Origin of the sequence: Euzebya tangerina (assembly GCF_003074135.1) — a bacterium.
In the GTDB taxonomy this organism is placed as follows: domain Bacteria; phylum Actinomycetota; class Nitriliruptoria; order Euzebyales; family Euzebyaceae; genus Euzebya; species Euzebya tangerina.
On sequence record NZ_PPDK01000001.1, the window covers coordinates 1206074 to 1263222 of the forward strand.

The 57149-nt window shown below is 68.4% G+C and carries 51 protein-coding genes, 2 tRNA genes and 1 other RNA gene (2 of these 54 running past the window's edge); 29 read left to right on the forward strand and 25 right to left on the reverse strand.

Features of this window, described 5'->3' with window-relative positions:
* Positions 1-918: the 5' portion of a pseudouridine-5'-phosphate glycosidase gene (locus C1746_RS05540; protein ID WP_116713664.1), read on the reverse strand. 12 nt of this gene lie to the left of the window's left edge; the window shows 918 of its 930 coding nt (coding positions 1-918); it begins with the start codon at positions 916-918; the stop codon falls past the left edge of the window.
* A complete protein-coding gene (locus C1746_RS05545; protein ID WP_116713665.1) occupies positions 915-1688 on the reverse strand; it encodes an SDR family NAD(P)-dependent oxidoreductase in 774 nt (257 codons plus the stop codon). The genes C1746_RS05540 and C1746_RS05545 overlap by 4 nt, the downstream gene beginning before the upstream one ends.
* Before the next feature lie 139 nt (positions 1689-1827).
* Here C1746_RS05545 and C1746_RS05550 point away from each other — a divergent pair, with 139 nt between their 5' ends.
* Entirely contained in the window at positions 1828-3243 is a 1416-nt protein-coding gene (locus C1746_RS05550; protein WP_116713666.1) for an SLC5/6 family protein, read from the forward strand.
* Between the two features lie 25 nt (positions 3244-3268).
* Here the strand turns inward: C1746_RS05550 and C1746_RS05555 are convergent, their stop codons facing one another.
* Positions 3269-3658 (reverse strand): DUF2256 and DUF3253 domain-containing protein, encoded by a 390-nt coding sequence (locus C1746_RS05555; RefSeq protein ID WP_116713667.1) that lies wholly within the window; start codon positions 3656-3658, stop codon positions 3269-3271.
* Positions 3659-3742: 84 nt separating this feature from the next.
* Complete coding sequence (locus tag C1746_RS05560) at positions 3743-4960, reverse strand: FAD-binding domain-containing protein (protein ID WP_116713668.1); 1218 nt, start codon at positions 4958-4960, stop codon at positions 3743-3745.
* A gap of 275 nt (positions 4961-5235) precedes the next feature.
* Between C1746_RS05560 and tadA the strand changes: the two genes are divergently transcribed.
* The 4 genes from tadA (at position 5236) to C1746_RS05580 (ending at position 8162) form a co-directional block, all read left to right on the forward strand.
* Entirely contained in the window at positions 5236-5703 is a 468-nt protein-coding gene (tadA, locus tag C1746_RS05565) for a tRNA adenosine(34) deaminase TadA (protein ID WP_116715583.1), read from the forward strand.
* 35 nt (positions 5704-5738) lie between these two features.
* A tRNA-Ser gene (locus tag C1746_RS05570) sits at positions 5739-5827 on the forward strand.
* 314 nt (positions 5828-6141) lie between these two features.
* Entirely contained in the window at positions 6142-7206 is a 1065-nt protein-coding gene (locus C1746_RS05575) for an IS110 family RNA-guided transposase (RefSeq protein WP_116713669.1), read from the forward strand.
* 182 nt (positions 7207-7388) lie between these two features.
* On the forward strand, positions 7389-8162 hold the full coding sequence (locus C1746_RS05580; RefSeq protein WP_116713670.1) for an LLM class F420-dependent oxidoreductase: 774 nt from the start codon (positions 7389-7391) through the stop codon (positions 8160-8162).
* Between the two features lie 24 nt (positions 8163-8186).
* Here the strand turns inward: C1746_RS05580 and C1746_RS05585 are convergent, their stop codons facing one another.
* Positions 8187-8678 (reverse strand): LysM peptidoglycan-binding domain-containing protein, encoded by a 492-nt coding sequence (locus tag C1746_RS05585; RefSeq protein ID WP_116715584.1) that lies wholly within the window; start codon positions 8676-8678, stop codon positions 8187-8189.
* Positions 8679-8847: 169 nt separating this feature from the next.
* Here C1746_RS05585 and C1746_RS05590 point away from each other — a divergent pair, with 169 nt between their 5' ends.
* Positions 8848-9513, forward strand: coding sequence for a CDGSH iron-sulfur domain-containing protein (locus tag C1746_RS05590; RefSeq protein ID WP_116713671.1), 666 nt, complete (start codon positions 8848-8850; stop codon positions 9511-9513).
* Between the two features lie 663 nt (positions 9514-10176).
* Positions 10177-11721: a HEPN domain-containing protein gene (locus tag C1746_RS21925; RefSeq protein WP_162867428.1), complete on the forward strand. Its 1545-nt coding sequence runs from the start codon at positions 10177-10179 to the stop codon at positions 11719-11721.
* A 135-nt stretch (positions 11722-11856) separates the two neighbouring features.
* Here C1746_RS21925 and C1746_RS05600 read toward each other — a convergent pair.
* The 3 genes from C1746_RS05600 to yaaA form a co-directional block, all read right to left on the reverse strand.
* A tRNA-Ser gene (locus tag C1746_RS05600) sits at positions 11857-11948 on the reverse strand.
* Positions 11949-12077: 129 nt separating this feature from the next.
* Positions 12078-12263 carry a hypothetical protein gene (locus tag C1746_RS05605; RefSeq protein ID WP_116713673.1) on the reverse strand — a complete coding sequence of 62 codons (186 nt, stop codon included), beginning with the start codon at positions 12261-12263 and terminating at the stop codon, positions 12078-12080.
* Between the two features lie 121 nt (positions 12264-12384).
* The gene (gene yaaA / locus C1746_RS05610) at positions 12385-13161 is read right to left on the reverse strand and encodes a peroxide stress protein YaaA (protein WP_116713674.1); all 777 of its coding nucleotides are present in this window, start codon (positions 13159-13161) and stop codon (positions 12385-12387) included.
* An 88-nt stretch (positions 13162-13249) separates the two neighbouring features.
* Between yaaA and C1746_RS05615 the strand changes: the two genes are divergently transcribed.
* Positions 13250-13915: a hypothetical protein gene (locus tag C1746_RS05615; protein ID WP_116713675.1), complete on the forward strand. Its 666-nt coding sequence runs from the start codon at positions 13250-13252 to the stop codon at positions 13913-13915.
* Between the two features lie 85 nt (positions 13916-14000).
* Here C1746_RS05615 and C1746_RS05620 read toward each other — a convergent pair whose 3' ends face one another.
* Positions 14001-14570 (reverse strand): GNAT family N-acetyltransferase, encoded by a 570-nt coding sequence (locus C1746_RS05620; RefSeq protein ID WP_116713676.1) that lies wholly within the window; start codon positions 14568-14570, stop codon positions 14001-14003.
* A 141-nt stretch (positions 14571-14711) separates the two neighbouring features.
* Between C1746_RS05620 and C1746_RS05625 the strand changes: the two genes are divergently transcribed.
* The 6 genes from C1746_RS05625 (at position 14712) to C1746_RS05650 (ending at position 21011) form a co-directional block, all read left to right on the forward strand.
* Positions 14712-15263 (forward strand): DoxX family protein, encoded by a 552-nt coding sequence (locus C1746_RS05625; protein WP_116713677.1) that lies wholly within the window; start codon positions 14712-14714, stop codon positions 15261-15263.
* A 15-nt stretch (positions 15264-15278) separates the two neighbouring features.
* Complete coding sequence (locus tag C1746_RS05630) at positions 15279-15857, forward strand: pyridoxamine 5'-phosphate oxidase family protein (RefSeq protein ID WP_116713678.1); 579 nt, start codon at positions 15279-15281, stop codon at positions 15855-15857.
* Positions 15857-17476 (forward strand): multicopper oxidase domain-containing protein, encoded by a 1620-nt coding sequence (locus tag C1746_RS05635; protein ID WP_116713679.1) that lies wholly within the window; start codon positions 15857-15859, stop codon positions 17474-17476. The genes C1746_RS05630 and C1746_RS05635 overlap by 1 nt, the downstream gene beginning before the upstream one ends.
* Position 17477: 1 nt before the next feature.
* Positions 17478-18689, forward strand: coding sequence for an LVIVD repeat-containing protein (locus tag C1746_RS05640; protein WP_116713680.1), 1212 nt, complete (start codon positions 17478-17480; stop codon positions 18687-18689).
* Positions 18690-18716: 27 nt separating this feature from the next.
* Positions 18717-19712 (forward strand): 2-hydroxyacid dehydrogenase, encoded by a 996-nt coding sequence (locus tag C1746_RS05645; RefSeq protein WP_116713681.1) that lies wholly within the window; start codon positions 18717-18719, stop codon positions 19710-19712.
* Positions 19713-19835: 123 nt separating this feature from the next.
* On the forward strand, positions 19836-21011 hold the full coding sequence (locus C1746_RS05650; RefSeq protein WP_116713682.1) for a CBS domain-containing protein: 1176 nt from the start codon (positions 19836-19838) through the stop codon (positions 21009-21011).
* A 5-nt stretch (positions 21012-21016) separates the two neighbouring features.
* Here the strand turns inward: C1746_RS05650 and C1746_RS05655 are convergent, their stop codons facing one another.
* The 3 genes from C1746_RS05655 to C1746_RS05665 form a co-directional block, all read right to left on the reverse strand.
* On the reverse strand, positions 21017-21418 hold the full coding sequence (locus tag C1746_RS05655) for a pyridoxamine 5'-phosphate oxidase family protein (RefSeq protein WP_116713683.1): 402 nt from the start codon (positions 21416-21418) through the stop codon (positions 21017-21019).
* 109 nt (positions 21419-21527) lie between these two features.
* Positions 21528-22178 (reverse strand): response regulator, encoded by a 651-nt coding sequence (locus C1746_RS05660; RefSeq protein ID WP_116713684.1) that lies wholly within the window; start codon positions 22176-22178, stop codon positions 21528-21530.
* Positions 22178-23320 carry a GAF domain-containing sensor histidine kinase gene (locus C1746_RS05665; RefSeq protein WP_116713685.1) on the reverse strand — a complete coding sequence of 381 codons (1143 nt, stop codon included), beginning with the start codon at positions 23318-23320 and terminating at the stop codon, positions 22178-22180. Before C1746_RS05665 ends, C1746_RS05660 begins: the two co-directional genes overlap by 1 nt.
* A gap of 107 nt (positions 23321-23427) precedes the next feature.
* Here C1746_RS05665 and C1746_RS05670 point away from each other — a divergent pair, with 107 nt between their 5' ends.
* On the forward strand, positions 23428-23949 hold the full coding sequence (locus C1746_RS05670) for a hypothetical protein (RefSeq protein ID WP_116713686.1): 522 nt from the start codon (positions 23428-23430) through the stop codon (positions 23947-23949).
* Between the two features lie 51 nt (positions 23950-24000).
* Here C1746_RS05670 and C1746_RS05675 read toward each other — a convergent pair whose 3' ends face one another.
* Complete coding sequence (locus C1746_RS05675) at positions 24001-24300, reverse strand: hypothetical protein (protein ID WP_116713687.1); 300 nt, start codon at positions 24298-24300, stop codon at positions 24001-24003.
* A gap of 152 nt (positions 24301-24452) precedes the next feature.
* Between C1746_RS05675 and ffs the strand changes: the two genes are divergently transcribed.
* Positions 24453-24552, forward strand: an RNA gene (ffs, locus tag C1746_RS05680) — signal recognition particle sRNA small type.
* Between the two features lie 22 nt (positions 24553-24574).
* Here the strand turns inward: ffs and C1746_RS05685 are convergent.
* On the reverse strand, positions 24575-25408 hold the full coding sequence (locus C1746_RS05685; RefSeq protein ID WP_116713688.1) for a PhzF family phenazine biosynthesis protein: 834 nt from the start codon (positions 25406-25408) through the stop codon (positions 24575-24577).
* A 145-nt stretch (positions 25409-25553) separates the two neighbouring features.
* On the opposite strand from C1746_RS05685, the gene dnaX reads away from it, so the two are divergent.
* The 4 genes from dnaX (at position 25554) to C1746_RS05705 (ending at position 30774) form a co-directional block, all read left to right on the forward strand.
* Positions 25554-27512 (forward strand): DNA polymerase III subunit gamma/tau, encoded by a 1959-nt coding sequence (gene dnaX / locus C1746_RS05690; RefSeq protein ID WP_162867429.1) that lies wholly within the window; start codon positions 25554-25556, stop codon positions 27510-27512.
* Between the two features lie 91 nt (positions 27513-27603).
* Positions 27604-27918, forward strand: a complete 315-nt coding sequence (locus C1746_RS05695; RefSeq protein WP_116715585.1) for a YbaB/EbfC family nucleoid-associated protein — start codon at positions 27604-27606, stop codon at positions 27916-27918.
* Between the two features lie 18 nt (positions 27919-27936).
* Positions 27937-28533, forward strand: coding sequence for a recombination mediator RecR (gene recR / locus C1746_RS05700; protein WP_116713690.1), 597 nt, complete (start codon positions 27937-27939; stop codon positions 28531-28533).
* 216 nt (positions 28534-28749) lie between these two features.
* The gene (locus tag C1746_RS05705; protein ID WP_116713691.1) at positions 28750-30774 is read left to right on the forward strand and encodes a S9 family peptidase; all 2025 of its coding nucleotides are present in this window, start codon (positions 28750-28752) and stop codon (positions 30772-30774) included.
* Between the two features lie 4 nt (positions 30775-30778).
* Here the strand turns inward: C1746_RS05705 and C1746_RS05710 are convergent, their stop codons facing one another.
* From C1746_RS05710 to C1746_RS05730, 5 genes are read right to left on the reverse strand one after another with little or no spacing between them, the layout of a single operon-like run.
* The gene (locus C1746_RS05710; RefSeq protein ID WP_116713692.1) at positions 30779-31825 is read right to left on the reverse strand and encodes an ATP-grasp domain-containing protein; all 1047 of its coding nucleotides are present in this window, start codon (positions 31823-31825) and stop codon (positions 30779-30781) included.
* Entirely contained in the window at positions 31822-33024 is a 1203-nt protein-coding gene (locus C1746_RS05715) for a tyrosine/phenylalanine carboxypeptidase domain-containing protein (protein WP_116713693.1), read from the reverse strand. The genes C1746_RS05710 and C1746_RS05715 overlap by 4 nt, the downstream gene beginning before the upstream one ends.
* Positions 33021-33836 (reverse strand): N-formylglutamate amidohydrolase, encoded by an 816-nt coding sequence (locus C1746_RS05720; RefSeq protein WP_116713694.1) that lies wholly within the window; start codon positions 33834-33836, stop codon positions 33021-33023. The genes C1746_RS05715 and C1746_RS05720 overlap by 4 nt, the downstream gene beginning before the upstream one ends.
* 56 nt (positions 33837-33892) lie before the next feature.
* Entirely contained in the window at positions 33893-35287 is a 1395-nt protein-coding gene (locus C1746_RS05725) for an S-adenosylmethionine:tRNA ribosyltransferase-isomerase (RefSeq protein ID WP_116713695.1), read from the reverse strand.
* Positions 35284-36054, reverse strand: a complete 771-nt coding sequence (locus C1746_RS05730; RefSeq protein ID WP_116713696.1) for an SDR family NAD(P)-dependent oxidoreductase — start codon at positions 36052-36054, stop codon at positions 35284-35286. The genes C1746_RS05725 and C1746_RS05730 overlap by 4 nt, the downstream gene beginning before the upstream one ends.
* Before the next feature lie 58 nt (positions 36055-36112).
* Here C1746_RS05730 and soxR point away from each other — a divergent pair, with 58 nt between their 5' ends.
* From soxR to C1746_RS21930, 5 genes are all read left to right on the forward strand, one after another.
* Positions 36113-36571, forward strand: a complete 459-nt coding sequence (soxR, locus tag C1746_RS05735) for a redox-sensitive transcriptional activator SoxR (RefSeq protein ID WP_116713697.1) — start codon at positions 36113-36115, stop codon at positions 36569-36571.
* Positions 36572-36601: 30 nt separating this feature from the next.
* Positions 36602-37858 (forward strand): aspartate kinase, encoded by a 1257-nt coding sequence (locus C1746_RS05740; protein ID WP_240598849.1) that lies wholly within the window; start codon positions 36602-36604, stop codon positions 37856-37858.
* An 11-nt stretch (positions 37859-37869) separates the two neighbouring features.
* Complete coding sequence (locus C1746_RS05745) at positions 37870-38901, forward strand: aspartate-semialdehyde dehydrogenase (RefSeq protein ID WP_116713698.1); 1032 nt, start codon at positions 37870-37872, stop codon at positions 38899-38901.
* Positions 38902-39002: 101 nt separating this feature from the next.
* On the forward strand, positions 39003-41024 hold the full coding sequence (locus tag C1746_RS05750; RefSeq protein ID WP_116713699.1) for a cell wall-binding repeat-containing protein: 2022 nt from the start codon (positions 39003-39005) through the stop codon (positions 41022-41024).
* A 55-nt stretch (positions 41025-41079) separates the two neighbouring features.
* Positions 41080-41994 carry a mechanosensitive ion channel family protein gene (locus tag C1746_RS21930; protein WP_162867430.1) on the forward strand — a complete coding sequence of 305 codons (915 nt, stop codon included), beginning with the start codon at positions 41080-41082 and terminating at the stop codon, positions 41992-41994.
* Between the two features lie 15 nt (positions 41995-42009).
* On the opposite strand, the gene C1746_RS05760 is transcribed toward C1746_RS21930, so the two are convergent.
* Positions 42010-42768: a TIGR03943 family putative permease subunit gene (locus tag C1746_RS05760; RefSeq protein ID WP_162867431.1), complete on the reverse strand. Its 759-nt coding sequence runs from the start codon at positions 42766-42768 to the stop codon at positions 42010-42012.
* Between the two features lie 21 nt (positions 42769-42789).
* Positions 42790-43836, reverse strand: a complete 1047-nt coding sequence (locus C1746_RS05765) for a permease (protein WP_116713702.1) — start codon at positions 43834-43836, stop codon at positions 42790-42792.
* 134 nt (positions 43837-43970) lie between these two features.
* Between C1746_RS05765 and C1746_RS05770 the strand changes: the two genes are divergently transcribed.
* From C1746_RS05770 to C1746_RS05785, 4 genes are all read left to right on the forward strand, one after another.
* A complete protein-coding gene (locus C1746_RS05770; RefSeq protein WP_116713703.1) occupies positions 43971-46250 on the forward strand; it encodes a cell wall-binding repeat-containing protein in 2280 nt (759 codons plus the stop codon).
* A gap of 28 nt (positions 46251-46278) precedes the next feature.
* Positions 46279-47217 carry a glycosyltransferase family 2 protein gene (locus C1746_RS05775; RefSeq protein WP_116713704.1) on the forward strand — a complete coding sequence of 313 codons (939 nt, stop codon included), beginning with the start codon at positions 46279-46281 and terminating at the stop codon, positions 47215-47217.
* Between the two features lie 86 nt (positions 47218-47303).
* Entirely contained in the window at positions 47304-48545 is a 1242-nt protein-coding gene (locus C1746_RS05780; protein WP_162867432.1) for an O-antigen ligase family protein, read from the forward strand.
* On the forward strand, positions 48542-49540 hold the full coding sequence (locus C1746_RS05785) for a hypothetical protein (RefSeq protein WP_116713706.1): 999 nt from the start codon (positions 48542-48544) through the stop codon (positions 49538-49540). The genes C1746_RS05780 and C1746_RS05785 overlap by 4 nt, the downstream gene beginning before the upstream one ends.
* Before the next feature lie 61 nt (positions 49541-49601).
* On the opposite strand, the gene C1746_RS05790 is transcribed toward C1746_RS05785, so the two are convergent.
* The 4 genes in view from C1746_RS05790 to C1746_RS05805 are tightly spaced (each overlapping or abutting the next) and all read right to left on the reverse strand, a layout consistent with a single transcriptional unit that may run on beyond the window.
* Positions 49602-51167, reverse strand: coding sequence for a Wzz/FepE/Etk N-terminal domain-containing protein (locus C1746_RS05790; RefSeq protein WP_116713707.1), 1566 nt, complete (start codon positions 51165-51167; stop codon positions 49602-49604).
* Positions 51164-52150 (reverse strand): sulfotransferase domain-containing protein, encoded by a 987-nt coding sequence (locus C1746_RS05795; protein WP_116713708.1) that lies wholly within the window; start codon positions 52148-52150, stop codon positions 51164-51166. Before C1746_RS05795 ends, C1746_RS05790 begins: the two co-directional genes overlap by 4 nt.
* Positions 52143-53342 carry a phosphotransferase family protein gene (locus tag C1746_RS05800; protein WP_116713709.1) on the reverse strand — a complete coding sequence of 400 codons (1200 nt, stop codon included), beginning with the start codon at positions 53340-53342 and terminating at the stop codon, positions 52143-52145. Before C1746_RS05800 ends, C1746_RS05795 begins: the two co-directional genes overlap by 8 nt.
* Positions 53339-57149, reverse strand: partial view of a PKD domain-containing protein gene (locus tag C1746_RS05805; RefSeq protein WP_116713710.1) — the 3' portion only. Its footprint extends 176 nt past the window's final position; only the last 3811 of its 3987 coding nucleotides appear in the window; its start codon lies beyond the right edge, outside the window; the stop codon is at positions 53339-53341. Before C1746_RS05805 ends, C1746_RS05800 begins: the two co-directional genes overlap by 4 nt.

Genomic DNA, 57149 nt, shown 5'->3' on the forward strand with positions numbered 1-57149 from the left:
GACCTGGACGGCGACCTCCGCTGCCAGGGCCGCGTTGCCCTCGACCACACGGATGTTGACCCGAAGGCTCTCGCCGCCGGTCGAGGTGTGGAAGTGGTCCAACAGGAAGGGCGTGACGTCCTTGCCCGTGATGCGACGACTGGTGAGCAGTGCCAGGCCGGAGTGCAGCACGCGGTCGTGCAGGGTCGGGTCCAGCTGGTCCTTCGCCGCGATCGGGTTGGCCAGCACGATGGCGCGGTCTCCCAGGCCGAGGTGTCCCATGGCGGTGTGGACCTCGGCCACCTGCTCGGTGGACGAGACGGTCCAGTCGATGGGCTGGCCCGAGCTGCGCAGGTAGAAGCCCGGGAACTGGCTGGTCTGGTACCCGAGGACGGGAACGCCGTGGCTCTCCAGCCGCTCCAGCGTGGCGCTCACATCCAGGATCGACTTGACGCCCGCGCAGACCACGATCATCGGGGTCCGGGCCAGCGCGGCGAGGTCGGCGGACTCGTCCCACGAGTCACGGGCCTCGCGATGGACGCCGCCGAGTCCGCCGGTCGCGAAGACCTTGATCCCGGCGACGGCGGCAAGGTGTGAGGTCGAGGCCACCGTGGTCGCGCCAGTCCTCCGAGTGGCCATGGCCGGGCCCAGGTCCCGTATTGACAGCTTCGCGACGTCGTCCTCCTGGGCGATGCGGGCCAGGCTGCTGCCGTCCAGGCCGATGTGCGGCTTGCCGTCGATGACGGCGATCGTGGCGGGTACCGCCCCGGTGTTGCGGACGATCTTCTCCAACTGTTCGGCCACGTCCAGGTTCTGTCCGCGTGGCAGGCCGTGGGCGATCAGGGTGGACTCAAGGGCAACCACACCGACGCCGTCGTGGAGGGCCTGCTGGACCTCGTCGTGAACGATGACGGCACCGCTTGACAGTGGATCGCTCATGCGAGCTTTCCGAACCCACGGACGAGGGCCCGGGTGGCGCTGCGAGGGAGGCTCTGGGTGACGGCGGTTGCGGCCTTCCAGGTGCGTCCCGGGACCACGACGGCCTTGTTCTCGGCGACCCCGCGAAGGCTCTCGGCCACGACGGTCTCGGGGCTCAGCAGCAGTCGATCCGGAACCGCCGAGGTGCCCTCGGCGTCGCGCACCATCGGCGTGTCCACGAAGCCCGGGCAGACGGCCGTGACGTGGACGCCGGCGTTGATGTTCTCCAGCCGGACGGCCTCGGACCAGGTCGTCTCGTAGGCCTTGCAGGCGGCGTAGGTGGCCATGCCGGGCAGTGGCTGGAACCCGGCGATGGAGGAGACGTTGAGGATCCCACCACCCGCTCCGCTCGCGCGCATGGCCCGAAGGGCTGCGTGGGTGAGGGTCATCATCGCGGTGATGTGAATGCCGACCTGGCTCAGCTCGGCGTCCAGATCTGCTTTGTGATAGGGCCGGTCGCCGCCGAAGCCGGCGTTGTTGATCAGCAGGTCCACCGGTGGTGCCGCCCTCAATCGGTCGGCGACCTTCTGCAGGGCCGTCGGGTCCAGCAGGTCGGCGGTGATCACCTCGACGTCCACATCGAGCTCGTCCCGCAGTGCCGTCAACTTGTCGGTCGACCGCGCGACGACCACCAGGTCGACCCCGTCAGCAGCCAGGGTCCGGGCATAGGTGTCGCCCAGTCCAGACGAGGCTCCGGTCACCAGGGCACGGGTGAAGGCGCGTGTGCTCATGCGCCCGATGATAGGTCGTGAATTGCAGTCTAGGATTCGTCGCACGCCGGGGGAGCCATCGGCTGAGAGTGCACCGCCACGAAGGCGGCAGCAGACCCCACGAACCTGAACCGGTTAATGCCGGCGGAGGGAGTGCGACATGCTGGAACCACTGCTCGGAACGGTCCTGCTCGGGGCGGCCTTGCTGGTCTTCGTCGGATTGGGGCTCTCGGCTGGCCGGGACGACGACGTCGAGAGCTACATCTCCGCTCGTGGGACACAAGGCCCGCTGTCGATCGGCCTCTCCTTCCTGGCGGCGGGTCTGGGCGCGTGGATCCTCTTCGCGCCGCCGGAGGTGGGTGCCGGTGTCGGCCTCCTGGGTGTCCTCGGCTACGCGGTCGGAGCGGGGCTGCCGGTCCTGCTGTTCGGCCTGCTCGGACGTCGGATCCGCCGGGCGGTGCCTGAAGGACACTCCATCGGCGAGTTCGCACGACTGCGGTACGGCCGCGGGTTCGCCGCACTGGTCTTCCTCATCAGCGTCGGCTACATGTTCTTCTTCGTCACTGCGGAGCTGACATCGGTCGCCGGTGTGACTGGCATCGTGGCCGGCGTCGACGCCCGCCTCACGGTGCTGGCCGTGGCAGGGGCGACGCTGGTGTACACGACGTGGGGCGGGCTGCGGGCGTCGCTGGTGACCGACCGCTGGCAGGCCGGGCTGATCGTGGCCCTGGTCGCAGTCGGGTTCGTGGCCGCGTTCGGAGCGGTGGACGGTGGCGGGCAGGCGATCGGCGAGAGTGGTCTGCTCGGGGTGAGCCGCGTGGGGTGGGAGGTGGCGCTGACTCTGGTGATCGCCGTCGCCTCCGCCAACATGTTCCACCAGGGGTACTGGCAGCGGGTGTGGGCGGCGTCGGATGAGGGGGTGCTCCGGCGAGGTGCCGGGATCGGCGTGGCGCTGACCGTGCCGGTGGTGGTGGTGCTCGGCCTGTTCGGGATCCTGGCCGCGGGGAGCGGTCAGGGCCTCGATGTGTCTCCGGTGCCGTTCTTCGCGCTGACGACCGAGCTGTCGACCGGGATCGGAGCCGTGGTGCTGGTGCTCGGTGTGTCGTTGGTGGCCTCGTCGGTGGACACCTTGGAGACGGGGCTCTTCTCGCTCATCGCCGCCGAGGTGCCGGGGATGACGATGGGGACGGCGCGGCTCGTGACCGTGGCGGTCATGGTCCCCGCGGTGGTCGTGGCCTTCCAGGGCCTGAGCGTCCTGCGGCTGTTCCTGATCGCCGACCTGCTCTGTGCTGGAGTGGTGGTCCCGTTGCTGGCCGGGTTGTGGTCCCGGGTCAGCTCGGCGGCGGCGATGTCGGGGGCGCTGGCCGGCCTTGCGGGTGCGGTGGTCCCCGGGTTGATCTCGACGGGATCGCTGGTCGAGGCGCTCCGGCTGGCCTCGTTCCCGGGGGCCACGCCGACGTTGCCGCCGTTCCTCGGGGCATTGGGGCTGTCAGCGCTTGTCACGTTCGCGGTGTCGCTGGCCGGGGGCGACAGGCGGGACGGGGCCACCGTCGAACTGAAGACGACGGACGCCTAGCTCACGTGTGCTGCCCGTCGGCTCCTCACCGCGGGCGGCGGATCCGGATCGGCCCCTTTGCCGTCGAGGGGTCCACCACCTCGCCGCCCTGGGTTATCTCCGCCTGGCCCTTGGCGACCAGCCGCCGGGCGGCCTCCCGAACCGGCTCCATCAACGGCCGCCAGTCCTCCGGCCGCCTCTCGCGGGCCACGTCGGAGGGGCAGATCGAGCTGCTGGCCGGCCGCTGACCGAGCAGGTCGAGGACGGCGCGCTCCAGGGACTCGGTGTCCTCCCGCCGCCGACGGCGGCAGGCGTCGGAGCAGTACCTCACCTGCTCCCAGTCGTCGGCCCACTTCTTCCGCCACTCGATCCGTCGACCACAGATGGCGCAGGTCTTCTCGTCGGGCTCAGCCGCGGGACCACGTTGGCGGCCCATCACCCACCCCCTCCATTCGCCACAATCGGGGGCTAACCGACGCCATGGGCTGTTCCTGCACGATCGTGCAACGGACGACTCCCGTCATGACAGCGCCTTGCGCCACGCCGTGAACGACTGGATGGACCGGTCGTGGGGTGGCCGCAACCACGGCCAAGGATGCGTGGCCACGACGGACACCTGTGCCGACCGCGACCGCCAGCCCGGGACCGGCGCGAACGTGGTGGCCACGTCGGTGCCGCGCAGGTCCTCGGCCGGGTCGCCCAGGCAGACCGTCATGTCACGACGAGTGGCCAGGTCTGCCAACGTCTGCGTCAGGAACACCAGCCGCTTCCCCGAGAGCCGGAGCCCCTCCAGCAGCGGCTCGTCGAACACGAACACGACGGGGACCTCGGGGTGGGCCTGGAGTGCGGGGTCAGCGTCGCCGAGCGACTCCGCCGTCAGCCACACCATCTCGGGAACGCCCGCCTGCTGGGTGACCAGCGGTCCGCGCGTGAACTCGAGGTCGGGGTCGCGCTTGATCAGCGGATCCACCCGGTCCAGCCGGGGTGCCTCCTTGCCGGCTGAGGGCCACGACTGGATGGGGCAGCTGTTTCGCAGGTCGCAGGACTGACACAGGTCGGGCGCCCGCTTCTCGACCTGCCAACGGCTGAAGCCGTACCGCTTCGTGGTGCCCGTGCCGATGGTCCACTGCCACCCCAGGCGGTTGGCGGCCCGCGAGCCGTCGAGGAGGTGGGTGAACATGCGATCCTCCCCCTCCCGCCAGGTGGCGCCGTGTCGGACTGACCACTGCGAGGCCGCCCACATCCGGGTCTGATTCACCATCCAGCCGTCGGTCTCGAGCTCCTCCATCACGACGTCCATGCATGCCATCCGACGGTCCCACGGGTCCTCCGGCGGGTCGGGGGAGACCACAGGCTCACCACGCAGTGGTTCGGCCAGCCGGTGGCCGAGGCGGGCGTAGGCGTGGCGGGCGAACTCCTGCCACAGCAACTCGTCTCGGAACTTCTTGACATCCCGCTGCGGACCTCCCGCGACGTGCTCCCAGACGCGCGGCAGCGGGAGCAGCGAGTACCGGATGTACGGCGACAGCTTCGATGCCCCTCGGCGTGATGGCGGCCACACCTCGTTGCGTTTGCCGGCGTACCCACGGACGTCGTAGTCGGCCAGAGCCTGGTCCGCCGCGGTCTGACCCCCGGTGAAGGCCTCGCTGGCCCTGGGCTCGTCCGAGCAGAGGTGCCCCAGGTGCTCGGCCACCCAGCTGACGGCGTCGCCCAGCGTCGGTGTGGGGAGTTGGGGCATGAGTCGGGGATGCCCGGCCCGCCCTGGACCGAAACCGGCGGGAGGGGATGGCCGGGATGCCGGTCGAACTGCCTCCAGCGCCGGCCAAACTGCCTCCGGATGACATGGCGGGGGGCCGGAACTGGCGTTCCCGTGAGGTGATTTGCCTCCACGCCTCGTCGTCGGCGGTCCATCTGGAGGCAGAACGCCCTACGCCTCGCATCGGACGGCATCCCGCGCCCGTATACGGTGGCGACGTGGTGGACCAACGCGTCAGACCTGGGGACGACCAGGCGATGGCGGAGGCGATCCGGCAGGCGCAGGAGGCGCAGGCGCACGAGGACGTTCCGGTCGGCGCGGTTGTCCTGGACAGCCACGGCGAGGTGGTCGCAACGGGGGAGAACCGGCGCGAGGTCGACCAGGACCCGACGGCGCACGCTGAGATCGTGGCCCTGCGCCGGGCGTCGGAGGTGACGGGCAACTGGCACCTCGACGGCTGCACCCTGGTGGTGACCCTCGAGCCCTGCATGATGTGCGCCGGCGCCATCGTCCTGGCCCGTGTCGACCGAGTGGTCTACGGGGCCAGCGACCCCAAGGCGGGCGTGGTCTCCTCCGTCGCCAGCCTGCTGGACGCGTCGTTCCTGAATCACGCGGTAGCCGTGACCGGCGGGGTTCGGGCCGAGGCGTGCGGGCGGCTCCTGACGGACTTCTTCGCCGCGCGGCGCTCAGGACGGGCTGCGGGTCGGCGACGCCCGCCGGACTGACACGTCCGACGTCGGGCAGTACCATCCGACCGCCCGGTGGAGTCGCATAGTCCGGCCTAGTGCGCTCGCCTCGAAAGCGAGTAGGGGTTCACGCTCCTCGAGGGTTCGAATCCCTCCTCCACCACGCGGACCGACTCGCTGCGCTCGCGGTGTCCCGGTCCTTCGCACCTGCGGTGCTCAGTCGGGGAAGTCCGCGTGGTTGCACCAGGTGCCCTCCGCTCCGCTGTGAGGATGGTGGGGTGTCATCCCTGGCTGCTGTGGCTCACCGCTCCGCTGGCGTGCTGCCTTGCCTGAGATCTGCCCAGTGGCCGTTGGGATGGCATGCCCGGCAGCCACCTTCGGAGCGTGACCTGATAGGAGCTTGGTACAGAAGCCCCGTCACAGTGTTGTCCGCTCCTCCGGTGGTGCCTGCCGACCCACCAACGAGAGAGGGCCAGCATGACCAGCATCGCAGACCAGCATTCCGGCGTCACCATCGGGGTGGACACCCACAAGGACGCACACGTCGCGGCCGTGCTCGACCACGCGGGGCGAGTCGTGGACACCCGCCAGTTCAGCGCTGACCGGCACGGCCACTGCGCCCTGCACGACTGGGCCATCAGGCACGGGGAGGTCGTGGCCGTCGGCATAGAGGGCACCGGCTCCTACGGCGCGGGACTGCACCGACACCTCGCTGGCGTCGGCCTGCCGTGCATCGAGGTCAACCACACGAACCGGCAGCACCGCCGCCGCCACGGCAAGTCAGACACCGCCGACGCGATCGGCGCGGCCCGCGCCGTGCAGTCCGGCCAGGCCGACGGGCGACCGCGGGGCAACGATGGGCTCGTCGAGGCCCTGCGGACCATCCGTGTCGCGCTGCGATCAGCGATCCGGTCCCGCTCTCAGGCGATCAACCAGCTTCGCGCACTGGTCGTGACCGCCCCCGAACCGCTCGCACAGCGGTTTCGTCACCTCACACGAGACGAGCTCGTCAGCCGCGCATCCGGCCTGCGGCCGAGCGCCGACAGCTCCGCGACCACCGCAACCAAACACGCGATGCGCAGCCTCGCCCGGCGGATCCGCGTCCTCGACGTGGAGATCGAGGACCTGCGAGCCGAACGCGACCGCTATGTCTGGCTGGTGGCACCCATCCAGCTCATGGACGAGCACGGGGTGGGCCCCGACGTGGCCTCCGACCTGCTGATCGCATTCGGTGACAACCCCGACCGCATCCGCTCGGAGTCCTCATTCGCCGCGCTCTGCGGCGTCTCACCCGTCGACGCCTCAAGCGGCAAGTCGCAGCGGCACCGCCTCAACCGCGGTGGTGACCGCCAGGCGAACAAGGCGCTGTACCGCATCGTCACCTGCCGCATGGCAAGCGACGAGAGAACCCAGCGCCACGTCGCGCAGACCATCGCCCGCGGCAAGACCAAACGAGAAGCAATACGAATTCTCAAGCGCTACGTCGCACGGCACATCTGGAGACTCCTGCAGCAGCACCCGCCCAGGCTTGACAACCCATAGGAGCATCTCGGGGCGTTCAGGCCACGCAGGCCAAGCGTGTTCGGCGCGGCGTTGATTCCAGGGGACGGCTGGGCCCGTGTTCGTGCTGGGGAAGGTTCGTGCCCGGTGGGGAAGATTCGTGCCGGTAGGCTCCCCGCCACCGTCGCCCCCACCCACTCAGCCCACACCGAAATGAGGCCCCGATGTCCCGCCAAGCCAAGGTCGGAATCCAACTCCATCCCCAGGCAACCACCATGTCCGCGATCACCGACGCCGCGAAGGCCGCCGAGGACGCCGGTGCCGACAGCGTGTGGACCTGGGACCACTTCTTCCCGCTCTACGGTGACGCCGACGCCGAGCACTTCGAGGGGTGGATGACCCTCTCCGCGATCGCCCACGCCACCGAGCGGGTGCAGGTCGGTCACCTGGTCGTCTGCAACAGCTACCGCAACCCCGAACTGCTGGCCGACATGGCACGAACCCTCGACCACGCCGCCGGAGGCCGGGTGACCCTCGGCATCGGTTCAGGCTGGTTCGAGCGCGACTACACCGAGTACGGCTACGAGTTCGGAACGGCCATCGGCCGACTGCACGACCTGCGAGACGCCCTTCCCCGCATCAAGAGCCGACTGGCTGCCCTCAACCCGGGACCCGTCGGAGACCTCCCCCTCCTGATCGGCGGAGGCGGCGAGAAGGTCACCCTCCGGTTGGTGGCCCAGCACGCCGATGCCTGGAACTTCGTCTCCGACGCCGACGACGCACTGGACGTGTTCACCCGCAAGATGGGGATCCTGGACCAGCACTGCGCCGACGTCGGCCGTGATCCGGCAGCGATCGAACGCACGATGCTGCTCGGCCCCCAGCACGTCGAGCAGGCAGATGGCTTCATCGAAGCCGGGGCGCAGCACCTGATCCTGATGAGCGGGGCGCCGTTCGGCCTGGAACCCCTCGAGGATCTGATCGCGGCCGTCAGCTGACGGCCCCCGCCACCGGAACCTCGGTCAACTCCCGATGGGGACGCGCAGGACCTGACCCGGGATGATCAGATCGGGATCGACGATGATGTCCGGGTTGGCCGTCACGATCCTGTGGTGGAGGCTGCCGTCACCGTAGTGCTGTTCGGCGATGCCCCACAGCGTCTCGCCCGCTGACACGGTGTGCTCGCGGTAGCCGATGTAGCCCGGGACGATGAGGGGTCCGTACAGGACCGGCCGGGTCACCTTGTTGATCTCACTGCCGTCTTGAGCGCTCTCCTCGTAGATCTCCACGAACAGTCGAGGAAGGGTGAACGACGCGCCGCTCACATCGATCTGCAGCTGGAACTGCCCGTGCTCACCGGTTCCCCCGCCCACGGTGAAGAACCCGACCACTTCGTCGTGGCCTTCGGTGACCCGGTAGTTGACCGTCGCCTCGAAGCCGTTGGCGGTCCCGGCCACCAGGATCGGGTTTCCGACCAGGTCGAGGCGGTCTGGTTGCTGAATCTGATTGGTCATGACGTCCTCCGATCGACGGGCTTCTCCAGAGAGGAGCACCGCCACCGTCTCCTGATACCCGCTAAACCACAAGAGGCGCCTGAGAACGTTCTCGAGTCACGACGTGGCGGCCGGTTCCGCCGCCCTGCCGCTGGGAAGGTCTAGCGCAACCGATCTCTGGAGGAGCACCATGAGCGACGACACCACGATGTCAATCGAGACGCAGGCGGCGGGGCCCTACCTGGTCAAGGGGAACGTGCCGCTGCGACGCGTGCGACGGGTGGAGACCACCGCGGGTGAGCCGGTGGCCTGGCAGACCGTCGAGACCCACGAGAGCCAGAAGAATGCGGCGCTCTGCCGGTGCGGCCAGTCGTCCAACAAGCCCTTCTGCGACGGCACCCACAGCGATGCCGAGGTCGATCTTCAGGAGTCCGCGCCGAGGGACAGCTATGCCGACCGGGCCGAGGCGCTCGGAGGTGACCCTGTCACCGTCGTCGACGACCGCACGATCTGCGAGCACGCGGGCTTCTGCGGCAATGAGCGCTCGAACATCTGGGAGATGGCGGCGGGCGACACCGATGGCCCGACCGCACAACTCATGGCCGGCATGGTCGAGCACTGCCCTTCAGGTGCGCTGACCTACCGGGTCGGCGACGAGCAGGTCGAGGCCGACCTGGAGCAGGGCATCGGGGTGATCGAGGACGGACCGCTCTGGGTGACCGGCGGCATACCCGTCACGCGTGCCGATGGCGAGCCCTTCGAGACGCGAAACCGGATGACGCTCTGCCGCTGCGGCGCATCGGGTATCAAACCGCTGTGCGACGGCTCCCACGCCGACATCGGGTGGAGCGGCTGAGGGAATCGCAGGCGTTCGCATCGATCGCCGCCCCCGTCCGGCCAGGTGCCGACGGCACGGGCGCACCCGCCTGGCGCTCGCGCGGCCCTCAGGGACTACGTTCGCACCCGTCTCGATCGCTCTGGTCTGTTGATATAGGAAAGAGCCTGGAGAATAGATAGCGCTGGGTCTACGAAGAACTGCACTAAGTGATTTCATCAGCCGTTGGGACTTGGTCTCCAGACTTCGGAGCTTGGCGCGGATGGAGTCAGGACTACGTCTTATGGTCTCGGCGATGACCTTGGGCTTCCAGTTGGCCCGGCGTAGAGCTGGAGGAAGCGGACTTCATCTTCATGCCAGGGCTTGCCGGTGTTGAAGTAGCGGACGTCTTTGTCCTCAGGCTCTACTCGGTCGGGAGGCTCGGCCATAGCCTCGTGGGCAGCCTGGAACCCGATGCTCCAGCCAGCATCTCGAGATCGGGGTTCTTCTTGCGAACCGTGACTATCCGAACAGGGAGAATGGCACGACCTGGACGCTTGGAGCTTCGTCCAACCAGTTGCCTACGACCAGTCCTTCGCCTCTTGGCACACTGGGAGGTCAAGCATGAGTACTGGGAAGTTAAGCATGGGTGTTGAAAAAGGGGGTGTACGGCAATCCCGGCCGAGTTGCTAAGGTGAGGGGCATATGGCAATCAACCGGAACAGACTAAACCGGGTCTATGGCTCTTCGGTGATGAAGTATCTTGAAGATAGCTTCTCAGATGGCCCAGCGGATCAGAGTGGATCGTATGCAGAGACGCTTCAAGCGCTAGAAGGAGTTCGTCGTCAAGCGGCTTTAGAGGGCATCGATCCGGAGCTCTTGCTAGGCATGAATTGGAGGGGCTTAGCACTGAATTCGCTATGCGGTGCACCTGCTAAACCTGAACTCACCGGGGACAGTCTCGTTGACCCTCTCCTTGAGCTCGGGTGCGAAGTCTATCCGTACTTCCTGATTGCAGCTGATACTCAAAGCTTCACACGATCACGTGTGTCGATGCCAACGAGTCTGATGTATAAGCATGAGGCTGTTGAAAAATTTCAAGAGGTATTTCTTGACGATGACAACTTGCCGAAACTGTATCCATCCTCAGCAGACAGACTAGGACCCGAGGGCTATATTTCTGAATCAACTGGTCACGGAGGCACGGTCCAGCTGACAGGTCTCCCTTCGGAGCTGCTTCAGCTTGCTTTCTTCTTGAGTCGCATGCGTGGAAACGCAAGTCTTGAGAGTTTCCTGAGCGCTATCCCCGAAGTCGTAGCCATGCTCCGAGAAGTAGCAAGTACGGGCAGCTACCAGGGAAGCTCTTTCGTTCTTATCAAGAATATCTACCTTGACGGAATTGAGGAGATGAAGGTGGGCGAACTGACGCTGAGGCCCTGGGGCGATAATGTCTCCTCCTTCATCCCCTTAAGTGAGGCGCGGCCAAGTTCGCACGACGGAAGGATGGCAGGCGTTCTTGCGGAGATACCTATACATATCGTGATAGAGGTAGCTGAGTGGACTCGCGGGGCCGCGCCACAAACTGGTCGTCCGAAGGTTTGGGACCTCGGAACAATGGAGCAACTTAATCAGACCGTTGAAGATCTCCGGCTAGCGCTCCTGTGCACATTTGGAGACGAATTGGCCGCTCCGCTGGCGTCGTGGTCTGTGCAAACATCGCTGTTCAGGTCTATCGGCAACTATGGGATGCGTTCGGAGCGGACACATCCGTCCATCTCAACGATAGATGGATTTAACGCTCAAACGCTCGAAGCTTGGTATGAGCGCGTCACCGCTATCAACCGCAAAAAGTTCCACATAGCAGTCAACCGGATTCTTGCTGCCGCATCAGAGCGGAGAAGTGCCGAGGATGGTCTCATTGATGCCATCATTGCGTGGGAGAATCTCTTCGGCTCAAAGGAGAGTGAGCTGATATTTCGAGTCACGGCCGCGATGACCGTGCTACTTGAGGGTGACGTACAGAAGCGGGAGGAAGTGCAAAGGCGACTCAAGAAACTCTACGGAAGGAGAAGTAAGCTTGTTCATGGAGCAGACATGAAGCCGATTACTCTCGACGAGCGCGACGAAGCGCTTCAATACGTAGTTGAATGTCTCAGGGTTGTACTGAATTCTGATGAGCTCTTGGAGTTGGACGGCGGCAAGCGTGCAAGTCAAATTATCCTAGGGCTTCACACGACCAGTAGAGAATGAGTCTGCGAAATTTTCAACCCCTACACATAGGGGTCGTATGCAATCGAAAGGGCGGCGGACTAAGTCAAAGGTTGGCGATCGGTCGAACGATCAACGGCCTCTGACCTCAAGATCTTTGTCAATAGTTGTGTAAATTGGCGGAGTCGGAGGGATTCGAACCCTCGAGGGCATTGCTACCCAACTGCCATTCCAAGACAGCGCCATAGGCCGGACTAGGCGACGACTCCAGTTGTGGCCACGGTTGCCCGTGGGTCGGTGAGTGTAGCGTTCAGTCGGAGCACCCGTCAGCTGCGCGGCTGGTCAGCCCCAGCAGAGCCGTCGTCCTGTGCTGTCACAAGCTCCAACTCTCCCCAGCGTCACGCGGTGATCACGGCCGCGATCCTGCGGAGGCCCTCGACGATGGTCGACTCCGCGGCGGCGAGCGAGATCCGAAGCGCCCCGACACCCGACCGGCCGAACGTGTCGCCCGGGGCGACGGCGACACCGTGCTGCGGGCTTTGATGGAGGAACGGGTCAGGCGAGCCGCAGTGGGACTGGAGCATCTCCGGCGGCTCTCACCCGAGCTCACCCAATCCGCCGGCCATGGGTACACGATGTGAGCCGGCGTCTCCCGGACCCTCGCAGCACCAGCTGCGGTGCGGACCGTTCATTGCACGCGGCCGCTCAGCCCTCGGGTCGCGTGAACACGGGCTGCTCGTCGGTTGAGCGGTCCTCGTCGTAGCGATAGCCGAGCCCGTCGAACTCGGTGATGGCCTTGTAGGTCCTGACGCGCTCGCGGACCAGCCAGCCGGCCATGGCCCCCCGTGCCCGCTTGGCGAAGAACGAGATCACCTTGTACGTCCCGTTCTTCTCGTCCTCGAACCGGGGGGTGATCAGGCGCCCGTCCAGGAGGTCGGTGTCCACCGCGCCGAAGTACTCGCCGGAGGCCAGGTTGACCACGCCCTCCGGCCCCGGCGACTCGGCCAGATCGGCGTTGAGCTGCTCGGTGATCGCGGTACCCCAGTACTCGTACAGCGTCTCGCCCCGGTCCGTCTCGAGCTTGCTGCCCATCTCCAGGCGATACGGCTGCATCAGGTCCAGTGGTCGCAGCACCCCGTACAAGCCGGACAGGATCCGCACGGTCTTCTGCGCCTCGGTGAAGTCCCGCTCGCCGAACGACCCGGCGTCCATCCCCTGGTACACATCCCCGTCGAACGCCAGGACCGAGGGTCGGGCGTTCTGCGGCGTGAACGGGGTCTCGAAGTCGGCGAAGCGCTGCACGTTCAGGACGGCCAGGTCCTCCGAGATGCCCATCAGCGACTGCAGGTCGGCGGGAGTCTTCTGGGCCATCACGTCGACGAGTTCGACGGACCGATCAAGCATGCGCGGCTCGGACCGCTTCTTGGTCGGCAGTCGCGACTCGTAGTCCAGGGACTTTGCGGGGGAGAGGAGTATCAGCACACCGCAGTTCTACCCTCTCCTCATCCCTGCCATCCCCGCTGCTGCCGCCCCCACGACGCCACGCCGCCGCCTGCGGAGGCTGCTCGGCATGGCCGCGATCCTGCTGCTGGTCCTCATCTCGCTGCGCATCCCGATCCCGGCCTACGTGGCGCTGCCCGGGCCGGCCTTCCCGCTCGCGGATGCAATCGAGATCGACGGGGTCGAGCCGATCGCCGGCGACTTCCTGTTCCTCACCGTCCAGTTGGACGACGCTCGCCTCGTGGACGTGGTCACGACGGTCGTGGCGCCGGAGGAGGACTTGGTCTCCCGCGCCTCGGTCCTGCAGGGGGAGTCCGAGGAGGACTTCATCGACCGGCAGTTGGCGCTCTTCGAGGAGGCAGAGGAGCAGGCCGTCACGATGGGTCTGGCGCTGGCCGGGAGCGAGCTGACGGCCGCGGACGTCACGGTCGACACCGAGGGCGTGGGTGGCCCCTCCGCCGGCCTGCTCACCGCTCTTGCTGTGGCGGACCTGGCCTCGCCGCTGGATGTGGCGGCCGGCCGCGTGATCGCCGGCTCGGGCACCCTTGAAGCCGACGGCTCGGTCGGCGTGGTCGGTGGGATCGAGGACAAGGTGCGGGCTGCGGTTGATGCTGGCGCATCGGTGTTCCTCGTCGCAGACGACTTGGCCGAGGCCGCCCGTGCGGCTGACCCGGACCTGACCGTCATTGGTGTGACGAGCGTCGAGGAAGCCTTCGACGCTCTGCTCGGCGGATGATTCTTGGAGGTAATCGGACGAGAAATCCGGTCGGCCTTTAAAGAAGGCCCTGACCGCGGCGACCTGCCCTAGAGGGAACGGGCGCTCAGCGAGGATCGTTCCGCACCAGTCCGAAGACCAGGGTGTCCCGGTGGCCGTCGCCAACCTCGGCCTTCTCGCCACGAAGCGTGCCCTCGTGCCGCATACCAGCCTTCTCGGCCGTCCGACGTGACGCGTGGTTGTCGCTGTCGCACAGCCAGGACAGGCGGTGCCACGGCCACTCGTCGAACCCCCACTCGAGAAGCGTTCTGAGCACACCCGTTCCCAGCCCGGCGCCGGCCGCGTCGGCCCGGATCCACATGCCGATCTCGGCCACCTTGTGGTCCATCGGCTTGCCGCGAAGGTGATAGCCGGTGCCACCGAGAAGCCGTGACTCATCGGGTGTCCAGATACCGAGCACGAAGTCGGTGTTGCGCAAGTAGTCCGCGCGAAAGCTGCGCGATAGGCCCTCGGACTCCTCGACCGACTGGTCCTTCGACGCCCAGGACATCCACGGCGCCAGGTGCTCGTAGGAGCTCGTGACGGCATCTGCCAGCGCCTCGCCATCTCCAGGCCGGTACCCGCGGAGTACGAACCCGTCGGCCTCGAACCGTTCCGGCGCGAAGAAGGTGTCCATCACCTCAGGCTACGCCGGTCGTTCGGGACCAAGGTCCCGATGAGCCTGGGCGGTTCGACCTGGGCGGATCCGGCCGCGAAACCAACACTGCGGGTGGTTCGGGTACCCGGGCCATGACAACAAGGAGGCAGGTGGTCCGCAGTGAGCACACTCAGCGAGTCAGTCGACACAGGTCGGCACGATGATCTGCGAATCGAGGTGACCCGCTCTCGGATCGCCGATCGATTACTGGCCGTCCTGCGGATCTCCATCGGATGGGTCTTCCTCTGGGCCTTCCTGGACAAGACCTTCGGCCTGGGCTTCGCGACCGCCAGCGAGGACGCCTGGATCAACGGCGGGTCACCGACCTTCGGCTACCTGAACTTCGCGACCGAGGGCAAGACCTTCCACGAGTTCTTCTCCGGCTTGACGGGGACCGCATCTGACTGGCTGTTCATGATCGGCCTGCTCGGCATCGGCGTCGCGCTGATCCTCGGCATCGGCATGCGGATCGCGGCGGCCAGCGGTGCCCTGCTGCTGACCCTCATGTGGCTGGCTGCCCTGCCCCTCGAGAACAACCCGTTCTTCGACGACCACCTGGCGTATGCCCTGGTGCTGATCCTGGTGGCGGTTGCTGACGCGGGCGACACCTGGGGACTGGGGCGAACGTGGTCGCGGACCTCACTGGTCCAGCGCTACCCCATCCTGCGCTGACAGGGGCGACGACCGATGTCCAGCTTGTCGCCCTCTCGCATCACCGAGCTCAGCCCCCGCGAGTGCTGGGAGAACCTGCGGCAAGCCCAACACGGCATCGGTCGGCTGGCCTTCATTGACCCGGCCAAGCCACCTGGCAGCGCCCCCGAACTCCTGCCCGTCAACTTCATCCTCAACGGGCCGGAGGTGATCATGCGCACGGGCGGCGGGCTGATCAACGCCGCGGCCCGATCCGAGGTCGCCGGCACCTTCGAGATCGACTCCCTCCGGGTGTCCTCGACCGCCGCGCACGACATTGGCTGGAGCGTCGTCGTCCACGGCCGCCTCAATCGGGTCACCGACGCGATGGTTCGCCGCTACCTGGAACTCGGTCGCCTCGCACCGAGCGCCGGCGGGTTCAAGCCCAACTTCGTCCGTCTGGAGATCGAGAGCATCAGCGGTCGCAAGATCTGGCCCCTTGCGCTCGACGCAGCGGGAGCGCCACCCGGGCCAGCCACCGACGACCCCGCGACCCACGAGCCGGTCACCGACGGATCAGTCACCGACCTGCCACGCACCGAAGACCCGATGCCCGACCAGAAGGACAGCGCCTGATGAGTCAACAGCTATCCACCCGTTCGCCCCTCGCCATCCTGCTGACGATGGTGTCCCTCGTGAGCATCCTGCTCGCCGGGCTGGCCTACGACCGGGCGTACTCCGGCGCTTCGGTCGGCACGGGCGGTGACACCGAACTCGTTGGTGAGGCCGACCTGCCGACCCCCACCGTCGACGTGGAGCTCTCCGAGTTCGCCTTCACCCCCGAACCCATAACGATCGCACCGGAGGGGGTGCTCCAGGTCAGCAACGTGGGGAGTGCCGAGCACAACCTGAAGATCGAGGGCATGGAGGAGGCCTACGCCACCGCTGATCTGACCGCGGGCGACGTGGAGGCGCTGTCCCTCGGCGGTCTGGAGCCCGGCGAGTACCCGATCTACTGCACGATCGCGGGGCACGCCGAGGCCGGCATGACCGGGACCCTGGTCGTCGACGCCAACGCCCCCGTCGACGTGGCGGAGGCTGATGGCGACACCGCGGGCGAGGGCGAGGCCGGCGGCGGCGAGGTGGAGGGGGACTCCCTCACGGGCATGGAGCGCGCCGAGTGGCTGCGGGCCAACTACGAGGCCAGCGTCAGCCAGTTCCCCGCCGAGACCGAGGCCATGGGCAACCAGCGGATGGAGCCCGAGATCCTCTCCGATGGCACCAAGGTCTTCGAGCTGACCATCGACGAGACCCAGTGGGAGGTGGCCCCCGGCGAGTTCGTCGAGGCGGTCGCCTACAACGGGCAGGTCCCGGGGCCCTGGATCCACACCGAGGTCGGTGATCGCATCACGATTCGCGTCATCAACGAGCTCGACAGCGAGGGCACCACCCTGCACCCGCACGGCATCTTCCGGCACCCCTTCGAGGTCGACGGGGTCGGGATGATCTCGATGGACCCGATCATGCCGGGGGAGACCTGGGAGCAGACCTTCGTGACCCAGGAGACCTCCGTCGGCATGTACCACGGCCACGACAACGGGGTGCACCAGGTCATCAACGGTGCCTTCGGTGCGTTCACGGTCGGGCAGGTCCCGCTCCCACCACAGGCTGACAACGTCGTCGCCGAGGACGTGATGATCCTGAACGACGCAGGTGAGATCGGCCTGACGCTGAACGCCAAGTCGTTCCCGGCCACGCAGCCCTACGTGCTGACGGAGGGCGAGCAGATGATCCTCCACTACTACAACGAGGGTCTGACTCCCCACCCGATGCACCTGCACAACAACGCGCAGATGGTGATCGCGAAGGACGGCTACCCGCTGGCCTCACCGATCGTGATGGACACCGTGAACGTCGCTCCGGGTGAGCGGTACACGGTCGTGATCTTCGCCGAGGCACCGGGGACGTGGGTCTATCACTGCCACATCCTGAGCCACGTCGAACGTGATGATGGCAGCGTCTTCGGCATGTTCACCGCGCTCATCGTCGAGCCGAGTGATGACCCGGACGTCAACAGCGACCTGGACCGCGACCTCGGCCGGGACCAGATCCCGGTCTTCCCGGGTCAGTCGGCGGTCCAGTCAGACCAGACCGGCCAGACCGAGCAGCCAGACCAGGCTGATCAGACCGAGCAGCCAGACCAGGCCGATCAGGCCGAGTCGCCGCCGCAGGAGCCGGCGGACGACGCCGTCTGAGGTGACCACTCGCAACGTCCTCCCACTCGTCGCGCTGATCGTGGCGCTGTTGGCGACCGGCTGTGCGACCCGCGCGACGGCCGTGGGCAGGGGCGGTCTCGCACCGCCAGCTGCTGCTGAGCCGGCTGCCGAGAGGCCTGCCCTGATCGCGGAGACCGAGGTCCTACCCGAGCCTCAGGGTGTGTTCGGCGCAGCGCCGGGCAACCGCATGGTGCTGCAGACGGCCGAGGGTACGTGGGCGCTGGCCGACACCTCGGTCTCAGCTGCGGGCACCACCGACCTCCAACTGCGCACGGCGGAGGCGGAGCCAGCCGCACGCTGGACCTGTGGCAGCGGCACCGACCAGGCCACGCAGCTGGATGGCACATCGATCCTGGCCATCGCGACGCCGGAGGGACGCTGTGAGGTCATCGACCCCGCGGGTGCTCAGCTGACCATCGGCGGGGCGACCGGCCCGACGGTCCTCCTGATCGACATCGCCCAACCGCTCGAGCCCCGGTTGGTCGGCGCTGTCCGGACCGCGTCCGACGGAGTCACGCTGGCCGCTGACGCGGCCGCGTCGGTCCTGTACCTCGCCGACCGGATGCCCGACAGCCACCAGGGTGTCCTCCGCATGATCGACGTGACCGACCCATCCAGCCCGACCCAGATCGGCCGGATCCCACTGGCCCACGGTGCTGAGCTCAAAGGTCTCGAGATCGACCAGGCCGACCAGCGCCTCTACGTGGCGGCGACGACCTATGTCCACGTCTTCGACATCAGCCAGCCGGCTGCACCGGCCCTGCTCGGCCGTCTCTACGACTCCATGGTGCGCAACTACGACCGCATCTCGGTCAACCGCATCTCCGACCCCCAGTTCGGGTATCGCACCTTCCTGACCGTCCGAGCTCGCCTGGGCGGCGGTCAGTCCTGTGAGACCGGCTTCGCCTACGTGTACGACATCACCGGCGACCTGGTCGAGCGACCGTTGATGATCGCCGACTCCGAGGTGCCGCGACTGGCGGAGCACGGGCGGCCCGATCCCGCCGACCCGGTGATCGGGGAGTGTCCAGAGCTGCAGGTCCGACTGAACGGCACCACCTTCCGCATGGAGCTGTCCTGGGTGGTTGAGCACCACGATGAGTGGACACCACTGCGGCGGGATCACTTCCCGTACAACATCACGTCCGTGTTCCAGGAGCAGGCCGACTACTGCATCCTGGTGCCGGCCTGACCCCCGCCGCAACACCCGGAGGCCCCTGTGCGCATCGCCGTCTTCTCGACCAAGCCCTACGACGAGAAGGGACTGTCCGAGGCTGCCTCGGACAGCGGTCACGACCTGACGTACTTCGAGGCCCGGCTGACCGCCGCGACCGCAACCCTCGCCGCCGACCACGACGCCGTCTGCGCCTTCGTCAACGACGAGCTGGACCGAGCCTGCCTGTCCACCCTGCGGGACCTCGGTGTCCAGCTGGTCCTGATGCGCTGCGCGGGCTACAACCGCGTGGATCTCGCCGCAGCTGACGAGTTCGGCTTGACCGTCGCCCGGGTCCCCGCCTACTCGCCGTATGCCGTCGCCGAGCACACCATCGCGTTGATGCTCGGCCTCAATCGGCGCCTGCACCGCGCCCACTCCCGCGTGCGGAATCAGGACTTCTCGTTGGACGGCCTGCAGGGCTTCGACATGCACGGCAAGACGATCGGGATCGTCGGCACCGGCACGATCGGCACCGTCTTCGCCCGACTGATGCGTGGTTTCCACTGCGAGGTGCTGGCCTACGACCCCTACCCCAACGACGAGGTGGTCCGACTGCGCGGTACCTACGTCGAGCTGGACGAGTTGTTCGAGCGGTCGAAGGTCATCTCGCTCCACTGTCCCCTGACGCCCGACACCCACCACCTCGTCGACGAGCGCCGGCTGAAGCTGCTGCCCGAGGGCGCGCTCGTCGTCAACACCTCCCGCGGTGGCCTGATCGACACCAAGGCCGCCATCGAGGCGCTCAAGTCGGGCGAGCTCGGGGGACTGGCACTGGATGTGTACGAGGAGGAGGCCGAGCTGTTCTTCGAGGATCGGTCCGAGCAGATCCTCACCGACGACGTGTTCGCGCGGCTGCTCTCCTTTCCGAACGTCCTGATCACCTCCCACCAGGCCTTCTTCACCAACGAGGCGCTGGCCAACATCGCCCAGACCACGATCGCCAACGCTGACGCCGTCGCCGCCGGTGAACCTCCCGAGGGTCTGGTCGAACCCGCCTAGCAGACGCGCTGCTCGACTGACCTCGCCGGGACCATCGGCCGTACCGGATCGGGACCTCGGGCCTGTCGGCGACCCGGCCGGCCAACCACACTGAGACCACGAACTCGGCGAGAGGTGTCAGCCATGAAACGCGGTGTCTGCGCACGACGGACCATTGCCGGCCGTCCCTTCGCCCTGCAAGAGCGGCTGGTGCACAACACGCCACGACTGCTGCAGCAGGCGTCGGGCCGTGAGGTGCAGCCACCCGACGGCGACGGGTGGTTCCTGGTGGACCTGAGCGCCCATGTGGCGGGCAGCGTGAAGGAGCGGACCGTCCGCGTCCGCCTCGGGCAGGCGGCTCCCTACCCGCTCGGGTTGCGCATCCCACTGCGGTGGGTCGCCGCCGACGCGCAGGCGCTGTTCCCGACCTTCGAGGGCGCGATCGAGATCGAGGATGCCGACGTCAACCGGCTGACCGTGGCCCTGGTCGGCAGCTACGAGCCTCCTGGTGGACTGGTCGGCGCCGCACTTGACCGGACGGTGCTGGCCACGGCCGCCGAGGAGAGCGTCGAACGACTGCTCACCGGTCTGGTGCAGGAGCTCAGCGACACCGCCCAGGAGCCGGAGATCGACCCGACCGTGGTCGAGCAGCTCTCCGTCGCCGATGTGATGACGCCGAACCCGTTCCTGCTTGACGCCTCCATGAGCCTGCGGACCGGCGCCAACCTGCTGCTGCAACAGCAGATCAGCGGAGCACCTGTGGTGGACCCCGAGGGGCACATCGTCGGCGTCCTGTCCGAGAGCGATCTGCTGGACAAGGTCGCGCCGATTCGCTACGGCCTCACCCAGGACACGGTGAAGTCGTGGCGCAACCACGCCGCGACCACCGTCGGCATGGCCTGCAGTAGGCCGGCGCACACCACGCAGAGCTCCACGCCGCTCCGCGACGCAGCCAAGGTGATGGCGGCGAAGCGGATTCGCCGCCTCGTGGTCATGGAGGGCGGGGCACTGGTTGGCATCCTCACCAAGCGGGACGTCGTCAAGGCGCTGCTGCGTGCCGATGCCGAACTGGCTGCTGCCGTCGACGCGGTGCTCCACGACTCCCGCTTCAAGGGACTCCGCGGACAGGTGGCCGACGGCGTCGTGCACGTGACCGGGGTGACCCATCGGCGTAGTCGGCTCGTGGAACTCGAGGAGCGCCTGGACACCATCGACGGGGTCATCGGCGTCATCACCAGCGACGTGGCCTCCAATCTCGACGACCTCGGCTCGGTGGGCCGGTCGGATCAGGAGTCGGACACGCCGGCTTCCATGCGCTGAGCTGTCTAGGCGGGAAGGAGTTCGCGCCCCGTCATCTCCGTTGGATCGATCCGGATGAACACCGGGCGGTCACGGCCGATCCACCCGCTGACGTTCACCGTCTCGAGGGTCGAGGCGCCCGAGGCGTCGGGCATCACGTCAGCGGTTCCGCGGAGCAGCACCGACCACGAGTGGTCCTGCGGACCCGTGTCGCCCGAGTCGATCTCGAAGGCGACCGACTGGCGTCTGGCAGCGCTGGCCAGCTTGGACCCCGCGCCCGTCCGGATGAGCACACCCTCCCCGTCCCAGTGGTAGTTGACGGGCAGGACCGTCAGTCGGGACTCGGCATCGGTGAAGGCCAGGCGACCGAGCGAGGTCTCGGAGAGGAAGCGGACACAAGCGTCGTGGTCCAGGTCCTGCCAGCTCATGGTGTTCAGTCCTCTCAGAGATGCGTCGGCCCAGTCTCATGAGGGTGGGAGCCCTGTCTAAAGGCCAAGTGGCCGTGTTGGCTCGGGTCCAAGGTCCCGAACAGACCCCTCAGGGGCGGTCCCGGTGCTCCACCAGGTAGGCGGCTGCTTCTGCGCGCCGCGCCACGTGGAGCTTCGACAGGATGGTCGACACGTAGTTCTTGATGGTCTTCTCGGCCAACCCGAGCGTCTCGCCGATCTCCCGGTTCGTGGCGCCGGTGGCGATTCCGTCCAAGATCCGGCGTTCCGTGGGGGTGAGGCGGGCGAGCCCGGGATCGCCGACGGGAGCACCGTCGCGGACCCGTTCGAGGACCTTGGCCGTGACGGCCGGGTCCAGGAGTGACTCGCCACCCGCCACCCGGCGGATGCCGTCGACCAGCTCGGTACCCCGGATCTGCTTGAGCAGATAGCCGGCGGCACCGGCCATGATCGCCTCGAACAGCGCGCGGTCGTCGTCGAAGGAGGTGAGGATCAGCACACGGGACTCGGGCCGCTCGCTCCGGATGGCGCGACACGCCTCGACCCCGGTCCCATCCGGGAGTCGGACGTCCATCACCACCACATCCGGCTTGTAGGATCGCGCGCGCAGGATGGCGTCGGCGACGGTTCCCGCTTCGGCCACGACGGTCAGGTCCTCGGTCGCCTCGAGCATGGCGACCAGCCCCTGACGGACGACCTCGTGGTCGTCGACCAGCATCACGCGGACCTCTGACACGGTCATCACACTCCTGCCCGGGGTAGGGGGACCCGAAGCGCGACCGAGGTCCCAGCCGACGGCCGCGAGTCGAGGGTGAGGTCGGCCCCGAGGATCGCGGCGCGCTCGGCCATGTTGCCGAGGCCGTGTCCGAGGACCACGGCGTCCTTGCGGAACCCCCGGCCGCTGTCGTTGACCTCCACGATCAGCAGCTCCCCATCCACGGTCGCCTTGACCGAGACGGACTCGGCATCGGCGTGTCGCATCGCGTTCGAGAGCGCTTCCCGAACGATGTGCAGGACATCGGGTACCAACTCCGGGGCCACCAGTTGATCAAGGCGCGAGCCGATGTCCAGGGACGGTGCGGTGTGCCCTCCGGAGCGGAACTCCTCGGCCAACTCGATGAGTCCTCGGCGCAGGCTCAGCTTGCCGGACGTCTCGCCGCGCAGCGTGTAGATCACGGTGCGGATGTCGCGGATCGCCGAGTCGATCTGATCGATGCTGGTGTCGATGCGGGCCTGGACCTCGTCGGGATGGGTCCTGATCAGCGGCCATGCGCTCTCGAGAGCCATGCCGACGCTGAACAGGGACTGGATCACGCTGTCGTGCAGATCGCGTGAGATCCGGTCTCGTTCGTCCTGGATCGCGCCGATGCGGGCGCGCTCGGCCAACCGTGCGGCCTGGATCGCCATCCCGGCCTGCGCTGCCAGGACGGTGGTGACATCCACGTCGAACTGGGTGAACCCACCCGGCTTCTCGGTGAGGTACAGATTCCCGAAGACGGTGTTGCCGGCTCGAACCGGGAGGCCGAGGAAGTGTCGCATGGGCGGGTGGTGCTCCGGGAATCCCGCCGACGCCGGGTGGCTGGCGAGGTCGTCGGTCACGACCAGCTCCTGCCGTCGGATCAACTCACCCAGGAGACCACCACCCGTCGGGGTTCGCCCGATCTGCCGCACCGTCGCGGCATCGATTCCCTGGTGGACGAACTGCACGATGAGGTCGGAGTCCTCACCGAGCACGCCGAGCGCGCCGTACTCCGCGCCCGTGATGCGTCTTGCAGCCGTCACGATCAACGGCAGCAGCTGCTCGAGGTCGAGCTCACCGTGGAACGCCTGCGCCACGTCTGCCAGCTCAGCGAACGGTTCACTCGTGGCCGTCGGGACGTCCATGGCTCGAACGGTACGCGATCGACCCACCTCCCCTCCCGTCCTTCGACCCGAGCGCGGAGGGACCAACGGCCCTCCCGCCGGGCCATCGGCTGGCGCAGCATCACGGGGTGAGCACGAGCCTCGACGTCCACGTACCGATCCGGCCGGATCAGTGCTCGGTCGCGCAACGGCGCTTCGTCGGGTCACCGCGAGTCCTGCTGGGCGACGGCGCTCGTCGGACCGTGGACCTGTGGCAGACCCACGTCCGGGTAGGGCGGATCAGGCGGCCGGTGGTCGTCAGTCTGGGACCAGTCCGCACACCGATGCGGGGTGTCGGCTCTGCGGGGCAGAACGAACACGTCCGGAGCATGCGGTGGCGCCCCGAGCGGTCGGGATTGGAAGGTGGAATGATCCTGGATCCACGATTCCCGAGCTTCGTGGGAAGCATCGGTCTTGAGGTCGAGGGGAGTGGGGTGCTCAGACTCCGGGGCACGTACCAGCCGCCGGGTGGCCACCTGGGAAACGTGGTCGATGGGCTGTTCCTGCACAAGGCGGCGGAGGCCACCGCGCTGGACCTCCTGCGGGACATCCGGGCGCGACTCGTGGCGGATGAGGAAACCGCCTCGACGAGTGTGGTGGAGAACCGGTGAGCTGACCGAGTCCCGCAGGTTGCCCCGCGGGACAGCGGGTGGTGCGGCGGCCTACGAGCCCTGGAAGTGCTTCAGCTTCGGTGACGCCTTCACCCAGTCGGCGATCCGGTCGACGTGGATCTCCTTCTGGGCCGCGTCGATGGCCGATACGACCGTCGTCTCGACGACGACGTCGTTGCCCCGAAGTCGACCACCGACGCGCACGATCAGGTGGTTGTCGCCCACCCGATCCTGGTCGCCGGCAATCTTCCCGGCGACGCCATCGCGCGCCAGGACGGTGAACCCTCCTAGCGCATCGGCCTGGTCGTGGATGATCCGATCGATGCTGCCACGGTCCTTTACCTTACTCATGGAAAACACCTCGTTTCCGGTAGGGTAACTAGTCACGATGACGAGATGGTCGGAGTGGCGCTACCGGCCAATCGGACGCCGTGCGGACGGGCACGCACGCGACCCGATTCTCCGCTAGAGTGGAAGGCCCGCCGTGGACAGTATCGGGCGGGTTCGAGGTCCCGTGCGACGTCGCTCTGTGAACCTGGTCAGGGCCGGAAGGCAGCAGCCATAAGCAGTCAGTGACGGGTGCCACGGACACGCCGCGAACCCGTCCGGTAGTGCCCGCGGCGGCTCAGGTGAGCTGACCTCGGAGGATCGTGGTGGTCCGGCCTCCCACCAGCAAACTGCCGTCGGCCGCCAGGCGCACGCTGACCCGTCCAGCGCGACCCATGGCCGTGCCCTGTGCGGCGGTGAACGGCGGCGTCAGTTCGGCTCGATCGATCAACCACTGACCGGCGGACGCATTGAGCGACCCGGTCACGGGGTCCTCCCGGAGGACACCCTGCGCGTCGGTGAAGAACGCGCGGACCTCGACGTCTGCCTCACCACCGTCACCGTAAAGGCCGACGACGCCGATGTCGATCCGGTCGCCGTCGCCGCGAGGGTCCAGTGCCAGGACCGCCTCGGCATCCTGCAGTTGCACCGTGACCCATCCCGGTCCGTTGTCCGTCCAGGCGGCCGCCTGCACAGCGGTGCGGTCGATGCGCAGGATCGCACAGACGCGGTCCAGGTCCGCCTCGTCGACCGGACCCTCGCGGAGCAGTGGTGGGGCGGCGAAGGAGATGGTCCCCTCGTCCAGATCGAGCGGGACCAGTCCCGCGCCGCACTGCTGCAGGACCACCCCGGGGGTGCTGGGAGTCCCGCCGGCCTCCAGCCATGCGTGGCAGGTGCCCAGGGTGGGGTGACCGGCGAACGCCATCTCGCGATCGGGCGTGAAGATCCGGACGTGGTAGTCAGCCTCATCGGCGGTCGGGCGGACCAGGAAGGTGCACTCCGACAGGTTCATCCACTGCGTGAACGCGAGCATCTGCTCGGCACTCAAACCGTCGGCATCGTGGACCACCGCCACGGGGTTGCCCGACAGTCCGCCGGATCCGAACACGTCCACCAATCGAACCTCGTTCATGCCGGGATCGTGCCATCCGGCCACCAGCCACGCGGCGGGCCAACCGGCTCTGGCCGTCACGACGGTGCCGGTGTCACATGTGGCCTCTAGGGTTTGGTTTCCCACACGTCGTCCCGACCACGCAAGCCAAAGGACCCAGCCGCACGTGGCGCACGTCTCGCTCTACCGCAAGTACCGGCCGCAGACCTTCGACGAGGTCGTCGGCCAGGACCACGTGACGACCACGCTGGCCCGCGCGGTGGACAGCGGCAGCTGGCATCACGCCTACCTCTTCACCGGTCCACGCGGGACGGGAAAGACCTCCTCGGCTCGGCTGCTCGCCATGGCCATCAACGCCACGGACGGCCCGACCTCCACGCCTCCTGCGGACGACCCGATCGTGACCGCGATCAGAGAGGGGACGTGCCCGGACGTCATCGAGATCGATGCCGCCTCCAACAACGGGGTCGACGACGTCCGTGACCTGCGAGAGCGTGTGGCGTTCTCTCCAGCACAGGCGCGGGTCAAGGTCTACATCGTGGACGAGTGCCACATGCTCTCCAACGCAGCGTGGAACGCCTTCCTCAAGACCATCGAAGAGCCGCCCGACCACGTCGTGTTCGTCTTCGCCACGACCGAGCCGCACAAGGTGCTGCCCACGGTCCTGTCCCGAACCCAGCGGTTCGACCTCCGTCGGATCCCGGCAGCCGAACTCGCCGATCACTGCCGCCACATCGCGGATCTGGAGGGCTTCACCTTCGAGGGCGACGCCCTGCAGTCCATCGTCAGGGCCGGTGACGGGTCGGCCAGGGACACCCTGTCCGTGCTCGATCAGGTGGTGGCGTTCACAGGCCCCACCGTCACCGCAGCGGGTGTGGCCGAGGTCCTCGGCTCAGTCCCCGCGGTCCTGCTGGACCGGCTGGCGGGCCTGCTGGCCGACTCCGACGTGGCGGGCGTCCTGGGGCTCGTCCAGGAGGTCGCGGACGGCGGAACCGACCTGCGGCAGTTCGCCACGGACGCGGTGGAGCACCTGCGGTCGCTGCTGCTGCTGGCCGCCGCGCCGGAGGCCGGGCTCGTCGACGCCACGCCCGACCGGGTGGCCGAGCTCACAGCGCAGGCGTCGCGGACCGGCCCGGCGGATCTGCTCCGCGCCGTGGAATTGCTGAACGACGCCCAGCCCAAGATGCGTCGCGGTAACACCCAGTTGCCGCTCGAGATCGCGCTGGCCAAGGCTGCACTACCCGAGTCCGGCGGTGACCCGGAGGCTCTCGCGGCACGGCTGGACCGTGTAGAGTCGGCGCTGTCGGAGTGGCCAGCCGCTGCTGCTGCACCGGCAGGTGCGAGCGCCGCTCCGGCCGGTGACGAGCCCGATCGGAGCGCCCGCGAGGCACCGGCGACGGACCGGGGCCCTGATCACGACCCGAGCGACGCCGCCCCGGACGAACCGGAGCCGTCTGAGCCCAGTCGATCCGCACCCGGCCAGTCCGAACCAAGCGAGTCCGAACCCCGCCAATCCGAACCCCGCCAATCCGAACCGAAGCCCGAAGGGCCCGAAGCCGTAGAGCCCGGGGCTGCCGCGGCTGACCCAGTTGCCCCGACCGGTCCGTCCACCGCGCCGGACCAGGACGCCGGACCAGCAGCGGCCGACTCCGCGCCCGAACCAGCCCCGCAGGAGTCTGCCTCCGACACCCCCGACCCTGTCGACGACCTGACCCGCATAATCGACGCCTGGCCGGCGGTCCTGACCACCCTCGGCCGGACCTCCAAGCGGGTCTCGGCCGTGGTCGGTGAGGGGCGCCCCACGTCGATCACGGGCGACGCCCTGATGCTGCACTTTCCCTTCGAGTTCCACGCCGAGCAGGCCCGTGACGCCGAGACTGCGCAGGCGATCGGAGCCGCCGTCGAAGCCGTCACCGGTACGCGGTACCGCATCAACGCCGTGGTCGGGTCCGACCCTCCAGCGGCGTCCGTGGAGGTGGTTGATGACGAGGCGTCGGCGGTCATCAACCACGAAGCCGCTGAAGCTGCCGGCGACGTCGCCGACGACGACGAGGCCCACGATCAGGCCATCGCCGCACTCAGTCAGGGGCTGGGCGCAACCGTCATCAGTGACAGCCGCGAGTGAACCGGTCCTCAACTCGTACCGGACCGGCACGGCCCACCGTTACCATCACACGCAACCGACCACCACGCACACCGACCACGAGGAGAGCCCCATGGGCAACCAGCAGGCCATGATGCGCCAGGCGCAGGCCATGATGAAGAAGATGCAGAAGGCTCAGGACGAGCTGGCGGCCAAGACCGTGACGGGCAGCGCTGGCGGCGGCATGGTCGAAGCCGTGGTCAACGGCGCCGGCGAGTTCCAGTCCATCACCATCAACCCGGACGCGGTCGACCCCGATGACGTCGAGATGCTGCAGGACATGGTGGTTGCCGCGTGCAACGAGGCGGTCCGTGCCTCGAAGGAGCTGGAGGGTGAGATGATGGGCGGCATCGCCGGCGGCCTCGGTCTGCCCCCCGGGCTGCTGTAGACCTCCGAGAACCCACTGGTGTACGAAGGCCCGGTCCAGAACCTGATCGACGAGCTCGGACGACTGCCCGGTGTCGGTCCGAAGAGCGCCCAGCGGCTCGCGTTCCACCTGCTGCAGGTCGAGCGGATCGACGCCGAGCGCCTCGCCAAGGCGATCCTCTCCGCCGCGCAGGACATCACGTTCTGCTCGCGCTGCTTCAACGTGTCGGAAGGTGAGCTGTGCCGGATCTGTCGCGATCCGAAGCGGACGGACGACGTCCTCTGCGTGGTCGCCGAGCCCAAGGACGTGCAGGCCATCGAGAAGACCGGCGAGTTCCGAGGTCGGTACCACGTCCTCGGGGGCTTGATCGTCCCGATCGACGGGATCACCCCCGACAAGCTGCACATCGCCGAGTTGGTGCGCCGGCTTGGCGAGGAGCAAGTCACCGAGGTGGTCATCGCCCTCAACCCGACGGTGGATGGAGAGACCACGGCGAGCTACCTCCGCCGGCAACTCCAGACCCTCGGCCTCAGCGTCACGCGCATCGCCAGTGGCCTCCCCGTCGGCGGCGATCTCGAGTACGCCGATCAGGTGACGCTGGGACGGGCCTTCGCCGGCCGCACGTCGATGGGCTGAACGCCATCATCTGAGCAGAGACGGAGCAAAGGAAACGGGGTCGTCGGCTGCATCGTCGACGACCCCGTGTGTACCTCAGCACTGAGGGGGGTGCTGAGGAAGTGTGTCCTTGTCACCAAGCTATATCCGCATCCCGTGCAACCCACACATTGCACCAGTATTCCTTCGCCAGCCATTGGCCAGCGGATCAGGTCCACCTCCGTAGGATCGGGCCGCATGACTCCTCCCACGGCAAAGCGCGTGCCCCACGTCTGGTCACGCCCGACCGGTGATGTGACCGACCACTACGCCTGGCTGGCCGATCGGGACAACCCGGACACCATCGACTACCTCGAGGCCGAGAACGCCTACGCCGACGCGTTCTTCGCCGATCACGAGGAAACCATCGAGGCCGTCTATGGCGAGATCAGGTCGCGCGTGCAGGAGACGGACCAGAGCGCTCCCGTTCCACACGACGACTGGTTCTACGCCCGGCAGACGGAGGAGGGAAAGGACTACGTCGTCATCTCCCGAGGTCGCACGGCGGAGACCGCCACCGAGCAGGTCGTCCTCGACGTGAACGCCGAGGCGGAAGGACATGACTTCTTCTCCCTCGGCATGGTGGACATCAGTCCTGACCACACACGCCTCGCCTGGTCCTCGGACACCGATGGCGCCGAGTTCTACGACGTCCGGATTCGTGACCTCCACCAGGGCACCGAACTGGACGACGTGATCCCGCGCACCTCGGCGGGTGGGTCCGCCTGGTCAGCTGATGGGTCATACCTCTTCTACGTGCTCCCCGACGAGCAGCACCGTCCCTTCCGGGTCATGCGTCATGCGCTCGGCACCCCGGTGGAGGATGACGTCGAGGTCTACATCGACACCGATGAACGGTTCTTCGTCGGCGTGGGAGCCAGCCGCAGCGGCGAGTGGATCATGATCGGCAGCGGGTCGAAGCTGTCGAGTGAGGTGTGGGTCCTCCCCGCCAGCGCCCCCACGACCGACCCCGTCCTGGTCCGGGCGCGCGAGGACGATCTCGAGTACAGCGTCAGCCACTGGGGTGAGCAGTTCGTCATCACCACCAACGAGGCCGCCGAGGACTTCCGCATCATGACCGCGCCGGTGGAGGCGCCGGGGGCGTGGACCGAGTTGGTCCCCCACGAGCCGGGCCGGCGGATCGTCTCCGTCCAGACCTTCGCCGATCATCTGGCGATCCTCTCGTGGAAGGACATGCAGCGACGGGTCGAGGTGCGCTTCCGCGATGGGACGACCACGCAACTCGATGTGCTCGACGAGCCGCACGACACCTCCTTCGGCGCCAACCGCAACTACGACACCCGGATCCTCCGCGTCGCGGTGGAGTCGATGTCGGTGCCGCGGACCATCTACGACGTCGATGTGGTCACGCGTGAATCGACCCTCGTCAAGCGCACCCCGACCCCCAACGTCGATCTGGACGCATACGTGGCCGAGCGACTCTGGGCGACCGCGGAAGACGGAACCCGGGTGCCGGTGGATGTGGTGCGGCACACCGACACCCCGGTGGACGGGACGGCGCCGTGCCTGCTGTACGGCTACGGCTCCTACGAGATCTCGATCCCGACAGCGTTCAGCGTCGTCCGACTCTCACTGCTCGACCGCGGTGTCATCTTCGCCCTGGCCCACCCTCGCGGCGGCGGCGAAGGCGGACGCCGGTGGTACACGGGCGGGAAGCTGCTGAACAAGCGCAACACGTTCACCGACACCCTGGCGGTGGCGGACCACCTGGTGGACACCGGCTGGTCGCATCCGGACCGCCTGGGCATCCGGGGTGGCTCGGCCGGCGGGCTGCTGGTCGGCGCCTGCATGACCATGCGCCCCGGACGCTTCGCCGCGGTGGTCGCCGACGTCCCGTTCGTCGACATCGTGACCACGATGAGCGACCCCACGCTGCCGCTCACGGTGACGGAGTGGGAGGAGTGGGGCGACCCACGGTCCGAGCCGTTCGCCTCGTACATGCTCAGCTACTCGCCGTACGACAACACGGTTCCGGCCGACTATCCCGCGGTCTACATCACCGCCGGCCTCAACGACCCGCGCGTGCAGTACCACGAGCCGGCCAAGTGGGTCGCCCGCCTCCGGGAGGTGGGTACCGGAAGCCGCCCGATCCTGATGAAGACCGAGATGGGTGCCGGCCATCAGGGGCCGAGCGGCCGATACGGCGCGTGGCGCGACCAGGCTCGGACCCTGACGTTCATCCTGGTGGCGCTCGACGCCTGAGGCGTCACATCATCGCGATCTCGCGGTTGGCGAACCGGCCCCCGTAGAGCTCCTGCAAGCGAACCTTGTGCCTGAGGTCCCGGAGGACCGCCCCGGAGAAGTCGATTCCGGTCAGGTCCTCCGCCTGCCCGATCCCCCCGGGCGTGTCGACGTTGATCTCCATCATCGTTGCCCCCACGATGTCGAGGCCGGCCAGGTACATACCGTCGCGGACCAGCTTCGGTGAGGCGATCTCGGCGACGTTGATGGCGTCCTCGTCCGGCTCGGCCATCTCGATCGCCCCTCCGGCCGTGATGTTCGACCGGGCGTCCTCGGTCTCGTTGTAGCGGCGGAAGCAGGCGTAGGTCCCGTCGACCTGAAGGGGGCGGCCGTTCAGGGTGATGAGTCGGAGATCGCCATCGGCGGCAGCCGGCAGGTACTCCTGGACGATCGCGTACCCGAAGCGGACCGTTGCTTCGATCATCTGATTCAGGTTCGAACGGCCGCCGTCGGTGATGACGAAGACGCCCTCGCCGCCGGAGCCCTGCAGTGGCTTGATGACCGCTCGGCCGTCCTGGTCCTCGATGAAGGCTCGGATCGTCTGCGCATCACGGGTGATGCAGGTGCGGGGCCGTATGGCCTCGGGGTACTGCTGGAAGTAGGTCTTGTTCGAGGCGTCCGTCAGCCTCCTCGGGTCGTTCACGACGATCACACCGCTGTCGGCGATGAGTTGGGCGAAGAGCAGCCCCGAGGGATGGGCCCACGGCCGCTCCACGATCTCCTTGGCCGGGTCGGCCCGCAGCATCAGCACGTCCACCTCGTTGAGGGTGACCACGTGGCGTCGGTTCTCGGGCTCCTGGAGGTCGGCGAGGATCTCGGTGTCGTCGGCGTACCCGGTCGTCGACGGTCGAGATGCCGGTGCGCAGAGGGCGCCACCGGGCATGTAGCTCAACTCGCTCTGCGAGACCAGCGACACGTCGATACCCATCTCAACGCAGCGGCGGGTCAGGCGGATGGTGCTGTAGTTGTCCTGCTCGGTGGCGATGTCGTTGATGACGAAAGCAAGCTTCATGTGGTGCAGTCGATGTCGTAGAGGGCGGTCAGGGGGCGCTCCGCGGCGTCGGCCAGACGGGCCACGCCGTCACCGCTGGAAAGGCAGTTGGGCAGGAGGGCGGGAGGGCGGAGGAGGCCTCGGTCCAGCAGGTCGACGATGAGGTGGTGGTGCCGCAGGGCGAACTTGCCCACGAACAGTTCCGTCAGGTCGCCGCCGCGTCCCAGCCAGCTGAGCAGGTTTCGGAGACCGGCCAGGTACACGGCGTCCTTGGTGAGTCCGCCACCGCGCTTGGCTCGCACCGCGACCTCGAAGGCCGGCTCGACGGGCAGGCCGTGGCTTCGGTGCAGCACGTCGAAGATCTCCTCCAGCGGGGTCGCACGCGTCGCCAGGTCGGCGGCGACGACGCGCGCAGCGAGCACACGAAGTCGAGACGGCGGCAGGCAGCCCTCGAGGAACTCGCAGAACGTCGCCAGCCCCTCCTGCAGGGCGTCGTAGTGACCGAAGCCGCTCTGCAGCAGGGCCAGTGGCTGGCGGCGACCGTTGAACCACGTCAGCACGTGGACGCCGACCTCGTGGGCCACCAGGGGTCGCACGCGGTGGGTGGAGATGTCCAGCCGGGCGTCCACGTACAGATCGCCAGCCCGGACCATCAGCTTGTAGTCGGTGTCCGGCACGACGTGGATCTCGAACGCGAACTCCGGAGCCGCCTCGGCGTACTCGGCCCGGCAGCGTTGGGCTTCGGCCAACACGTCGTCCGCGCCCGCCCGGGGCCCGGTGGGGGACCGCTCTGGGACGTCGGAGAGGATCGTCTCCGCATCGTCCAGCAACGTCCGGTCGATCTCGCCGAAGAGGTCGATGGAGGCCGCGACGAAGGCCGGCGTGTCCCGACACTCGAGCAGACGGACCTGTCGGCGCAGTTCGTCGGCCTTCTCGGCCAGCAGGACGGCGAAGGTGGGCTCGTCGATCTCGGCGAGCGGCAGCGAATCCAGCCGGTACCGGACAGCCTCGCAGTCGAGTTCGAGGGGCTCATAGGTGAGCGGCGGTGCGAACTGGAAGTCGTTGGCCACGAACGTCCGCCATCTGGCGTCGTTGCCCGTGGGGGACACGCGCGCGAGCCAGTCGATCTCGCGGTCGAGATCGACCAGGGCCGCGTCGACCGCTCGTGCCGCGGCTCCTGGCTGCGGCGGCGTCGGTTGCGACGTCGAGAGGTGGTTCATCGCACCAGGTGCCGCACCGCGTCGACCGCACGGCGAAGTCCACTGTGGAGGGCGTGCAGTGCCTGGATGTCAGCGGTGCCGGCCCACTCGTCCATGAACACCTTCTTGTACTCCAGGGTGACGGTGCAGACGTGCTCGCCGTACTGCTCGAACACCCACTCGGGCCAGTGACCACCGTCGACGAAGCGCGCGTTCCGGTCCACCTCGACGGCACGGTCGGCGTCGCCTGCAGCGGGCATCCGCGTCCGCGTCAGTTCGGTCCACAACGTCTCGACCAGCTCGCCGAAGCGGTCCTCGTCTGCGGTGGTGAGCCCGAGGTCGATGTCCGGGTGATCAGTCGGCGGGCCGGGCTCACCGTCCCCGTCCGCGGGACGGTGGTTGAAGCTGTGGACGTCGAGGACGAGGACGGCGCCGTAGGTCGTGATCAGCTCCTCGAGCCACACCCGCATCAGCTGGTAGTACCGCTCGCGGGCCGCCAGCGAGCGGGCCACCTCCGCCTCCTCCAGTTGACGGCTCCAGGGCTCCAGTCCCCAGGCGTAGTACCCGTTGAGGTACACCGCCTCGTCGGCCGGCCGGTTCAGGTCGACCTCGAAGCGGGATGCAGCGGGCACGAAGAGGTGGTCGCCGACGCTGGCCAGCACGTCGGTGAGGGGATCTTCCTCGCGCAGACGTGTGGCAGCGTCGAGAGCGGAGAGTGCGGCGAGTTCGGGTCGCAGGTCGTGGCCGGCATGAAGTGCGGTGGCCAGGACCGGGCCGTTCCCGCGACGTATCTCCCAGCGCTGGTCCAGTGCGATCGGGGATGGAGGGCGCATTGTGGGAGCCGTACCCGAACACGTCGTGGGGAATCCGGCAACTCGGCATCCAGACGTCAGGGCAGCAGCAGACAGCTGTCCCCGAACTCGTGCCACAGGTAGGGCCCCGCCACGGCCGCCTGGTAGGCGGCTCCGACCAGACCCGGTCCTGCCACCGCTTCGAGCAGCAGCAGGTGTGAGGCGTCCGACTCGTGCCAGCCGGTGACCAGCCCGGAGACGATCTTGACGCCGCGTTGCGGGGTGATGACGAGGTCGGTCCACCCGCTGGCGGCCGCCAGCTCGCCCTCGCCGGTCGCGGCCGACTCGAGGGCTCGCGTGACCGTGGTCCCAACAGCGACGACCCGATGCCCGCCCGACCGGGCATGATTGACCAGGCTGGCTGTCACCTCGGGAACCTCGAACCACTCCGGCTGGGGAGCTTCGCCTGCCGTCTGCGACGACACGCCGGTGTGCAGCACGATCGGCGCGATCTGGATGCCTTGCACGACCAGTCGGGTGACGAGTTCGTGGCTGAAGGGACGGGCGGCGGACGTCATCTCGGCACTGCCCCAGGGTCCTGGGAAGCCGCCGGGGTCGGTTGGCGCTGGGCGGGCGAAGACCGTCTGGTAGGCGCCTAGATGGGCAGGTGGATCGGGCGAGTAGGTGATCGGGCGGCCGTGGGAGTGGAGGTGTGCGGCGAGTGATGCGCGGCTGCGGTCGGCCCCGACGTGGACCTCGGCCCTCCAGAGCCGGACACCGGCGACGTGAGGTTCCCCACCCGCGAGGTTGGGTTCGTCACCCGCGAGGTTGGGTTCGTCACCAGCAGAGTGAGGTTCCCCACCCGCGAGGTGAGGTTCCCCACCGGGGCGGTCGGTCCGCCGGGTCGTGTCGGGCGGCGGACCGGCGGCGACCGGATGGCGCAGGGACACCTCTGCGCCTCCCGTCAGGCGGACCGTGTCTCCGACCTGCGCCTGCAACACCGGCCCCGACTGGTCCGGATGGCGCAGCTCGACCACCCAGCCTCGACCGCGGGAGGGGCCGGCGACGTGCACGACGACTGGGTACGACCGGGCCGATCCTGGACCGGAGGTCACACGCTGCATGCCGCCGGTAGGCCGCGGTAGCCAGGTCCCAGCGATCGCTGCCGGAAGCGTGGGAGAGGTGTTGACGACCAGCAGATCGCCGGCTTCCAGCCCCTCACCCAACTGGCTGAAGCGGGTGTGGCGGAGCTGCGCCACACCGGACTCGTCCTGGGAGGCGATCATCAGTCCCACCTGGTCGCGCTCCAGGCCGCGTTCCTCTGGCGGGGTCGACGCGTGGCGGGCCGGGTCGAGCGAGAACCGGGTCGAGGGACGCGGGAGGGTCGGGCCCTCCACGGTCTGGATCGACCTCACCTCGGCCTGCGTGTCGTCCCGGTCGCGCATGTGGAACTGCGGGGACACGCAGGCGGGCACCGTGGTCAGGCCGGTCACGCCAGCACCCCCTCGGCGGTGATGCGATCGGCCGCGAGCAGGTCCGCGGCCAGGTACCGACCCGATGGCGGCCGCTCGGCGATCAGGCGCTGGATTGCGGGGACCACCGTGTCGGGGAGCGGTCGGTCGCTGATGTCCTCGCCCGGGAACGCCTCCTGGTGCATCTGGGTGCGCATGTCGCCAGGATCGAGGGCGTAGACCGCCAGCTCGGGGTGCTCGGCACCGAGCACGTTGCTGACCTGATCGAGCGCAGCCTTCGATGACCCGTAGACACCCCATCCCTCGTACGGGCCGGTTGCCGCGTCAGAGGAGATGTTGATGACGACGCCCTCCGCGGCACGCAGCGATGCCAGCAGGTCGGTGACGAGGGCCACGGGCGCCAGCACGTTGACGTCGTAGACGAACCGCAGGTCGGCTGGTCGTGCGTCCTCGAGGCGGGTCAGTCCGCCGCCCGGTCGGGAGAGCGCGCTGGCGTTGTTGACCAGCACATCGACGCGGCCGCCTGCCGCCTGCACGATGGTGCGCCGATGGTCGGCATCGCTGACATCGCCCGTGACGGTGACCACCTCCCCCGATGTCGGCGAGTTCGGCTGACGCGGTCCACTGATCTGGTCCGTCAGGGCTTGCAGATCGGCGGCGGTCCGCGCCGTCGCGATGACGCGCCAGTTGTCGGCTGCCAGGGCGCGGGTGAGGGCGGCGCCGAGACCACGGGACCCACCCGTGACCACGGCGGTTCGTCGGACTGGTTCTGGTGTTCGATGTGCCATATCCGGCATAGTAGGAGTTGAAGTTAACTTCAAGTCAACCAGAATCAGGAGAAATCTCATGGCCACGAGTGTCCTGACCGTCAGTGAGGTCGCTCGACGCAGCGGCTTCGCGCCCTCCGCGCTCCGCTTCTACGAGAAGCGCGGGCTGATCTCCGCCCACCGCACCGACGGGGGTCGGCGGCGGTACGACCGCGACGTCCTGCGCCGACTGGCGTTCATCGCCGCAGCCAAGCACGTCGGGCTGACCCTGGAGGAGATCGTCGAGGCACTGGCTCTGCTGCCCGACGAGCGGACTCCCACCAAGGATGACTGGACGCGGATCAGCACGGCGTGGCGGGGGCGGTTGGATGCCGAGATCGCCGCGCTGGAGAAGCTGCGCGATGGGCTGGACAGCTGCATCGGCTGTGGCTGCCTCTCCCTCGACCGCTGTCGGATCTCGAACCCGGAGGACATCGTGGCGGCTGAGGGCAGCGGCGCGGTGTTCCTCCCGGAACCCCTCCATCCACCGACCGAGTAGGCCGCCTCCTGCTGGCTAGACTCGTGGCGCGTGAGCCCCATCATCGTGCAGAAGTACGGCGGCACCTCCGTCGCCGACACCGACCGCGTCAAGCGGGTCGCGGACCGGATCGCGCGGACCAAGCGAGCGGGCCACGACGTCGTGGTCGCCGTGTCGGCCATGGGCAAGACCACCGATGACCTGATCCGTCAGGCCGGTGAGATCTCCGTCAATCCCCCGGGACGCGAGATGGACATGCTGCTCACCGCGGGTGAGCGGATCTCGATGGCCCTGCTCGCGATGGCCATCCAGGAGGAGGGACTCTCCGCCCAGTCCTTCACCGGCTCGCAGGCCGGGATCATCACCGATGAGGTGCACGGCAAGGCCAAGATCCTCGACATCACCCCTGGCCGCATCACCGGCGCCCTCGACGACGGCCACGTCGCCATCGTGGCGGGCTTCCAGGGGGTCAGTCGCGAGGGCAAGAACATCACCACGTTGGGCCGAGGCGGCACCGACACCACCGCGGTGGCCCTGGCCGCGGCGCTGGGGGCCACGGTCTGCGAGATCTACACCGACGTCGACGGCGTCTACACCGCCGACCCGCGGATCGTCCCGACGGCCCGGAAGGTCGACCGCATCAGCGCCGAGGAGATGCTCGAACTCGCCGCCCACGGCGCCGGGGTCCTGCACACCCGCTCGGTCGAGTTCGGGCGCAACCACGGCGTCGACATCCACGTCCGGTCCAGCTTCAGTCACCACGATGGGACCTGGGTCATCGCCCACCCCACACAGGAAGAGCTCATGGAACAAGCCATCATCTCCGGGGTTGCTCACGACCGCTCCGAGGGCAAGGTCACCGTGCGCGGGGTGCCCGACAAGCCCGGTATCGCCGCCAGGGTGTTCACCGCACTCGCCGACGCCAACGTCAACGTCGACATGATCGTGCAGAACGTCAGCGCCGACGGCACGACGGACATGACCTTCACGATCCCGCTGACCGACGCCACGCTGGCCAAGGCCGAGCTCGAGCCGCTCATCAGCGAGGTCGGCGCCGCAGCCGTCGAGCTCGACCCGAAGATCGGGAAGGTCAGCCTCGTCGGTGCCGGCATGAAGACCAACCCGGGCGTTGCCGCACGGATGTTCAGCGCGCTGTCGGAGGCGGGCGTGAACATCGACATGATCTCCACCTCCACCATCCGTGTCTCGGTCGTGGTCAACGAAGCTGATGTGGAGACGGCTGTCCAGGCGATCCACAGCGCGTTCGGACTGGACTCCGACACCCCCGTGCTCGTCGAGGGAAAGTAGAAGGCAGAACCATGCGTGTAGCGATTGCAGGCGCCACCGGCGCTGTTGGACAGGACCTTCGTCGACTCTTGGACCGGCGGGACTTCCCGCTGGATGAGCTGGTGCTGCTGGCCAGCGAGCGCTCGGCCGGGAAGCTGATCCGCTGGCGCGATCAGGACATCACGGTCAAGAACCTGGCCGACGACGACGCCTTCGACGGCGTCGACATCGCCCTGTTCAGTGCGGGCGGCGGTCGCTCCAAGGAACACGGCCCCCGCGCCGTCGACGCCGGTGCGATCGTGGTCGACAACTCCTCGGCGTTCCGCATGGACCCCGACGTCCCACTGGTCGTGACCGAGGTGAACGGGGACCTGCTCGCGGAGCGTCCGCCGAAGGGGATCGTGGCGAACCCGAACTGCACCACCATGGCGATCATGCTGCCGCTGAAGGCGTTGCATGACGCGTTCGGTCTGGTGTCGATGGTCGCCACCAGCTACCAGGCGGCGGGTGGCGCCGGACAGTCCGGCATCGACGAGCTGCAGGAGCAGGTCCAGCCGCTCCTCGACAACTTCGAGCTGCTGCGCACCGACGGGCAGGCCGCTGCCAAGCTGGTCGAGCCCAGCACCTTCGCCGCCACGATCGCCTTCAACGTGGTGCCCCAACTCGGAACGGTGCAGGAGAACGGGTACACCGACGAGGAGCTCAAGCTGCTCAACGAGTCCCGGAAGATCCTGGGGATTCCGGACCTGAAGGTTGCCCCCACCTGCGTGCGCGTTCCGGTGGTCGCTGGCCACTCGGTGGAGATCCGCGCCACCTTCACCCAGCCCGTCAGCCGGCAGGCCGCCACGGACGCGCTGGACGGGTTCCCCGGCATGGTCGTGGTAGACCTCCCCACGCCCCTCGAGTTCGCCGGCCGCGACGAGGTGGCCGTCGGGCGGATTCGCGAGGACCTTCACGACGACCACTCCATCAACTTCTGGGCCGTCGGCGACAACCTGCTGAAGGGTGCTGCGCTGAACACCGTCCAGATCGCGGAGGAGCTCGTCTCCCGCGGCGTCGTCTGACGACCGGCTGGGGCAGGAAGAGGAGAGGGCCAGCCGGAACGACTGGTCGCCTGACCTGCTGGACACGTGTGCGTCTGCGGGAGAGGGCGAAGGATCGTGGCATGGACCACACGGGAGGTCTGCTGAGCACGGCGCGCGTCTGGAGCACCGTTCTCGTCGCGCTGGTCCTCGTGCTCGGCCTCGTCCCCCCTGTTGCTGGCCAGACCGATGAGGTGGTGGCGGATCGGCTGGCCGGAGCGACCCGCGTCGAGACCGCCGCAGCCGTCGCGCTCGAGTTCTTCGCCGACGGAGCGGACGAGGCCGTCATCGTCTCGGCCAGCCGCTTCCAGGAAGCGCTCGCCGGAGCCCCCTACGCGGCCAGTCTCGACGCGCCCGTCATCGTCACCCCTCCCGATGCCCTCCACCCGGTGGCCGCGGAGACGTTGGCCACACTCGACGTCCGTCGGGTGACGGTCCTCGGCGACCACGCCGTCGTGGGCGAGGACGTGGTCCGGGCTCTCGTCGACCGAGGGCTGGACGTCCGTCGTGTCGGAGCCGATACGCCCTACGCCACCGCGGCCGAGCTGGCACTCGAGGTCGTTCGGATTGCGGGCCCGCGATACCTCGGATCAAGGCCGACGATCCTGCTCGCGAGTGGAGAGGACTTCGCCGACGCGCTCGCGGCCAGCGGACCCGCCGCCGTCGGCCCGTACCCGCTGCTGTTGACCCGCTCGGCGAGGCTGCCCGACGCCACCCGAGACGCCCTGCAGGCCATCGGGCCAGCGCGCGTGATGCTGTTCGGTGGTGAACAAGCCGTGTCGGCCGATGTCCTGGCCGAGGTCGAGGCCATCGGCGACGTCGTCGTGGAACGCATCGCCGGAGAGACCCGGACCGTGACGGCCGCAGCGGCTGCCGACCGATTCGTCGAACTCGGGCTCATGGAGGACGACACCGTCATCATCGCCCGGGGAGATGACTTTCCCGACGACCTGACCGCAGCAGCCGCCGCACGGACCATGCAGGCACCGATCCTGCTCACCGCCACCAGCGATCTGCTGTCCGACGACACGGAGCAGTGGTTGCAGGGCAACTGCGGCGCGCTGACCCACGTCCGTGTCATCGGCGGCGAGTCCGCGGTATCCAGCGACACCATGGACCAGGCTCAGCTGGCTGCGACGTGTTCCTCGTCCCCAGGGCCGGCGCTGGACCCCGAGCCAGACCCGACACCGGAGCCGACGCCCGAACCTCAGCCCACGATCGATCCCGAGCCACCACCGGACGCTCCCGATGCCACGATCCCCGGAGTCCCTCCGCTTGGATGGGTGCGCTGGGGTGCTGCGGTGGGCGGCAACGCAGACCCGGTCGATCGTCACGAGGTTCCGGCCGGCTCCCCCCTCGGTGTCAGGCGCACGTTCTTCCAGTGGAACACGCGGTCGACCGGCATGATCCGAACAGCTGAGGAGGACCTGGCTGCCGGCCGCCTTCCCTGGGTGTCGGTGAAGACCCCGTCGTGGGCGGCGATGGGGGAGGGTGCGCATGACGCGGAGATCGATGAGATGCTGCGGGCGCTGGAGGCCACGGGTGGTCCGGTGTGGTTGACGGTGCATCATGAGCCGGAGGGTGGGGGTGGGGTGAATGCGCCGGATGATCCGGCGGGTCCTGCTGGTCATGTGGCGATGAACCGGCGGGTGCGGCAGCGCATGGATGCGTTGGGGATCTCGGGCGTGGCGTTGGTCTCGATCTTCATGGACTACACCTGGGAGCCGGCGTCGGGGCGGGACATCACCCAGTGGTGGGACGATGGGATCTACGACATCCTCGGCGTGGACGTCTACCGCTACCAGCCCGGGACACTCGTCCGCGAGAACTGGGACCGGGTTCGCACCTTCGCCGAGGCCAAGGGTGTTCCGGTCGCTGTCGGTGAGTGGGGCATCCGGGGGACTGATGCCGCTGCCGGTCAGCACGTCCGCGAGTGGTTCGAGATGGCCGTCGGCTCGCACGCCGACGGCGAGGGGGCTCGCGTGGTGGCGCTGTCGGCCTTCGACTCCGGACTCAACTCTCCGTCGGGATCGTGGGAGCTCCGAGGCGAGCAGCTGCGCGTGTTCCATGAACTGCTCGGGGACCCCCGCGCCGCCCACGGCTGAGACCGCGGGCAGCGCGCACGGTTCGTCGGCCACGCGGACGGGCAAGGACGAGGGCATGCAGCCAATCTTCGCCCAGTCAGATGCCGGACTGAGTCCGGTCCAGACCGTCACCGACGCGTTCACATCCATAGTGGAGGCCGTGCTGGCGCAGCTCCCGCAGCTGGCGCTGGCCGTCGTCGTCATCGTGGCCTTCATCCTCATCGCACGACTGGTCAGCAAGCTCGTCCGGTCCGCGATCACGTCGACGAGCACGCGCTCTGCCAGCTTCGTCAACGTCATGACCCGGTTGGCGCGCATCTTCACCATCGCGTTCGGCGTCGTGATGGCGCTCGTCATCGCCATCCCGAGTGTGGACCTCGCGGCCGTCATCGGGGGGCTCGGCGTCAGCTCCGTCGCCATCGGCTTCGCCTTCAAGGACATCCTTCAGAACACGCTGGCGGGGCTCCTGCTGCTGTTCCGACAGCCGTTCGAGATCAACGACCAGATCGAGGTCAGTGGGTGGCGCGGCACGGTGGAGGCGATCAACATCCGCGAGACCCAACTGAAGCAGTTCGACGGCCAACGGGTGCTGATCCCCAATCAGGACGTCTACGGCTCGGCCGTCAGGGTGCAGACGGCCTACGAGTTCATCCGAACCGACATCGCGGTCGGGGTGGACTACGACGCGGACCTCGGCCAGGCACAGCAGGTCGCGCTCGACGCCGTCGCCGCAGTGGAGGGCGTCGAGTCCGACCCGGCCCCCCAGGCGCTCTACACGCAGCTGAACACCTCAACGATCGACTTCGATCTTCGCTACTGGTCGCACTCCCGCCAGGCCGACATCCGAGACGTCCAGAGCGATGTCGTCAAGGCCATCACCAACGCCCTCAACGACGCCGGGATCGCGATGCCGTGCGACATCATCGAGTTGGATGCCCGCCAGACGTTCCGTGAGGCGGTCGGCGCCGCGGGGGCATCCCAGGCCAGCTGACTGGCGTTCCCGTGATCATCCCTCGTAGGGCGACTCGGGCTGCGGTATCTCCACCGTCGAGGTTGCGCTGAGCAGCGGGGGTTGGTCACTGAACTCGCCGATTACGTGCCCATCCCGGTTCTGCCACTCACCGACCACCTCGACCCACTGATCGATCGGTGGGCTGAGGTCGGTGCCGCGCACCTCCACGCTGTAGGCGGTGCCGTCGGCTGCGCAGCAGGAGAGCGAGAAGCGGGTCAACACGAACCCGTCGGGCAGCGTGTCGGACACGAACCCCGTGAGCCGGACGGTCACATCGTCCAGGGACTCCTCGGTGTCGTACAGGGCTCGAGCGCTGAACTCCGACACGCGCAGCGGTACGGCGCCCTCGACGGCCTCGGGCAGCTCGGGGAATCCGGAGGTCGTCTGGACCACCGTGGTGGCCTGGCGATTGGCGGCGAAGGCGCCCAGTGGCGGAGGCGCCACCAGCAGCAGTGCGAACAGCGGCGCGGTCAGGAACCAGGCGATGCGCGGACCTCCCGCATGGTCATGGCCGTGCGCATGCGGGTGATCGGACCCCTCGACGGCGAGTTGCTCGTGGTCCAGTGCAGCCATGGCGCGCTGGTGACCGCGGTACAGCGTCACCACGCCGAGCACCGCGATGAGAATGCTGGCGACCAGCAGGATCGGGACGTAGTCGTCCTTGATGTAGGACAAGGCCAGCCCGCTGAGACAGAGGCGTATCGACACCGTCGCGAGTGCCAGCATCACCACGCCCTGTGTCCGTTGATCCACGGTGTATCAGTCCGATCTGCTCTACAGGACAACCAATCCCTGCCGCCAGCCTAGGTCGCCGGTCAGCGCAGCGGCGATCAGACCCACCACCACGGCGCAGATGACCGCAACCACGAAGGTCAGCGGTGCGAAGCGGGCCGTGAATCGACGTCCGAACACACCGGCCTGCAGCGCGATCAGCTTGACGTCGACGGCCGGGCCAACCACCAGGAAGACCAGGCGCGACGTCAGCGAGAACTGGGTGAGGCCCACGGCGACGAAGGCATCGGCCTCGCTGCAGATGGCCAAGACGACGGCTAGGACCGCCATCGCGAGGATGGCGATGACCTCGTTGCCGGCCAGGACGTCGAGGATCGATCGGGGCACCGCGACCTGCAGCGTGGCCGCCGCCATGGCACCGATCACCAGCCAGCCGCCAGCGTGGACGAAGTCGTGCGAGGCCACCTGGACGAACATCGACAGTGGTGTGGCGCTCTCGTCGTAGCCCTTGGCATCCCGAACGAGCGAGTTGTCGCCGAACTTCGCCCAGATCCATCCCACGATGATGGCGGCGGCCAGCGAGGCGACGAACCGCGCAGCGACGATGTCGAGGCGACCCGGGAACGCCACGGCCGTGGCTGCCAGGACAACGGGGTTGATGGCGGGCGCCGCCAACATGAAGGCGAACGCTGCTGCCGGGGACGCCCCCCGCGAGGCCAGACGGCCAGCGATCGGGACTGACCCGCACTCGCACCCCGGCAGGGCAAGTCCGGCGACGCCGGCAACAGGCACACCGAGCATCGGATTGCGGGGCATCAGCCGCATGAGCGCCGCAGGCGGCACGAACGCCGCGATGGCCCCGGACACGATCACTCCGAGGGCCAGGAACGGCAGTGCCTGGATCGTGATGGACACGAAGATGGTCGACCAGGTCTGCAGGGCGGGGTTCTGAAGAAGCCCATCGAAGAGCGGTCGCAGCAGGACCGCGACGATCACCGCGACGGCGAGCAGGATCAAGCCGGACGGGCGATCTCCACGCGTCTGGTTGGTCTCCGCGGTCTCGCTGCTGCTGGTGGTCGGCGTTGACACGGTGGCAGAGCCTACCGACCTGCGTGAGGAACCAAGCCGAATTCAGCATTACTGACAGATAGTTACGAATAACTAGCCGTTAGGTAATCGAGGGTAATGGCCGATTACTGGGAGGTCTCGACCAGGAGCCTTCCATGTCCCCCTCATCGCGGTTCACGCTCATCATCGCACTTGTCCTGACCGTGTTCATGGTCGTTCCCCCGGTTGTCGCCCAGACCGGAACACCAGACCCCGGCGCCGTTGCCTCGGACCGCTTCGCCGGGCCGACGCGCATCGACACCTCCGCCGCGGTGGCGCGTGCCATGTTCCCGCAGGGTGCGGAGGAGGCCGTGGTCGTCTCGGCCACCCGGTTCCAGGAGGCGCTGGCCGGTGCGCCCCTGGCCGCCGGGCTGCGTGCCCCGGTCATCGCCACCTACCCCGACACGCTCGACCCGGTCGTCGCCGAGACCCTGGACGCGTTGGGGACGCAGCGCGTGACACTGCTGGGGGACACCACCGTGGTGAGCGCCGAGGTCGGGAAGGCCCTGGTCGACCGAGGCCTCCACGTCCGTCGCATCGCGGGGCAGGGGCCCTTCGCCACTGCCGCGGCAATCGCCCGGGAGACGGCGGCCACAACTGGCATCCCCACGCTCGACGGTGCCGCCACCGTGCTGCTGGCCAGCGGTGAGGACTTCGCCGACGCGCTGTCGGCCAGCGCTCCCGCTGCCGCCGGTGGGTTCCCCCTGCTGCTCACTCGCGGCGAGGCGCTGCCAGCCGAGACGGTCGCGGCGCTCACCGACCTGCAACCCGAACGCGTGGTCGTGTTCGGCGGCAGCCAAGCCGTGGCCGACACGGTGTTCGCCGCCATCGGTGAGGTGCGGACACCCGTCGGCCAGAGCTTGAACGCACTCGGCGTGACGGTCGAGCGTGTCGCCGGGCCGACCCGCACCGCCACAGCCGTGGCTGCTGCCGATCGCTTCGTCGCAGCGGGTCTGATGGATGGCGACAACGCGATCCTGGTCCGTGGCGACGACTTCCCGGACAACCTCACGGCATCCGCTGCCGCCCGCCAGTTGATGGCCCCGATCCTGCTGTCGGCGACCCGTGAGGTGCTCTCGCCCGATGCGGAGTCATGGCTGACCCGCACCTGCTCGACACTCGACCGGTTGGTGGTGATCGGTGGCGAGATGGCCGTGGATGCCGCGACCATGACCGCCGCCGGCGCTGCTGCATCGTGCCCCGATGGGGGCGAGTCCAGCACGGACGAGCAGGCACCGTCTCCGGCCGAGGCCCCCGAGAGCCCGTCCGGTGACCCGGCCCCGCCCACGCTGCCGGGGCAGGCCGCCCCGCCCGTCGCGGACGCGGGGCCGGCGCCCAGTCCGGAGCCGGTCCAGGTTCCCACGCCGGATCCTGAGCCAACGCCGACCCCAGATCCTGAGCCGACGCCCGACCCTGAGCCCACGCCCGACCCCGAGCCGACGCCGACGCCGACCCCTGATCCTGAGCCGACGCCGGACCCGGATCCTGAGCCCACGCCCGACCCCGATCCTGAGCCCTCGCCGGACCCCGAGCCGAGCATCCCCGGTCTCCCCGCACCCGGCTACGTCCGCTGGGGAGCGGCCGTCGGCGGCAACGCCGACCCCGTCCTCCGCCATGAGGTCCCCGCCGGCGAGGTCCTCGGCGTCCGTCGGACCTTCTTCCAGTGGCGCCACCGGACCACCAGCCTGATCACGATGGTCGAGGGCGACCTGGCGGCCGGCCGGCTGCCGTGGGTCTCCGTCAAGACGCCGTCGTGGGCCGCGATGGGTGCCGGTCAGCACGACGCCGAGATCGATGAGATGCTGCTGGCGCTCGAGGCAACCGGCGGACCGGTGTGGCTGACCATCCATCACGAGCCCGAGGGTGGGGGTGGTGTCAACGCTCCTGATGACCCCGCAGGTCCCGCTGGCCACGTGGCCATGAACCGTCGGGTCCGCGACCGAATCGACGCCCTGGGCGTGCAGAACATCGCCCTGGTCAGCGTCTTCATGGACTACACCTGGGAGCCCTCCTCCGGCCGGGACATCAACGAGTGGTGGGACGACGGCATCTATGACGTCATGGGTGTCGACGTGTACCGCTACCGCGAGGCGTCGCTCATCACGGAGAACTGGCACCGCGTGCGCGCCTTCGCCGAGGCCAAGGGTGTCCCCGTGGCCATCGGGGAGTGGGGTGTCCGCGGCGCGGACGCTGCCGCCGGACAGCGTGTCCAGGAGTGGTTCGACATGGCTGCCGGGTCACACGCCGACGGGGGTGGGGCCCGCGTCGTCGCGATGGCCGCCTTTGACTCCGGACTCAACTCCCCGTCCGGGTCATGGGAGCTGGTGGGCGAGCAGCTCCGGGTGTTCCAGGACCTGCTGACCGACCCGCGCGCGGTCCAGAACGACGACGTCTAGGCCGCCGTCGGCCAGTACCCTCGTCAGGATGGAGCGCGACGTGACCGAGCGTGCAGACGCTGTCGCTGTGTCAGCGGTCATCTGCACCGTCGACCGACCGAAGCTGCTGCGGGCTGCCATTGCTGCCGTGGCGGCCCAGGACTTCGATGGCGTCATCGAGACAATCGTCGTGTTCGACAACCGCGAGCCCGATCTGACCCTCGCGTCCGACGACCCGCAGCGGCCGGTCCGGGTCCTCGCCAACAACCGGACGCCCGGCCTGGCCGGTGCCCGAAACACGGGCCTCCTGGCCGCGACCGGCACCTACGTGGCCCTGTGCGATGACGACGACGAGTGGCGCCCCGCCAAGACCCGGGCGCAGGTGGAGGCACTCGACCGACGCCCCGACCGACATGTCGCCGTCACGGGGATGGTCATCCAGTACGACGGCAAGCAGATCGAACGCATCTGGCCCCACGCCGAGCTCACGCTGGAGGATGTGACGTCCTCTCGTGCCCAGGACGCCCACCCCTCGTCGATCCTGGCTCGTCGCGACGCCATCATCACCACCATCGGGCTGGTCGACGAGGCGTTGCCCGCGAGCTACGGCGAAGACCACGATCTGCTGATCCGAGCGGCTCGCGTAGCACCGATCGTCGTGGTCCGGCGACCCCTCATCGACGTCGCCTGGCATCGCGCGTCCCACTTCTCCGACCCGTGGCAGAAGCTCATCGACGGCACCAGCTATCTGGTGGCCAAGCACCCGGAGCTCCGCAGCAACCGTCGTGGCTACGCCAACATGCGCGGTCGACAGGCCTTCGCCCACGCGGCCCTGGGCGACACCACGACGGCGCGGCGCGTGGCCCTGGACAGTCTGCGCCACAACCCGATCGACAAGCGCGCCGCGGTGGCGCTGATCGTCTCCACGGGTCTGGTCCCCATCACAGCTGCACAGCGACTGGCCAACGCCCTGGGACGCGGGATCTGACCGCGGTGCCGGTGATCGCTGCACCCGAGTCACCCCGACCGCGAACCACTGCGCAGGGTCGGTCGGCTGCTCGGCACGCTGACCGTGTGGCCCGTCGGGTCGCGTGGCCCTTGTGGTTGGCCTTGCCGGGATTCCCGATCCTGTGGCTGCTCGGCGCCTCGCCCATGGTGTGGGTGATCCTGGCCGTCCCGATGGCCGCGCAGCTGGTGATGCGGTCGCGGGTGCACATTCCGCCCGGCTTCGCCGTGTTCGTGCTGTTCCTGGCCTGGGTGCTGCTGACCGGAACCCAGGTCGACACCACGGGTCGTGGGATCGCCTTCATCTACCGCTGGTCGCAGTTCGCGGCGGCCGGCGTGGCGTTTGTCTACGTCTACAACCTGGACGACCGGGTGGACACCGGCCGCATCCTGCGCTGGCTCGCGGCTCTCTGGGTGATCGTGGTCATCGGCGGCTACCTGGCCCTCGTCGCGCCCGAGTTCGCCAAACCCAACCCGCTGCTCTCACTCCTGCCACGGGCCATCGCGCGGGACGAGTTCGTGCAGACCCTGCTGGAGCCCGACTTCGCGCAACTGCACGTCTTCCTGGGGTACCCCTTGCCCCGACCTGCCGCGCCCTTCCCCTACACCAACACGTGGGGAGCCACGTTCGCCTTGCTCCTCCCAGCCGTGGCCGGCGCCGCGCTCGCGAGCCCGAACAACCGCTGGCTCCGGGGCGTCATGATCGCCTCCATCGTTCCGGCGATCATGTCGGTCAATCGCGGCATGTGGCTGTCGATCGGCGCGTGGTTGGTCTTCGCGCTGGTGCAGCGATCCTCGCCACGGATCCGTCGCACGGTCGCCATCATCAGCGCCGGCTTGATGGTGATCCTCCTGGTGGCCAGCCTCTCGACACTCGGTGATGTGGTCCGGGATCGTCTCTCGGCGCCGCACAGCAACAGCGCCCGAGCCGATGTCGTCGAGGGCACCGTGGCCGGCATCATCGAGTCGCCCTTCCTCGGGTACGGCGCGCCACGACCGTTCGAGGGGTCGGGCATCCGACCTCCGCTGGGCACCCAGGGCCAGCTGTGGTACCTCGGCTTCTCCCACGGCGTGCCGGCTGTGATCCTCCTGCTGGTCTTCTTCGTGCTGGTCTACCGGCGGCTGAATCGTGGGTTGGCGCCGACCAGCGGCCTGTGGGCGCGAAGCTCCCTGGTCATCCTGGCCGTGCTCCTCCCGGTGTACGACGTCGAGGGGGTGGCCATGACCGTGGTGTTCGTGCTGGCCGCTGCGGCCCTGCGCGAAGAGCGGTTGGCTGGCGAGGCGACCCGGCGCCGCCCGATCACGCCGTGAGGCGTGCCCTCGCTGCAGCGATCACCGTGATCCTGGTGATGGCACTGGCGCTGCTCCAGGATGTGCCAGCAGGTGAGGAGGTGGCCCCGCCGGCGACCGGGGAGCAGCCGCTCGTCGCCGAGGAGTCCGCCCCACTGCCCCCGGGCGTCCCGCCTCCGGGAACGGTCCTGTGGGGGGCAGCCGTCGGTGGCAACGATGATCCTGTTCCTCGCCATGAGGCACCAACCGGCCAGGTCCTCGGCGTGCGGCGGACGTTCTTCCAGTGGGATGCGCGTGCCACAGGCCTGGTCACCACTGCCGAGTCGGACCTGGCAGCCGGTCGGGTGCCGTGGGTGTCGGTGAAGACACCGTCGTGGGATGCGATGGCGGCCGGTGGCCACGACGACGAGATCGATGACCTGCTGCTGGCGCTCGGGGCCCTCGATGGTCCGGTCTGGCTCACCATCCACCATGAACCCGAGGGTGGGGGTGGGGTGAACGCCCCGGACGACCCGGCAGGTCCGGACGGTCACGTCGGGATGAACCGCCGCGTCCGGGAGCGCCTGACCGAACTCGAGGTCACCAACGTGGCCCTGGTCGGCGTCTTCATGGACTGGACCTGGGACGAGCGCTCGGGGCGCGACATCGACGAGTGGTGGGCTGATGGCCTCTACGACCTGCTCGGCGTGGACACCTACCGCCGCCAGCCGGGCTCGTTGCTCACCGACAACTGGCAGCGGATCCGCACCTGGGCGCAGGACCGGGACGTGCCAATCGCGGTCGGGGAGTGGGGGCTGCGAGGCACCGATCAGGCAGCTGGCGCCCACGTCCGGGAGTGGTTCGAGATGGCGGCGGCGTCACACGCCGACGGGGCTGGGGCGCGGGTCGTGGGGCTGGCGGCCTTCGACTCGGGTCTGAACTCTCCGGGTGGCTCCTGGGAGCTCCGGGGTGCGCAGCTGGAGGTCTTCCACGAGCTCCTGGCCGACCCGCGCGCTGCCACATGGTCCCCTCGTTAGCCGGGGTGTCCGCTTCGTTCGGACGACCGGACAGAGGTCACACGCACGGCGCGCGGTTCTGCTAGCTCGCGTCCACGCTCCAGGAGGCCTCGTCTTCCGCGTCCACGCGCTGTGCCGGTGCCGGCCGGGTCATGCCGCTCAGCCGACCGACGAGGTCGAAGCGGCCGGAGCCGTGGACGACGACGCCGAGGACCGGCAGCCCGACCTGCTCCAGCATGACCTGGGTCTCGGCCAGCTCGCTGCGCTTCGTCTGCCCCTCCCGGACCGCCAGGACCATGCCGCTGGACAGGCTCCGCAGCTCCAGCGCGTCGACTGACTGCGACAGCGGAAGGGCGTCCACGATGACGAAGTCGTACTTGGCCGCGACCTGGTCCAGCAGCTTGGTCATCGACTCGCGGTTGAGGCCGTAGCGATCCTTGGACTGCGCGTCCTCATCCAGCGGGATGACGTGCAGTCGGGAAGGGTGGCGCAGCTTGATGATCTTGCGTGAGGCGTCCACGAAGGCGGGCTCGTGCTTGTCGCCGAACTCCGTCAGCAACTCATCGACGGCCGGGTGCGAGGGCGCGACGTCGACCAGCAGCACGCTGTACTCACCCGCCAGCGTGACCGCCAGGTTCACCGCGGTGGACGTGCGCTCGATCATCGGCTCCACGCTGGCCACGATGATGGCGTCGGGACGGCGTCGGTCCAGCGTCAACGCCAGGCGTCGGTACGCGTTGATCGTGGCCACGCGTTCACCTGCGGAGGCCTCCCCACCAGGAACGACCGAGAGGACCTGGGTTCGAAGGATCCGACCGGCCAGGCCGGCGTCGTTGAGATCATCGTCCAGGCGATCGCGCAGCAACGCGACGGCGACACCGGTGATCAGACCAGCCACCAGCGCGATCAGACCTGTCCGTGCCCGGCCCGGCGAGGACGGGCTGTTCGGCTCCGCAGGCGGACCGATGACCTCGCCGGGGTCCACACGCCGTGCGGTGGCGTTGGTCAGCTCACCGGTCAGCATCGAGACCTGATCCTGCAGCAGCGCCCGCCGATTCTCGGCGGCCAGGAACGCGAACGACCCCTCCTCGGCTGCCGCGAGCTCCGTCGTGGTCTCGGCCAGCGACTCCGCCACCGTGTCCAGCTGTGACTGCAGGTCCTCGATGGCCTGGTCAAGCGCCTCGTTGGCCCGCTCCCCCCGGTAGCCGATGTAGGCGTCGGCGACGGCTGCAGCACCCTGGGCTGCCCCGCTGGCGCTGGTGGCCGTGTAGGTGATCTGCAGCACCTGGCCATCGGCGGGGGCATCCACGCTGATGCGGCGCTGGGCCTCGCGGACGTCCGCCGCGTCAGGGAGGTCGGACAGGGCCCGTCCGATCACCACAGCCGAAGTCAGGATCTGCTGCTCGGTGTCGAGGTCCGGAGCGCGATCAGGCGCGTCCAGGGTGTCCAGCGGATTGCTGGTCAGCGGCCGGATGAGCACCGTCGCGGTCGACTCGAACGACGTCGGCGAGAGCGTGGCGTAGACCAGCGCCAGCAGCAGCACCCCGATGGCGACGCCCACGATCAGCGGTGCCTGGCGTCGCAGGACGCGGAGGTAGTCGCCCAGCCCGGGGAGTTCCTCGTACTGGGTTGGTGTGGTCTCGCTCATGACGTGGCTCCCTGCTCGGAGCCCCAGGCGTAGCGTCGGCCGAGCCGCTCGAAGAGCCGCTCGTTGTCCTCGGCGAACTGCTCCTGCAGCCAGCGGTGGACGTCGGCATCCGGCGCCCGATAGGCCCGCGCGTTGTGCTGGGCCGGGTCCGTCAGCTGCCAGGGCGTGATGCCGAGGAAGGTGGCCACGCCGTCGACGACACGCTGGGGATCCTGCTTCAACGCTCCGCTCTCCACGATGTGCACCCGGTCCTCCCCGAGCTGTGCCCAGAGCCGCTCCAGTTGCTCAAGGTAGCGTCCTCGGGCTACGTAGCTGTGGTGCTGGTGCGAGTGGGACTGGTACTGCGGGTCGAGCAGCAGACGTTCTTCCTCACCGGCCAGCCGCGCGGCCTCGGCCTCGAAGGCGGCACCGGCATCGAGATGCTCATACCCCCGGCCGAACTCGTGGTGGTACTGCGACCACGCCCGCTCGGCCGGGTCTCGGAGGACGACGATGGCGCTGGTCTCCGGCAGCACCTCCGCAATCCGCCGCGGGATGTCGGGGTGGAACAGGTAGTACGGGCTTGCCTCTCCGGTGACGACCCGACTGCCGATCCGGCGGGCACGCGCGACCATCCGTGCTCGGAGCGGGAAGTGGGCGCGGTACCAGTCCAGGTCCCGGTCGTAGTTGGCGTCGAAGTAGTGCACGCCCTTGGTCAGGCGGGCCGGGATCATGCTCGGGGACTGCAGCAGGTACTTGTGCAGCGAGGTGGTGCCAGCTCGTTGCGCACCGACGATCAGATAGTCGGGCAGCGCCCGCAGGCCGGCAGTGGGTCGGGCCAGGGCCTGCGACGCCACCGTCGCCGCCTTCCAGGCCAGCCGTTTCAGCCTCCGGTCGTCGGCCAAGCGAACCTGTGAGCCGCGAACCTGTGAGCCGCGAACCCGTGAGCCGCGCTCCATCGCGTCGCGTCCGGTCGACCCGAGCGCCCCCGAGTCGTCACGCATGGCGACCCCGGTGGGCGGCTCGGCTGTCGAGGCGGCGACCGAGTTCGGTGAGCACCTCGTCGAGGTGGGCCTGGTGCTGGTCGGTGAGCGGCACGTCGGCGCCCAGGTGTCGGACGGCCTGATCCATCAGGTAGCAGGTGACCAGGACAGCCGGCTCCCCTGGCAACGTCCCCTCGTCCTGGATCCGACGGGCCGCGCCGTCCAGCTGCGTGGCCCAGGGGCTCTTCTGGTTCCGGGAGCGCTCGAGTTCGAAGTGCAGTGCGTCCAGCCCCAGGGGGGCGTCGAGCATCATGCGCTCCCAGTCCCAGATCGCGATCCCGTCTGCGGAGGCAGCGATGTTCCAGGGGGTGAAGTCGCCGTGCACGAGGCCAAGTGTGACCGGAGTCGCTCCCATGATCGGGATGAACCGTCGGATCACGTCCCGGAGGGGCCCGTTGGTGGTGGTGGCGCCACAGTCCGACAGTCCCGCTGCCCACGTGCTGTCGGCCAGTGGCGCGGTCCGTGTTCCCGGTGCCCGGGCGAACGCCTGCAACGCGGCCACCCGCTGGGAGGGATCGATGTCCCGGTCCGCTGTCTCGAGGGGCTCGGTCACCACCACCGGTCGTTCGGCGACGGTGAGCACCTCGCGAACGACCGGGACGGAGATGCCCGGCAGGTTCAGCCGCGCCATGTGGGCCAGCGCGTCGGCCTCGGCGCGGACGAGCGTCGAGGTCAGCTCGTTGACGCCGACTTTGACGAAGGCGTGAATCTGCCCGTCGGCGGACAACATCTGCAGGACGGGCTTGGCGTTGGGTCGGGGCGGCCCGGTGCGGCAGGCCAGGATCAGCTCGCCTCGGCCAGCCAGGGTCGTGGTCAGCTGGGCGGCCAACGACGCGGGGTCCCGGGCAAGGGTCAGACGAGTCCCCACGGCCGGTGGGAAGCCGAACCGGGCGACGACGGCCGCAGCTGTCCGGACGACGGTGGCTCGGGTCCGCGCCCGTGCCGTGCGGCCGGGCCCGCCCAGGCGGCGGAGCACGGCCGCAGCAGCCTCCGGGTGGGCCAGGGGGAGGACCAGTCGAGCGGAGGCGGCCGAGGGCAAGGCCACGTGTGTGGCGTCCCCGCGGCCCGGCGGCAGCCTGAAGCCGACGGCATCCAGGGCCGGTGCGACGTGCGTGGGTGTCTCCTCCTCAGCGGCCCGTGTCGGCGGCGTCACGCAGGCGAGAGCACGATGGTCCACATGGTGGCGTGCTGCGTCGACCCGTCAGCCGAGGCCGTGCCGCCGCCGACATCACCGGCGGCGCCGCTGAGGGCCTCGGTGATCAAGCCCGACGAGCGACCGCCGCCGGCGCCGATGCCCTCGTGCACCACGGTGGTCCCGGCGGGTTCGGTCCAGTCGGTGGTCGAAGAGGTGCGGTCGGTCCAGTAGTTCAGGACCAGGCTGTCGGCCTGCGTCGTCGTCACGACCGGTGCGGTGTGATCGGTGGTGTCCGACGTCTCGGTGAGGGCGTCGTGCACCTCGACCGGGTTGGTGGCGTCCACACCCTCGTAGACGAGCAGGGCGACATCACCCTTCACGAACCGTCCGACGTCGAGTACCTCGTCCACCCCGCCGTCGGCGGTGTTGGCGATGCGCCACCACACGCTGGTGCGGATGCGGTCGGTCGAGACGGAGTCCAGCCGGTTCCAGCCCGGCAGGTTCACCGGATCGGGGTCGATGGTCCCGTTGTTCCACGAGCCGGTCAGCACCAGCAGGTCACCGGACAGGACGTCCTCGGGCACCGTCACCCAGAAGGCGCTGCGATTGCCGTTGTCGGTGTCCGAGCTCTTGAAGGTGATCTCGTCGGGCGGCGCGGTCGCGGTCAGCTGGATGGTGGTGGTCGCGGTCTGCCCCTCGCCGTCGGTCACGGTCAGGGTGACGGTGTACTCCCCGGCTGCTGCGTAGCTGTGCTGTGGGGTGGGGCCGGGCAGTTGCGTGCCGTCGCCCATGTCCCAGCTGTAGGAGGCGATGGGGCCCTCCGGGTCGCTGGAACCGGATCCGGTTACCGCACAGGTCAGGCGCTCACAGGATCCGGACGCCACCGCAGTTGGTGCCTGGTCCGGGACGGTGTCCACGCCGAACGGTGCCAGGACCAGGCTCCACATGGCGGCACGGTTGGTGGTGGTGACGGACGTGGCGGTCAGACCGCCCGTGTCCCCCGCTGCGGCAGCCTGCTCGCCGATCAGCGCGCTGATGCGGCCGCCGCCGAGGCCGATGCCCTCGTGCACCACGGTGGTCCCGGCCGGCTCGGTCCAGTTGCTGTTCGACCCGGTCCGGTCGACCCAGTAGGACACCAGGGTCGCCTCGGCCAGCGGGTTGGACACGATGGGGGTGATGTGGCTGGAGGTGCTGCCCGACTCGGCGGTCGCTTCGGCGACGGCGACGGGCACGGTCGTACTCGTTCCGCTGTAGGCGACCAGGGCGACGTCACCCTTGAAGAAGCTGCCCGTGGTCAGCGTCTCGGTGCTGTTCTCATCACCGGGCTCGGCGACGCGCCACCACACGCTGCTGCGCAGCGGGCCGTTCACCACCGTGTCGAGTTGGGTCCAGCCACCCAGCTCCTCCGGCTGGTGGTTGGTGTCGGAGTTGTTGAACGAGGCGAAGAGCAGCAGCAGATCGCCGCCCCGCGTCGCGTCGGGCACGTCGACGGTGAAGCTCTGCTGGTTGCCGTTCACTGCGGCAGTCCCCAGGTGCGTGATCTCGTCGGCCGGTTCGCTGACCTGGATCTGCTGGACGACCGAGTCGGTCAGACCCGTGTCGTCCGTCACGGTCAGCTGGACGTCGTAGGTGCCGGCCGCGGCGTAGGTGTGGCTGGTCGCCTCCCCGGTGCCACCGGCACCGTCGCCGAAGTCCCAGTCGAAGGCGGTGATGGTGCCTCCGTCGCTCGAGGCGGAGCCATCGAACGTGCAGTCCAGGTTGATGCACGAGATCGCCGCGTCGGCCACCGGCGGACCGTTGCGCTCGACCGTCGTCGTGGTGGTCGACACGCCACCCTCGTTGTCGGTTGCCGTCAGCGTCACGGTGAAGGTGCCATCGCTGGTGTAGACGTGGCTCACGCCGGGGCCGGTTGCCGTGGCGCCGTCACCGAAGTCCCACTCGAACGTCTCGATCCAGCCATCGGCGTCACCGGATCCGGTGGAGCCGAAGCGGCAGCCGTCATCGGTGCAGACAGATCGGATGGTTGGCTCGGGCAGCAGGTTCGGGGCCTGGTAGCCGTCCTCGGAGAGCAGGAACAGCCCTTGGCCGCTCCAGTCGTTGCCCTGCGGCGGACCGTTGACTGCGGTGACCGTACCCGCCACGGCCACGCCGTCCTGGAAGTCGGCCTGGCGCAGGTAGCCGTCGACTGCGCTGAAGTACAGCGTGTCCTCGTGCAGGTGCATCCCGGTCAGGTACTGGCCGCCGATGCCCGCCACGGACGTCGAGGCCACGAACTCCTCAGCACCCACGGTGTTCGAGTCAGCCAGGAAGTAGCGGTAGAACAGCTCGGTCCGGCCTTGCACGGTGTAGTACATCCGGCCGGTCGTCCGGTCCATCGTCATCCCGGTCAGGGAGGAGACGGGGAAGTAGCTCGAGCGCAGTCCGTTCAGGTCCACCGTCTCAGGCGTGCCTGCGCTGGTCCCGTCGAAGTCACGCACCCGGAAGACCCCGTCCGAGGAGGCGGTGTAGAGCCGACCGGACAGCATCATCGCGGCGCGGACGCCGGACCAGTTGACGCTGGTCGCGCTGGCCGGGCCCACCGCCGCCCCATCGAAGGTCCGCCCGTCGAGGTCCGCTCCGTCGCCGACGAAGATCACGCCGGGCAGCGGTCCGGGATCAGCCCGGAGCACCTGGGCGCCACCGTCGAGCGGGAAGCGAGCCAGCCGCCCGTGGAACTCGAAGTTGCCGATCCGATCGGTGTCACTGCCGACGTACAGGCCATCGTCGCTGGTCACCAGGTCGAAGGCGCCGACCCCGCGCTCGCGCCCCGGATCCCACGCGAGGGGGAGTCCGTTGACGGGGTCGACGGCGCCGATGCCCTCGCGGGTCACCGAGCCGGGGCCCTGCCAGTTGTTGGCGAACGGGTTGTTCAGCCAGCGGAAGTGCCCGCCGACGTAGACCGCCTCTCCGGTGACGGCGACGCTGTAGAAGGTGTCACCACCTGACAGGTTGGCCCATGTTGGCTGCAGGTCCGAGCCGGTCACGTCGAGATCCCAGCGGGCGATCGAGTCGCACAGCCGGTTGGCTCGATAGGCGCCGGTGGTCACGATGATCATGTAGCCACCGTCAGGTGAGATCTCCACGTCCCGCATGTAGGAGTCGAAGGCCGAGGCACACAGGTTCATCCCGTACCGGTTGGTCTGCCAGTCAGCCAGCTCGGCCGGGCCGTCTGCGACGTCGATGAGTGCGGCGAACTCGCGGCTCTGACCGTCGATCCGTCCGAAGTTGCCGATGACGGCCACCTGGCTCTGGTCGGGTGTGACGTCCAGCTTGAAGACCGCGAGGGACCCTCGGGCTTGGTCCGAGAAGGTCAGGTCCACCTCGTCGAGGACGTCTCCGGTCGTCGCATCGACGGCGGCGAAGGCCGTCCGGACCTCCTGGTCCATCATCGTGAACGTCCCGCCGACGTAGAGGCGGTCACCTGCCAGCACGATGTCGCGGACCTTGCTGTTGGGTGTGACGTCGAAGCTCGGGTCGATGCTGCCGTCGGCCATGTTCAGCCGCGTGAGGCGCCACTCCGTCTGACCGTTGACCTCGCTGTAGGCACCACCGATGTAGACCGAGTTGCCGTCGGGTGAGGCCGCCAGCGTCTCGATCGTCCCGTCGATCTCGGGCTGGAAGTTCTGGTCGATCTCCCCGGTCTCAGGGTCGAAGGCGAAGATGGCGTTCCTGGCGATCGGGGTGTCCCGGTCCGCCACGGTGGCGATCTGGGTGAAGGTCCCACCTACCACCACGCGGTCGCCGACCGGCATGATCGCCAGCACGCGACCGTCCAGGGCGTGGGGG

Bases quoted from the DNA above. Each gene is read 5' to 3' on its own strand.
- C1746_RS05545 (WP_116713665.1), bottom strand. From the start codon at position 1,688: ATGAGCACACGCGCCTTCACCCGTGCCCTGGTGACCGGAGCCTCGTCT.
- C1746_RS05550 (WP_116713666.1), top strand. From the start codon at position 1,828: ATGCTGGAACCACTGCTCGGAACGGTCCTGCTCGGGGCGGCCTTGCTG.
- C1746_RS05555 (WP_116713667.1), bottom strand. From the start codon at position 3,658: ATGGGCCGCCAACGTGGTCCCGCGGCTGAGCCCGACGAGAAGACCTGC.
- C1746_RS05560 (WP_116713668.1), bottom strand. From the start codon at position 4,960: ATGCCCCAACTCCCCACACCGACGCTGGGCGACGCCGTCAGCTGGGTG.
- tadA (WP_116715583.1), top strand. From the start codon at position 5,236: ATGGCGGAGGCGATCCGGCAGGCGCAGGAGGCGCAGGCGCACGAGGAC.
- C1746_RS05575 (WP_116713669.1), top strand. From the start codon at position 6,142: ATGACCAGCATCGCAGACCAGCATTCCGGCGTCACCATCGGGGTGGAC.
- C1746_RS05580 (WP_116713670.1), top strand. From the start codon at position 7,389: ATGTCCCGCCAAGCCAAGGTCGGAATCCAACTCCATCCCCAGGCAACC.
- C1746_RS05585 (WP_116715584.1), bottom strand. From the start codon at position 8,678: ATGACCAATCAGATTCAGCAACCAGACCGCCTCGACCTGGTCGGAAAC.
- C1746_RS05590 (WP_116713671.1), top strand. From the start codon at position 8,848: ATGAGCGACGACACCACGATGTCAATCGAGACGCAGGCGGCGGGGCCC.
- C1746_RS21925 (WP_162867428.1), top strand. From the start codon at position 10,177: ATGGCAATCAACCGGAACAGACTAAACCGGGTCTATGGCTCTTCGGTG.
- C1746_RS05605 (WP_116713673.1), bottom strand. From the start codon at position 12,263: ATGCTCCAGTCCCACTGCGGCTCGCCTGACCCGTTCCTCCATCAAAGC.
- C1746_RS05615 (WP_116713675.1), top strand. From the start codon at position 13,250: ATGGCCGCGATCCTGCTGCTGGTCCTCATCTCGCTGCGCATCCCGATC.
- C1746_RS05620 (WP_116713676.1), bottom strand. From the start codon at position 14,570: ATGGACACCTTCTTCGCGCCGGAACGGTTCGAGGCCGACGGGTTCGTA.
- C1746_RS05630 (WP_116713678.1), top strand. From the start codon at position 15,279: ATGTCCAGCTTGTCGCCCTCTCGCATCACCGAGCTCAGCCCCCGCGAG.
- C1746_RS05635 (WP_116713679.1), top strand. From the start codon at position 15,857: ATGAGTCAACAGCTATCCACCCGTTCGCCCCTCGCCATCCTGCTGACG.
- C1746_RS05650 (WP_116713682.1), top strand. From the start codon at position 19,836: ATGAAACGCGGTGTCTGCGCACGACGGACCATTGCCGGCCGTCCCTTC.
- C1746_RS05655 (WP_116713683.1), bottom strand. From the start codon at position 21,418: ATGAGCTGGCAGGACCTGGACCACGACGCTTGTGTCCGCTTCCTCTCC.
- C1746_RS05660 (WP_116713684.1), bottom strand. From the start codon at position 22,178: ATGACCGTGTCAGAGGTCCGCGTGATGCTGGTCGACGACCACGAGGTC.
- C1746_RS05665 (WP_116713685.1), bottom strand. From the start codon at position 23,320: ATGGACGTCCCGACGGCCACGAGTGAACCGTTCGCTGAGCTGGCAGAC.
- C1746_RS05675 (WP_116713687.1), bottom strand. From the start codon at position 24,300: ATGAGTAAGGTAAAGGACCGTGGCAGCATCGATCGGATCATCCACGAC.
- C1746_RS05685 (WP_116713688.1), bottom strand. From the start codon at position 25,408: ATGAACGAGGTTCGATTGGTGGACGTGTTCGGATCCGGCGGACTGTCG.
- C1746_RS05695 (WP_116715585.1), top strand. From the start codon at position 27,604: ATGGGCAACCAGCAGGCCATGATGCGCCAGGCGCAGGCCATGATGAAG.
- C1746_RS05705 (WP_116713691.1), top strand. From the start codon at position 28,750: ATGACTCCTCCCACGGCAAAGCGCGTGCCCCACGTCTGGTCACGCCCG.
- C1746_RS05710 (WP_116713692.1), bottom strand. From the start codon at position 31,825: ATGAAGCTTGCTTTCGTCATCAACGACATCGCCACCGAGCAGGACAAC.
- C1746_RS05715 (WP_116713693.1), bottom strand. From the start codon at position 33,024: ATGAACCACCTCTCGACGTCGCAACCGACGCCGCCGCAGCCAGGAGCC.
- C1746_RS05720 (WP_116713694.1), bottom strand. From the start codon at position 33,836: ATGCGCCCTCCATCCCCGATCGCACTGGACCAGCGCTGGGAGATACGT.
- C1746_RS05730 (WP_116713696.1), bottom strand. From the start codon at position 36,054: ATGGCACATCGAACACCAGAACCAGTCCGACGAACCGCCGTGGTCACG.
- soxR (WP_116713697.1), top strand. From the start codon at position 36,113: ATGGCCACGAGTGTCCTGACCGTCAGTGAGGTCGCTCGACGCAGCGGC.
- C1746_RS05745 (WP_116713698.1), top strand. From the start codon at position 37,870: ATGCGTGTAGCGATTGCAGGCGCCACCGGCGCTGTTGGACAGGACCTT.
- C1746_RS05750 (WP_116713699.1), top strand. From the start codon at position 39,003: ATGGACCACACGGGAGGTCTGCTGAGCACGGCGCGCGTCTGGAGCACC.
- C1746_RS21930 (WP_162867430.1), top strand. From the start codon at position 41,080: ATGCAGCCAATCTTCGCCCAGTCAGATGCCGGACTGAGTCCGGTCCAG.
- C1746_RS05770 (WP_116713703.1), top strand. From the start codon at position 43,971: ATGTCCCCCTCATCGCGGTTCACGCTCATCATCGCACTTGTCCTGACC.
- C1746_RS05775 (WP_116713704.1), top strand. From the start codon at position 46,279: ATGGAGCGCGACGTGACCGAGCGTGCAGACGCTGTCGCTGTGTCAGCG.
- C1746_RS05790 (WP_116713707.1), bottom strand. From the start codon at position 51,167: ATGAGCGAGACCACACCAACCCAGTACGAGGAACTCCCCGGGCTGGGC.
- C1746_RS05795 (WP_116713708.1), bottom strand. From the start codon at position 52,150: ATGCGTGACGACTCGGGGGCGCTCGGGTCGACCGGACGCGACGCGATG.